The organism is Beggiatoa alba B18LD (assembly GCF_000245015.1).
Taxonomy (GTDB): domain Bacteria; phylum Pseudomonadota; class Gammaproteobacteria; order Beggiatoales; family Beggiatoaceae; genus Beggiatoa; species Beggiatoa alba.
The window spans coordinates 1956634-2014304 of the sequence record NZ_JH600070.1 but is presented as its reverse complement, the minus strand read 5'-3'; the positions used below and the strand labels follow the sequence as shown (position 1 = coordinate 2014304).

Below are 57671 nucleotides of genomic sequence, written 5' to 3'. Positions count from 1 at the left end.
TTCATAACCTAACCGCCCTTCTTGCACATACACGGTTTTCCCTGTGCTATCAACAATAGCCCCCATCATTTGCCCATTATGTACCAATGCTGAAAAATCCAGACGACGAATAACCTTTTGAATAGCGGGTGTATGTTGAGGATACTGCCAAACTAAAATATTAAAAGGGACTAATAAACGAGCAATATCAATGGCTGACCAACCAATTCCACGAGCCAGAGGAACATTATTATAATCAGTCATTTCTAAACTAATTGTATTATAAGATTTATTCGGTAATTGATTATCAAATAATGGCATTCTTGCCAAACTGGTTAATAACAAAGAAACTCGCTGATCAAACGTAAATGGCGAAATAATTTCCAACTGATAAGCACTGATTAACGCCATCAAATAAGAAGCCGTATCCCACATTGTTGTCGCCGTATATTGGTCAACAGAATTCACAAGCCCTGTTTGTGCCTGATAATTTTGCTCAAAATACTGCCATGCAATTTGTGCTTGTTTCAGTTGCTCCGTGTTTAATGGCGTGATGGGGCGAAGTGGATAATCTATTGTCGTTTTAGGAATTTTGGTGGAGCTATGAAGCGTTTGATCTAACATGTTTAATTGCTCAACGATAATAAAAGCCACTATTAATGCCAAGATAAACATAATATGGCTACGCGCTCGAGTTAATCCATCTTTAAAAGTCATATATCAGTTACCTAACGGAAAGTATTTGTTTATATAGAAATATATTAGAATAGACAGATACCTATCTATTCAACTGGTCAAAAGAGGATTCTTTTTTAGAATAACCTCATCATGATAATTACGATTATGATATGTTAATATCTTGATAATAATCTTAAAAAACGATAAAAATATAAAATAGATTTATTAGAATCAGAATTTAAATAGATAATATTTTTTAAGTATTTTTTATAATCGTCAATGTATGAATTAATTTATCGTTTAAAAATTCTACTTAATTTTTATTAAGTTAAATAAAATTAATATTTTTAATATAACTTATAAACTAGATTGGTTATCACAAAAATGTATTGTTTATCTTTAAACACTCCATATAAATAATGCAGTTATGCGTTAAAATTAGATGACGCATATAAAAATTACATCTTTTATATAAATATCAATTTTATTCTGTTTAAGCATATATGTAACCGCGACGATCTACCCTCGACCTATTTTGACGAATAAATTCGCACCGACAGGTATAACTCTCTATAATCGCCCGTTGCTTTTTCCAAATCTCGACTATTTCACCACTATCCACCCATGCGCTTAAGTAAAATCAAACTAGCAGGCTTTAAATCTTTTGTTGATTCAACCACTATTCCTTTTCCCAGTAATCGCGTTTGTGTTGTAGGCCCTAATGGCTGTGGCAAATCGAATGTTATCGACGCGGTACGTTGGGTCATGGGTGAAAGCTCTGCAAAAAATCTGCGTGGCGGTGCAATGACCGATGTTATTTTTAACGGCTCTGGCGGACGAAAACCCGTTGACCAAGCCAGCGTTGAGCTTTGGTTTGAAGCCGTTACTATTCCGCCCTATCATGAAACGGGCGAATTAGCGATTAAACGACTCTTAACCCGTGATGGCGACTCGCAATATTTCATTAACGGCGAACGTTGTCGGCGCAAAGACATTACCGATTTATTTCTGGGTACAGGGCTAGGCCCTCGTAGCTATGCCATTGTCGAACAAGGGATGATTTCCCGCTTTATTGAAGCAAAACCCGATGAATTACGGGTATTCTTAGAAGAAGCGGCGGGCATTTCTAAGTACAAAGAACGACGCAAAGAAACGGAACAACGCATGGCACAAACCCGTGATAATTTAGACCGCTTAAACGATTTGCGTGAAGAATTATCCAAACAATTAGAAAAACTCAAACGCCAAGCCCGTGAAGCAGAACGCTTTCAAGAACTCAAACACTCAGAAACCTTATTAAAAGCCCAACTTGATGCCATTCGCTGGCACGAACTCAATTTAGCCGTGCAGGACATGCAACAGCAAATTGATGAAAAAGCCATTGTTTTGCAAGAGGACTTACTCACATTACAATCCTTGCAAGAAACACATCAAAGCCAACGCGCCGCCCGCACGGATGCACAAACTCATTTAGAAACCGTACAAACACAGTTTTATACAGTTGATAGCGAAATTAAACGCTTAGAACAAACCATTGAGCACGGCAAAGAACGCTTCGAGCAACTACAGTGGGATTTAGAACAACTTGAAGACTCTATCCAAGAAACGCAAAGCCAATGGCAAACTGATAAAGAACAAGCTGAAACCCTGAATGCTGATATTGCAGAAACGGAAAACTATTTAGCCGAACTACAAGAAGCTGAACAACAGGCAGAAATCACCCTACAAGAGGCAGAAGCCGACGCGCATACATGGCAAATGACGTGGGAAGAATTCACCCAACGCGCCAATGAACCCACGCAACGCGCTCAAATTGAACGCACGCGCTTACATAGCCTAGAACAACGGGTTGAACAAAATCGCCAACGCCTACAACGCTTTGAAAATGAACAACAGCATATCGATGTCCATTCTTTAGAAACCGCCTTACAAGCCTTAGAAAGCGAAATGGCAGATGTACAAGCCGATTGGCAAGAAGCGGAGGCGTTGCTATCTGCGCATCAAGAAACCGTGTTACAACTGCGCGATGAAACCCAACAATTGTCTGCCGAATTACACGAAAAAAGTGCACAAGTTCACCAACTCAGCGGACGATTAGCCTCTTTAGAAGCCTTGCAAGAAGCGGCATTAGGTAAAAATAATGCAGATTTAGAGGCATGGCTACACGTGCAAGGACTTGATAACGCCACACATCTGGCGCAAAAACTCACTGTTGCGACAGGTTGGGAACAAGCCGTCGAAATGGTTTTAGATAACTATCTCAATGCATTATGTGTAAACGAACTCAGCGATTATGCCAACGCCTTACAAAAGCCCCCACAAGGGCAATTTATGCTAGTGAGTGCCAATAACCACGCATCAACCGCATCCGCTACCACGATACACCCGACATGGATTCGCTTACGTGACAAAGTCACCACAGATTTACCCATAGAGAGCTTTCTACATTCAATTTGGGTCGCTGACGATTTAAACACGGCGTTATCCATGCGTACCCAACTCACCGCCACAGAATCTATCATTACCCCGCAAGGTATTTGGCTGGGCGCGAACTGGCTACATTGTCGTCAAGGTAAAGATGAAAAAACGGGCATGATTGGGCGCGAACAAGAAATTAATCGTATCGCCAAACAGTTAGAAACTTTAGACCAAGCCGTTTTACACCTGAACCAAACCGTTGAACAAAAACGTATCCAGTTAAGAGAAATAGAAGGACAGCGCGACCAAGTGCAACAGCGTGTAAATCAAGTCCGCCAACATTTCTCAGCGTTACAATCGCAACAAGGGGGTAAACAAGCCCGTGTAGAAGCCGTTCGTGCACAATTAAATCGCATTCAATCTGAAAAAGCTGAACTTATCCAACAAATTAACCAAGATGAAAGCGACATCGTCGAAACGCGCACCAGTTTACATGCAGCCCTTGCAGAAATGGAGCAATTAGCCGATGAGCGTGAGGATTTAAACGCTAAAAAGAGTCGGGCGCAGGAAATCACCTTGCAATCTCGTCAAGCATGGCAAACAGCCCGCGAGGCACGTCATCAAGTAGAAATGACATTAGGCACACATCGCACTAATTTTTCTCGGCTACAACAAGCCATTGAACGTTTAGAAGACCGCTTAAGCCAGCTTCACGAGCAACGCAACGATTTACAAAAAAACCTAGAAAAACAAGTCGACCCAACAGAAACTTTGCATCAAGACTTATCTGTCTATCAAGAAAAACGTAGCGAAATAGAAGAAACATTGCGCCAAGCTAAACAAACCGTTGAACATTTAGAACAAGCGATGACGCACTATGAAGAGCAACGGCGTATTTTAGAAAATCGTAGCGGTGAATTACGTGCGGTCTTAGAACAACTACGCATAGATAGCCAAGCGAAAGCTGTCCGTAAACAAACCTTAGATGAACGCTTTGCACAAAGTGAATTTAGTCCCATTGCCTTAGTGGGTGAACTACCTGAATACGCTGATGAAGCCAGTTGGGTTGCACAAATTGATGCAGTAGAACGCAAACTAGAACGGATTGGCGCGGTGAATATGGCTGCTCTTGCAGAATATGAGCAAGAATCCCAACGCAAGCAATATATGGATGAACAATGGACAGACTTAACTGATGCGTTAGAACAACTTGAAAATGCCATTCGTACCATAGACCGCGAAACCCGTTCACGGTTTAAACAAACCGTTGACAGCGTTAATGCGACTTTACAAGTTACCTTTCCTAAACTCTTTGGCGGTGGCGAGGCTCGCTTAGAACTGACGAGCGATGATTTACTCAAAGCAGGCGTTGCCATCATGGCACGTCCACCAGGTAAACGTAATAGCACCATTCATTTACTCTCAGGTGGTGAAAAAGCCCTGACAGCACTTTCAATGGTATTTGCTATTTTTGAATTAAATCCTGCTCCTTTCTGCATGTTAGACGAAGTCGACGCGCCATTAGATGATACAAACGTTGGTCGTTATTCCGAATTAATTAAAGCCATGTCGGAACGTGTCCAAATTATTTTTATTTCTCACAATAAAATTGCAATGGAAGTGGCGAATCAGTTGATGGGAGTGACAATGCAAGAAGCAGGGGTATCGCGTTTGGTCTCTGTTGATATTAATGAGGCGGTCGGTATGGTTGCGTAATAAATCCAAGCTCGGCGAGTTTTATAAAATAAAACAGAGACCTGCTAGGTTTTGAAAACCTAGCAGGTCTTTTTTTGTCTGAATCAGAATTCACAGAATTTTCAGAATTAACAGAATTTAAAACCCTTAAACCAAAAAGTTAAGGTAAATCATGATTTTTATAGTAAACGTATCATAAAGTGATTTAAATTTAGGACTGCCAGTCCTTCGCATCGTTTTATAGTGCGTTTACTATAATTCTGAAAATTCTGTGAATTCTGATTCAGACAAGCTCTTGTCTTTTTAAAAGAATCTCGCCAAATTCAGGTTATTTATAAGCTACGCCTAAATTTTTATAAAAAATCTGTATCTCCTGCCATTAACCACCAATGATTTTCAATCGTTTCTGGTGCAAGTCCCTGACACCAAGTGCTATGTGGGATTTGAATATCTAAGACTTTTTGTTGTGCATCTATCAGCGGAAACATTGTGGCAAAATTTTCTGTAATCCACGTATTGACCTGCGTTAATCCGCGTCGTCCTGCAACACGGCGCACTTGTAGGATGGTTGCGTGTAACTGTTGCAGTGAGCCGATAAAATCCATCAAGCGACAAATGCCGTTTTCAATAAAAATCACGGCTAATCCTAATGGTTTGCCCGTTAGCCGATGTGTGACTAACAATAATTCATAAGTATTATGTGGATGTTGCAAATAACGGTAGTGTAAATATTGCCAATCACGCACGCCTAACAAAGCTGTTTGTAAACTATTTGCCATGTTTTGCCACAATTGATTAACAATCGGTTCTGCTGTTTCTGGGTTTACATGTTGAACACGGCTTAATAAACGGGGGCGCGTTTGCAGGCTTTGCCATGATAATTCCACCATACGCCCAACGGCTGCATATAAATTTAAATGTTGTGCTAACCGTAGATGTCGTTCACTGGGGAAACCATAGCCTAATAAAGCGGTCGCACCATACCCGACAAAATATTCAGGAAAACTGGCAGCAGTTAGATAAAACGCGCCTTTTTTCGTCAATACGCCGCGTTCTGTAGATAACACCATCACATCAGAAATTTGTACCGCAGTTTTTATCGTGCCGAAATAGAGAATACGGCGCAAAATACCGCCATAATGAGCCACCATTTCATCCCCAGCCCATGCCCCTGTTCCAATACCGCGCCCCTCACCATATTTCCACTGCCATAACGCTTCGCTCATCACTTTGGGTTTAAACACTTGTGCAAATAAATGACAAATATCTTTATGGTCTTGTGCAGTCACAAGGCGTGTTAGCCAACGGGGGCGTGTCGTTTTTTGAAAATGTAGCGTGATGACGGTGTAGTGTGCGGGGTTGTAAATATTGGGTAATTTATCTGCATAGGACTCATCTTGTGCCTGTAATTTAAAGCCACAGCGTTGAATTTGTCCGATTAAATAGGGCAAGGTGGGCAGGCTTTCGCGTTGTTCAGTTGCTTGGCGTTGTGTGCAAACAATGCCTTTGAGATAAACATCGGCGTGTTCCGTTAAGGCAGGATATAGTTGATTAAACGTGTTTAAAGGGTCAGATAATAAGGCAAGGTCTATACAATAAACTCGACTAATACGTTCTGTCAGTGGACTAAAATCTTGTTGTTGTAAACAGCAATAGCCGTCGGTAGTCAGTTTAGCAAGGCTGTCTGCATCCAGAGAACCAATTATCAATAAAGTGCTGGGGGCAGGCGGTAACGTATTAACAATGAACGTATGCAGTGACATAAATTTTTCTTTTTATCATCCAATCGCGGTATCAATAAGTAGCAACCGATTGAGAGACAGCAATAAAACAAAAAATAAAAGGTCTGAACTCTTTAAATAATTTTTCATAGAATTCAGACCAATATACAAGTTATTAACTCAGCAACTGATTAAGTTTTCATTGCTTTTTAAAGTTCTTAATTTTTACCTTGTCGTTGACAAAAACAACATTAATTTTAATGCCTTCTACTTCCCATTCAGCCTCTGTTCCAGATAAACCAAAACCACCAACATTAATGCCACTGCTATCTTTACGGGTTGGTTCTCCTAAAATTTTAACAACTTCACTATAGGGCATGTCATCAGCAATTTTGTCATAGTTAGCTTGGTTAATCGGAGACCCCCCACAAGCGGTTAAACCGAACATAAATACCAGTGTAAGAAAGAAATGACGTATCATGTTAAAATCCTTCAAAGTCAGTTATCTAGTTAAAAAGTGATATTATTGTAGATGATTTGCGCGGTTTAAAGCAAAAACAGGCTGGCAAGCCCTAGAAAAATAAAAAATCCCATACTATCTGTTAATGCAGTAAGAATAACACTACTGCCCATCACGGGGTCACGTCCTAACTTGCTAAGACCTAAGGGAATAAAAACCCCTGCAAGTGCCGCGATGAGTAGATTTAATACCATTGCCGCCATCATCACCATTGCTAGTTTTATCTCTTGATAGAGTAAAAAGGCAAATAATCCGACAACACTACCCCACAATAATCCATTCATTAAGCTGATAGTAATTTCTTTGAAAAACAGGTGTAGGAAATTACTGGCATTAACCTTTTTCAGCGCAAGCCCACGGATAACCAACGCAACCGTTTGATTACCTGTATTACCGCCAATACTCGCTACAATGGGCATTAATGTCGCTAATGCAACTAATTGTTGAATTGTATCTTCAAATAAGCCAATGATGCGTGAAGCAATAAATGCGGTCATTAAATTCAGGGCTAACCACGCCCAACGGTTGCGCCCACTTTTCCAAATTGGCGCGAATAAGTCTTCTTCTTCTTCTAAACCTGCTTGATTTAGCCGTTCTCGTTGTAATGTTTCATCAATAAAATCAACCACAACATCAACGCCTAAACAGCCAACAAGTTGATGATGTGAATTCATAACAGGTGCGGAGATTAAATCATAACGTTCAAACGCTTGTGCAATTTCATGCGCAGAATCATCGGTGTAGAACGCTGTAAAATTTTCGCGCATCACATGACTGACTAATGCTTCAGGTGGATGAATAAGCAATTCTGTGAGCGGTAATACGCCTTTAATTGTGCTATTTCTATCAACGACAAAGAGTTGATCTGTCTGGTGTGGAATTTTGCCTAAGCGTCGTAAATAGCGTAATACTGTATCAAGGCTGACATCTTCCCGCACGGTAATCATGTCAAAATCCATTAATGCCCCTGCAGTCCCTTCGGGGAATTGCATTACTGATTGCACTTGGGCGCGGTTTTGACTGTCTAATTGTGTGAGAATTTCAAAAACGGTATCTTTAGGCAATGCAGGCATTAAATCGGCGATTTCATCAGAATCTAAATGCTCAGTGACATGGATAATTTGGTGACGTTCCATACTAGCGATAAGACTATCGCGCACAACTTCTGAAACTTCTAACAAAATCGCGCCATATTTTTCTAATGGAATTAATTCCCAGACTTTTATACGGTCATCTAAGGGCAAACTTTCTAAGATGAAAGCAAGGTCAGCAGGGTGTAATTGAGCGAGTTTATGCTTTAGCTCAACAAGATGTTGTTTTGCAACTAAAGATTGCACTAATTCATGACGTGGCGTGTCTTGTTTACGAACTAACTCATTGACTAACTTCTGTTTTTCCAGTAAATGGTAGATATGTTGCAAAGTTTCTTGCAAGTTGCGCTGATGGCGAAGCTCGTTATTCTGAGTAGGCATAAACAATAAATCCTAATAAATTAAGGAAATGTACGCACCATATGTGCTAGCGAGTAGGATTGTCCGTGAAATAAAATTAAGCTACCATGTTCAAACTAAAAAACTTCATTAAGTCTGTGCCATCTTACTCAATTTTTTCGTGACAGATTTTGTGCCTTTTTAAGAATAATTAAAATGACAGTCTATATCGTGACGGCGTAGAAGTCATAAAAGGCTTAATGATTAATAGATTGAAATAAAAAGTTTTTTAACTCAACCCTGAAGGAGTCCCTATGAAAATTAATCTCATCAGTTGTGCCGTTGTATTGCTTTTCTCTTCTAATGTGATGGCGGCAAAACCCATTACGGAGGAAGAGGTATTGGCTGCACAAGCACAGTGGGCAGAGGCAATTGTCACAATTGGCAAAGCTTATGTTGCAAAAGAGGATTACAAAGCAGTCGCTAAAAACATCGTAGATACTTTATATGGTTATGATCAAGGTGATGTTCTCTTTAAGCCAACAAAAGCGGCTGATCAACAATTTCGTTTAACCAAGGAAGAAGCGTTATCTTATTTTGTGACGGGAAGTATTGCAGAAGACCATGGCTTTGCATTGCAACCATGGACAAAAGTGCGTTTCGATACAAAAAATATTGTGATTGACTCAGATTCAGCATTAGCAATGGGAAATTACTATTTTACCGATGCTAAAACGGGCAATGAAGCGAAGGTCGAATTTACTTTTGGGTATAAGCGTGACGAAAAAGATAATTTAATTATAAATTTACATCATTCTTCCATGCCTTACCATCCCATTTCACACTGAATTACGGCTGACTCTAGGGTGCGTTAGTATCAGAAGTATCAGATAACCTGAGTTCGGCGATTTTTATAAAACAAAATAGAGACCTGCTAGGTTTTAAAAGCCTAGCAGGTCTTTTTTTGTCTGAATCAGAATTCACAGAATTTTCAGAATTAGCAGAATTAAAAAGCGTTATTCACCTTAAATTTTTGGTTTTAGGGTTTTAAATTCTGAAAATTCTGATTCAGACAAGCTGTTGTCTTTTTTTAAAAGAAACTTGCCGAACTCAGGTTATCAGATAACTAACGCACGCTTTCCATCATTTCTATTTTTTTAAAACTTTTTGAATAGATTGTAAAATGCGTTTATGTGTGACAACTTCGTAATAATTTTCTTTAATTAACGGATATTGTTGCGAATTTTCTTGCCATTGTTGTATCCAGCCCTGACGAATAATTAAATCAGCGGCTTGTCCCTTCGCCGTTTTATAGTAGCCTGCATAAAAAGCCGTTTTATAGTTATCGTTTGGTAATTGAATATTAAACTGTTGTAAAGCAATTTCGTTTTGTAACTTCCTAAATGCCCCCTTATCCAGTTCTATCCCATTCAAATTATAACGAAAGGTGGTCATGCCTTTTTCACCTTTGAATTTATCCGTTTCTGCTTGCTTAAACACTAATACGCGGTTTAATAAATCCTGTCCGCGAAAACGTTGGCGCAATTTCCACGAGCAGGAGGAAAGGCGGTCAGCATCGCCAATCGCGGGGGAAATCATAATGCGTTGCTCGCCATCATAGAGAAAATCGGGCGCGTCATCAGTGTAACAAATCCCAATCCCTAATTCTAAAATGGGCAGGTCGTATTGTCGGCAAAATTGGTTTTGTGCCTCAACCACGGTGAGCATACTACGGGCTAATCCACAAGCACGGGCAACAGAAAACCATGTATCAGGACGGTTTTGATAGTCAAATAGGCTAAGAATGACGGCATCCCCTTCAATAAAGACTTTTTCCGCGCCATATTCTGCTAGTAATTCACGGATTGGATTGAAAAAAGTTCGACTAAAATGTGTCGCAGGGTTTAAGCCACGTTTGCGCAATTCGCTGGTAATGGTGGTAGAACCGCGTAAATCGGCTTTTAAAATCACATGTCCTTTAATACGGTCATCTTCTTCGGTCTGCTCTGAGGGTTCAAAAAAGTTATGCAGCATCCCATTGGTTTTAGATAACTGTAAATCATTGGGATTCGTTAATAAATTAATTTGTTCCATCGCTTGATGGAGTAAATAACGGTATTTTAAATCGCGTCTGTATGTGCAGAAATCATTGATAAAGCGATATAGGATTGCAACGGGTGGGCTTTTGCTCTGTTTACGAATATTTTTCTGGGTGTCAACTAATGCATTAATTGTTAAAGGTTTATCGCCCATTCGCCGCAGTGGGCGTACTTTTTCGTTCACTTTGAGCTTGTACCAAATTTCATCTACCAAGGCATCGCCACAAATGGCTTGATAAAGTAAATAAGGTTTAATCAAGTGGGCATAATGTTCGTATAAACGTGGGGTTTCATAAGCGGCTAAAATATGTTGGGTAATATGTTGTTGATTTAGTGTATCTATGAGTAATTGCAACGCTTTTTCTTGTAGCCGTAAACAATGTTTTAAATAGTTTTTTTCGTTGGTTTCTAATTGACTATCGGTTAATTGTTGGCGTGTATGCTCACAATCAAAGAGTAGGCGCATATTGTCGGGCACATCGCGCCATGAAAAATCGAGTTTTAGCTCATTATCTTGATAATTTGGAATTTGTTGTATAACAGTTAAATTTTGTTCTGGAATATCATCTAATTGAAATAGTTTAACGATTCTATCAATTGTATTGTCTAAAATTTCACTCAGGCGATTAAAACCATAGACGCTATCACCGTCCTGAGAGAGTAAAACATAGTAATCCATCAGCATTTCTAAATCATGCACGTCAGGACTTTGCAATAAAGGATTTGTTAATACATCAGGCGAAATAGACCATGTAATGCCTAATAAAGATGTTTTTAATTGTTGACCAACACCTGTATCAGCTCTTTGAATTTGTTCAAAAATTTCAGAAGTTACTTTATGTAATAAACGATTATAATTTTTAGACATCCAAACCGTTCTATCATAAGTATCGGTTGCGTTGGCTTGTCCACTAGTACTGAGCAAGGTATTTTTCATTTCCTGCATGACTTGCTCGGCTTTATCAGCCACTGTTTTTAAAATAAATTTAATCGTGGCAACTTCAAATAGTTGTAATAAATCTAGCTGTTTATCCCGTTTACAACGATGGATAGTGATTTGTAAGATTTCTGCATATGCATCGTGTAACTGTGATAATTGACGGCGGACATTTTCGGAGGGTTTATCGGTAAAGCGGCGTTTTGTGCTGGTACGTTCAAGTAGTAAGCTATAAATGGCGTTTTGACATTGTTGAATAAACTGGGGGCTGAGTTGTACATCAATGTGAACGTTGTCTATACCTTTTTGCAGGCGAGCAAAATTAATGGGCGAAAGACGCAGCGGTTGTAAGCGTAGATGAATCGCTGACGCATTCGACGCAGTGAAGTATTTATTAAAAAAATGCGTGGAATTGAACATCCCTGAGGTGGTGGCAGGCGGTGGTAGATTCGTTCGTCCATTCTATAGCAAATTTAATACCATTTGGTAGGGGTATTTATCAAACAAAAAGTTAGCTTGCATCGCCCTAAGACACTTAATAGATAAGTCACAACAAACTGCTATTGTGCTATTTTTTTGGTAAACATCAAGGGGGAATAAAAATGAATGACTCGGCAACTTTTTTAAATAAATTAACGCAGAAAACCTTAGCGTTAGTCTTGGCAGGGGGACGTGGCTCTCGATTGCATCAGTTGACAGATTGGCGTGCAAAACCCGCCGTGCCCTTTGGGGGAAAATTTAGAATTATTGATTTTCCCTTATCTAATTGCATGAATTCTAAAATTCGTCGTATTGGTGTGATTACACAATATAAATCACATTCATTAATTCGGCATATTCAAAAAGGCTGGGGATTTTTGCGTGGTGAATTTGGCGAATTTGTAGAATTATTACCCGCACAACAGCGTTTACAAGAATCTTGGTATTCTGGCACTGCAAATGCCGTTTATCAAAATTTAGACATTATTCGTAATCATAAACCCGAATATGTCTTAATTTTGGCAGGTGATCATATTTATAAAATGGATTACAGCACGATGTTGGCGGAGCATGTCAAACGTAAGGCAGATTTAACGGTTGCCTGTTTAGAAGTGCCTTTATCTATGGCAAGTAGTTTCGGCATTATGGAAGTGAATAAAAAAGGTAACATCAAAACCTTTACTGAAAAACCTGAAAAGCCGATTGCTTTACCGAATAATCCTGAATGTGCCTTAGCCTCCATGGGGATTTATATTTTTAACACTGATTTTTTATATGACCAATTGGTGATAGATGCAACTTGCGAGCACTCAAGCCATGATTTTGGTAAGGATATCATTCCTAAATTGATTAAACATCATAAAGTAATTGCCTACCCTTTTAGAGATGTGCAAAACACGGGAAAGTCGGGCTATTGGCGAGATGTGGGTACTGTTGATGCTTATTGGGAAGCCAATATGGAGTTAATTGGAGTCACGCCACCGTTAAATCTTTATGACCGTGATTGGTCTATTTGGACTTATCAAGAACAATTGCCCCCTGCTAAGTTTGTCTTTAATGATGATGGTCGACGGGGGATGGCTGTTGATTCAATGGTCTCAGGGGGATGTATTATTTCTGGGGCAATGATTGAGAATTCGCTGTTATTTTCTAATGTGATTGTGAATGATTACTCGACATTAAAAGATTGTGTGATTTTACCTGATGTGCGTATTGGACAGCATTGTCGTTTAAATAAAGTCATCATCGATAAAGGATGTTATATCGAAGCGGGCACGGTCATCGGCGAAGATTTGGCAGAAGATGCAAAGCGTTTTTATGTCAGTGAAAAAGGGGTTGTGCTGGTAACGCCTGAAATGTTGACGCAGTATATTCATGAATCTCCGACAGATTACCCACGTATTCGTACTAAAGACAGCCTCGTCCCTCTTGCAGAGCCCCCCGTATTAACAAATCATCCTAGCCACCACACGGCAAAGAAGGGCAAAAAAAAGTCGCAAAAAAACCCGCAATTACTCTAGTTATCTCGTAAAATAATTTACCTTATGCTGGTTATAAACCATCATTTATTGGTTATATCAAACATAATACTTGCTTGTTTTTGATAATATATAAATTGCTTAACGGAGAAATAATTACTATGACAAACATCGCTACTCTTTTGGGAGCAGAAGCGGAATCATTATTAAACCATCAATGCAAAGGAGTTCCAAAAGAGATGTTGTCTTTACCAGGTCCTGATTTTATGGATCGTGTAATGAGCTTAACAGATAGAAAACCCAATGTTCTGCGCAATTTAGGCGCGATGTTTAATCATGGTCGTTTAGCAGGCTCTGGCTATTTATCCATTCTGCCTGTTGACCAAGGGATTGAACACTCTGGCGGTGCGTCTTTCGCACCCAACCCCATTTATTTTGACCCTGAAAATATCGTCAAATTAGCGATTGAAGGGGAATGTAATGCGGTTGCCTCCACATTAGGGGTATTAAGCTCTATTGCCCGTAAATACGTGCATAAAATCCCCTTTATCGTCAAAATCAACCACAATGAAATTCTGAGCTATCCCAACATTTACGATCAAACCTTGTTTGCTAAAGTCGAACAAGCCTTTGATATGGGCGCAGTTGCCATTGGTGCAACTATTTATTTTGGTTCTCACGAATCCCGCCGTCAAATTGAAGAAATCAGCGAAGCCTTTGCATTAGCGCATGATTTAGGCATGGCAACTGTCTTATGGGCCTATTTACGCAATCCTGCCTTTAAAGTGGGTGATACCGATTATCACACGGCTGCCGATTTAACAGGACAAGCCAACCATATCGCCGCAACCATTAACGCCGATATCGTCAAGCAAAAACAAGCCACTAATAACGGTGGTTATAATGCGATTAAATTCGGTAAAACTCACGCAAAAGTCTATAGCGAATTAACGACTGACCATCCTATCGATTTAACCCGTTACCAAGTAGCAAACTGCTTTATGGGACGTGCAGGATTAATTAATTCTGGCGGTGAAGCAGGTGGCAAAGATGACTTAAAAGACGCAGTACGGACAGCCGTGATTAACAAACGGGCGGGCGGTATGGGCTTAATTTCTGGTCGCAAAGCCTTCCAAAAACCCATGGATGACGGTGTTAAACTCTTACACGCGATTCAAGATGTCTATTTAGCGCGTGATGTCACGATTGCTTAAGTATCAAGGTGATGAGTTAATTTTACTATTAAAAAATTAGCTCGAAAAAAAGAGGGTGTTCAAAAAAATAGAACACCCTTTTTGTTAATCAGAAAAGACATTACTGGTGACACTCATCCAATCAATTTACTTCACTATACAAACGATTCATAAAACGTGAGTAAATTTCTCCCAGCGTTTCTTCATCAAACATTTCATTAAGTGTATGACGTAAAGCGTCTAATTCTCTTTGCTGAGTCGCACACATAGCTTCCAAACGATTTGCTTTATCTACTGCTAATGCTGTTTGTTGGCGCATTGCATTTGCATTGTTCAAAACGCTCGAATTATTGACATCATTTCCTGATTCTACACGACTTCTCACATCTAATGTTGCGTCTATCATGGTCATCACCTCATGTTAAATAATGGTTGAGTACATTAGTTGGTGTTAATAAATGCAAGAGCTATACCATTAAAACCTTGTAAAACATATGCTTTTTTAACGTCGTTTGCGCAGGTTAAAAGGATACTAACACCACACAGTACATTAACGCTTATGAATTAAGTATGGACAGACAAACAAATGATAAAGGGCAATTACCGCAATTAAAGGGCGTATTTTTCAGATAATTGGTAAAAAAACGAGTAACAACTCGTTTAATTTAAGATTTTTATACTAAAAAAACCAATTAATCCTATTAATAGCAAGAATAATGATAAGTCACTAGAAAAAATAGTTTTACGATAAATAGTTATAACAGGCATATTAAACCTATCATAATCTATTCAACTTTTTTTTCAAGTAAAAATAAAAGCAATGGTTGGCTAAAAAAATAAAAATATCACTATTTATTATTGATTAATAACAAATATTTTAAATTAAGGGTTAAGTCTTTATTCTCAACCCTAAAAACAATGTTGTTATTCAACACTGTTTAAATTAATAGTTTTATGAACTGCATCATTATGCAACTTTTTACGCTGGCGCAAGTTCACACAAGAAGCCTCCTCCAGCCCCGCAAGTTCACATTTTCCCATTTGATGCAACATGCCGTACAGCTTCTGCATTTGCTGATCTAAATGATGAATATCATCCAGCATATTATTGATTGCGTACTGCACAGAATCTATTTCTGACATATCCCCATCACAAGGCATTCCATACGCATCAAAAATCTTTTTCTCCATCTCCTGCCGATGGCGTTCTTTCCAATTTAATTCGACATTCACAACCTTAGCGGGAATGCCGATCATTGTCGCCCCTTCGGGTACATCCTTTACGACAACCGCATTAGAACCAATCCGCGCCCCATCAGCAACCGTAATAGGACCTAACACCTTAGCCCCCGCTCCAATTACAACATTATTGCCTAAAGTTGGATGACGTTTGCCTTTTTGCCAAGAAGTTCCGCCTAAAGTAACCCCATGATATAAAGTACAATCATCCCCAATGATTGTCGTTTCACCAATCACAACCCCCATGCCATGATCGATAAAAAAACGCCGTCCAATCACTGCACCGGGATGGATTTCTATCCCTGTTAACCAACGGGCAATTGTCGATAAGGTACGGGCAAGTAGTTTCCAATTGGCTCGCCACAAACGATGACTTAATCGATGCCATAACACGGCATGCAATCCAGGGTAATTGAGAATAACCTCCGCCGTACTACGAGCTGCAGGGTCACGTGCAAAAATGCAAGTAATCGTTTCGCGTAAATCATTTAACATAATATAATTCCCAATTATATTTATTATTTAATACTTTAATGCGCTAATCTTTTTTAATTCATAAAAAATAGGATTGTTTTTTAGCTCAATAATGACTCTTTACAGTGCTTCATTTAAGCATAGGCAGTAATAATAAAATACTTTAGTAAAAAAATAAGGAATTTTTTGAAATAAACAAGCAAGAAAAAATATGATAAATAACAGATAGTACTATCCCCAGTTTTGCGAGATTTATAAAATAAAACAAAGACCTGCTATGTTTTGAAAACTTAGCAGGTCTTTTTTTGTCTGAATCAGAATTCACAAGATTTTCAGAATTAGCAGAATTAAAAAGCGTGATTCGCATTAATTTCTTGATTTAAGGGTTTTAAATTCTGTTAATTCTGAAAGTCCTGATTCAGACAAATGTTTGTCTTTTTAAAAGAATCTCGCCGAATTCAGGTTAGTACTAAACAAGTAGGGTTTTAAATGAGTAACCCCTGTTTCAGACAAAAGAGTTAAGATTAACGAGAAAAACCTGACTTGTTGAGCACTACCAAATATTTATTTATTCCCAAGTAGTTTACCGTATTCACGATGGGCTAATTTATGTTTACCTGCAATTTTACAAAAACTTTCCCCTGGTCTTACTAATTTTTCTAAGCGTCGGGCAAAGATAATACCATCTGTTTGGCTAATCACAGGAATTCTTGCTTGTTCAGGACTGCTTGCAGTGATATTAACCACATCTGCAACCACTTCGCCCGCATGGACATATTCTCCCAGTGTTTTGTGATATGCCAAAACGCCAGCGATTGGGGCTTTTAATACGTCTGTTCCTTCTAACGGAGTTGGTTCACATAATGCGGTTGGCAACGGTTCAATATGCCCCGCAATTAAGCCACAACGTTGTAAATAGCGAAATAAATTTAAAGCATCTGAACGTGCTAAGGTTTCATCAACATCAGCCTGCCCCCGTAACTCTATCGTTGTTGCAAAACAGGCAAGCGGTAGCGGTATTGATGTGGGTAACTGTTCACGTAATTTCCACCAAATACCCGCATTCGCTTCGTCGAAGGGGTCTCCACCCGCATTGTCTTCTAATAAAATGGTTTTCGCGCCAAGTTGTGCACCGAGTTGTACGCCTTGCGCCTCATGATGTTTAGAGACATATAAATGTACGATAGCCTCGCCATCGCAATGTAAATCCAGCACGTAATCCGCGTCGATAGATAAACGTAGCAATGCTCTTTTCAGTCCTTCTGGTTCTGTCTCTAACGTTTTTGTTTGTAATAGCGTTTGTAAGCAGTCGCGTATCAGTTGCACATTTTGTGGGGCGGAATTGGTTAGTTGTGGCGTGATTTTTTCTAAAACCGCTGTGGTTAAATTGGGAAAATCTCGATTAAAGTTTTTACCTGTTTCAAAATCAAATCGTCCGACCAAATGCCCATTTAAATGTTGTCCAAGTCCGATTGGATTCGCAACAGGTACAATGACAATTTCTCCAATAATATCGTTATTTTCTTCTGCTTTATCTAATAAAGTTTGTAAGTGGTGTAAAACTAATAATCCTGGTAATTCGTCTGCGTGTAACCCTGCTTGTAAATAAGCCTTAGGGCGTGCACCGACTGCGCCATAACGATGCACTAATAAACTGCGTTGTGTTAATGGTGAGGGGGAAATTAAAGCAACGGTTGCGGAGGTTTTCATCATTTAAGATTCCTAATTAATAACATACTTAATAATAATCATTGTTTTCTTATATGTTCACAAAAATCCATTGCACTATTGTTTTATGCTAATTACTACCTATTTCTAAATTATCTGTATTTTTTCACTTTAACAATGAGGAGTCATTACAACGTGCATCATCTTAGTTTGCTTCAAGATTTAGCTATCATCATGATTATTGCAGGTCTAGTAACGATTTTATTTCATCGCTTTAAACAACCTGTTGTGTTGGGATATATCGCTGCAGGCTTAATTATTGGTCCTTATACCCCACCATTTATGCTAATTCAGGATGAACATACGATAAAAACCTTGGCGGAATTCGGGGTGATTATGCTGATGTTTAGTATTGGACAGCATTTTCAATTAAGTAAATTATTAAAAGTGGGTCCTACCGCATTTATTGCTGCGAGTTTAGAAATTATTGTGATGGTTTGGGTAGGCTATCAACTGGGGCAATGGTTTGGTTGGGGAACAATGGATAGTCTTTTTTTAGGCGCGATTCTGTCTATTTCTTCGACCACAATTATTATTAAAGCCTTACAAGATTTAAATTTGACTAAAGAACGTTTTGCAACGTTGATTTTTGGCATTTTAATCATTGAAGATATTTTAGCGATTGCCATGCTTGCGTTATTGTCTAGTATTGCGGTCACAGGGTCGTTACAACTTGGCGAATTATTGGGCATGGTCGGACGGCTTGTTGTCTTTCTCGCCCTTGTTATCATTATTGGCTTGCTAATTGTCCCTAAATCATTGCGTTATATTTCTCAATATCGTAACAATGAAATGCTGTTAATTGCTACATTAGGCATTTGTTTTGGCGTGTCTTTGCTCGCAGCATGGTTAGGCTATAGCGTCGCGCTGGGCGCATTTTTAGCGGGTGTTTTAGTCGCAGAAAGCCGTGAAAATGCCAAGATAGGTATTATCATTGAACCTGTCCGCGATATGTTTAGTGCGGTCTTTTTTGTCAGTATTGGGATGTTAATTGACCCTGCATTGCTCGTTAAATATGCCGTGCCGATTTTTATCATCACAATTGCTGTCGTGGTTGGTAAAATTATTACCTGCTCTATTGGGGCATTTCTCGCAGGCAATGATACTCGTACCTCATTACGGATTGGGATGGGTGTATCACAAATCGGGGAATTCTCATTTATTATTGCGCAATTAGGTTTAACACTGTCAGTGACTAGTGACTTTTTATATCCTATCGCGGTGATGGTGTCAGTTATTACGACCTTATTAACCCCTTACTTGATTAAAAACTCGGATGATGTGGTTGTTTTTTTAGAAAAACGGGTGTCCCCTTCTATCCTGTCATTTTTAAACATGTATCACCAATGGGCTAACCATTTATCACCGTCAAAGAATACGGCAGATAAAGCCATTATTCGTGAAGTCTTGTTTAAAATGGCGTTTCCTATCATTCTGAATATTCTAGTTATTGCCTCATTATTTATTGGCGCGAGCACCCTAAATAAATATCGTTGGTTAGTCCTTAGTGACAATGAAATGGTACAAAATACGATTTTATGGGCGATAGTGATGTTCTTAAGTCTGCCAATCGTGCTACATACCATTTTCAAATTTAAAGCCTTAGCAATGGCATTAGCAGAGTTAAGCACAGCACATTTAAATATTCATCAACAACAGCAATCACATATACAAGCCGTGTTTACCACGACGATATTTATCGCGGGGGTTGGTGCGTTAAGTGTATGGATGATTGTGTTGAGTTTAACCATTCTTCCGCCGTGGTGGGCAGTCTTGGTGGTGTTTTTATTATTAGCATGGTGGGTGCATATGATGTGGAAACGCTTTAATACGCTTTATTCACGGTTGCATTTAACCATTCGTGATAATTTAAGCCGTCAAATGAGCGAAGATAAGCAAGAGCCTGTTCCGCCAAAAACATTATTGCAAACAGCACAATTAGCGTGTGTTACCTTGCCTGCAAGCTCACCTGTCGTAAAACGCTTAATCCGTGAGGTTGCCTTACGCAGTAAAACGGGAGCAAGTATTGTCGGGATTGGACGCGGTGAGCAACATTTAATCAATCCTGAACCTGATGAAGAGCTACAAACAGGGGATACGGTGTTATTACTGGGAACAAGTGCACATTTAGAAACAGCACGGCAAATTTTGCTGGGTGAAAAAACCATAGAAATGGGCGCAGAGCTAAAACCTCTCTAACCTGAGCTTTGTGATTTTTGAAAAAAACAGTTGTTTAATGTGTAATTTCAAAACTTAGCAGGTCTTTTTTTGTCTGAATCAGGATTCACAGGATTTTATGAATCCTGATTCAGACAAACTGTTGTCTTTTTTAATAGAAACTCACAAAACTTAGAGTGTCGTTAAACCGCTTTTCCCCAATCTAGTTTTTCTCGTAAAGTTGCATAATGGTCGTGTCCTTGTGGATGAATCAAACGGATGGATTGACGTTTTTCTATCACGATTAAATCACCGGGGATAACTTGTTGACATAACACGCCATCGCAAGAGAGTTGGGCTTGTCCCGTTTGATTTTCTGCAATGGTGATGGCAATGCAACTGTCGCCGTCGATAACTAAAGGGCGATTGCTTAAGGTATGCGGGCAAATTGAGACTAATAACAACGCATTTAAGGATGGATGAACAATGGGCCCTCCGCCTGATAGTGCGTAAGCAGTTGAACCTGTTGGCGTGGAAACGACTAGACCATCAGAGCGTTGCCGACTCATGAAATGTCCATTAATGGTGGTTTCAAAGGTGAGCATGTGGGTCATATTCCAGCGATGAATAACCATATCATTGAGTGCATTAGAGTGTGATAAACATCGCCCTTCTCGATACACTTCAGCATAAATTAAAAAGCGGTCTTCTTCTAAAAATGCACCGCCTAATATCTCATCTAAGTAGTGCTCCATCTGTTCTGGGGATATATCGGTTAAAAACCCTAAACGTCCTAAATTGATGCCTAGAATAGAGACATCATGTTTTGCAAGTAGTCGCGCCGCTTGTAATAACGTGCCATCGCCACCGATAACGATGATTAAATCACAGCGTATGCCTAAGGCTTCTGTATTCGCGGCAACGCTAAAGTTACCACCAGACAATAAGCGTGCACTGGGTGCATCGATAACGACTTCTAACGCACGTGAATTGAGATAACTCACTAATCTTTCTAGTGTATCTTTTACCCGTATATCGCCCCGTTTGGCGATAAGTCCTATACTATTAAACATAAATATCCTGTTGTTCTAATGGCTTTAATTTTTATTAAACCGCTAATTTGATAGTTGTTTACTAACACTGATAGCCATGCAATCAGCATATGGCATTCACCTGACAGTTTTATTAAGTCACTATTATAAAAACAATTTATAACGGTTCTTCGTTCGGTTTTTCTGGGGTTTCTATTGCTTTAGCGTTTATGGGTAATGTTTCTGTTTGCATTTCGAGGGCGGCGGGCGTAAGGGTGATAAATGCTGTATTAAGGGGTGATGCCTGCGTTATGCCGATAGGGATGTCATTCTCATCCATCATCGGCGCAAGTACATTTTCAGGCTCTTCCTCTTCTTCAGCAAATAAGGTTTCGCCAAAGTCTTCCATCGTTTTTAGTTCGGCAAGTGTGGGTAAATCATCCAAACTTTTTAAGCCAAAATAGTCTAAAAATGCTTTTGTTGTGCCATATAATGCGGGTCTGCCTGCGGTATCACGATGCGCTAAAACTCGAATCCATTGATAATCTATTAAAGTGCGCATGATATGTGAGCTAACACTGACCCCGCGAATATTTTCAATTTCAGCGCGGGTAATCGGTTGACGATACGCAATTAAGGCAAGTGTTTCTAATAAAGCACGTGAATAGCGGGGCGGACGTTTTGCCCAGAGTTTTTTAATCCATGGGGTTAAGTTTGTTTTAACTTGAAAACGATAACCGCTAGCAACTTGGACTAATTCGATACCGCGTTGACTGCAATCTTCATGCAATTCAGCTAAAGCATGGCGAATACTTGCCCGCTCTGGTTGGGCTTCTTCAGGAAATAGGGCTAATAAATGGTCTATCGTTAACGATTGGTTTGCAGCCAGTAAAGCCGCTTCTAAAATTTGTTTTAACAGCGCAGTATCATCAGACATAGTGGTTTTATCATCTCTTAACCCATAAAAATTAAGTTACGATTTTACTCAATTTCAAACTAAAGTAGATAAAAACACCCGTCTGAAATGCAATAAGCCATTACATGCTATACTTTCCCCCCTTTCGGTTACTTTTCCCGCCTTATTGATACTATGTCATCAGCCCCTATTTTTTTAAAAAAACATGCCGACCGTCGCCTACGTGCAGGACATTTATGGATTTACAGCAATGAAATTGATACGGTTAAATCTCCGTTAAACAGTTTTACCGCAGGACAAGCAGTGTCTGTGCATACTGCTGATGGTAAAACGATTGGGACGGGTTACATTAATCCGCACTCGTTGATTTGTGTCCGCATTATTAGCCGTGACCCCCAAATTAGCCTGAATCGTTCTTTATTGGTACATCGTTTAAATATCGCTTTATCTTTGCGTGAACGGTTATTTAAAAAACCTTATTACCGCTTAGTTTTTGGTGAAGGGGATTATTTATCAGGCTTGATTGTCGACCGTTTTAATGATGTGCTGGTGGTACAAATCACAACCGCAGGGATGGAACAGGTTAAACAAGAAATTATCGAAGCCTTAGATAAGGTCTTACAACCCCGTGCCATTGTTTTGCGTAATGACACGAACTCCCGCAGTTTGGAAGGCTTAAATAATTATGTCGAGGTTGCGTTAGGCGAATTACCCGAAAAAGTCTTATTAGAAGAAAATGGCGTTAAATTCCATGTGCCTGTTTTAGAGGGGCAAAAAACTGGCTGGTTTTATGACCACCGTCAAAACCGTGCAGAACTAAGCCGTTATGTGCAAGGTTTGCGCGTGTTAGATGTCTTCAGCTATTGCGGCGCGTGGGGAATTCAAGCAGCAGTCGCTGGGGCAAGTGACGTGCTTTGTGTGGACAGTTCAGAAAGAGCTTTACAATGGCTAACGGCAAATGCTGAATTAAATCAGGTTTCTGAGCGAGTAAAAACGGCTCAAGGTGATGCTTTCGAAGTGTTACGCTTTTTACGTCAAAACGAAGAAAAATTCGACGTTATCATTTTAGACCCACCTGCCTTTATCAAACGTCGTAAAGACCAAAAAGCAGGTGAACAGGCTTACCATCGCATTAACCAAATGGCAACCCAATTATTGAGTCGGGAAGGTATTTTAGTATCTGCTTCATGTTCCCTACATCTTGCCCGTGAAACCTTAGTCGAGATTGTTCGTGCCACAGGAAGACATATAGATCGCCACGTGCAAATTTTAGGACAAGGACATCAAGCGGTTGACCATCCTATCCATCCTGCAATTCCTGAAACTGATTATTTAAAAGCTTTATTCTGCCGAATTTTACCCAGTGGCTAGACTTCAAAAGCTGTAAAACTAACTCAAGGGCTGGCAGTTTTTATAAAGACAGCTAGCCCTAAAAACCTTATAAAAATATAAACTTAATCTATCCTTCTGCTTACGCTTCACTTTCACCACGCCAAAACAGCGGGACGTAAACCTGTAAACGTCGCCCCTGCCATGAACGACCTTTTAAATACTGAGCCATTCGATGAGTCGCCACTAAACTTGCATTTTTTAGTTTGACAACCGCCAGTACATTATTCGGATTTCCTTCTCGAAATAAACTCACTTGCACATCAGCACCACGCTGTCTAAAAGCGTGCTCTACTTCGCTTTGCGTAATAGAAGGGGGTAAATTACTAATAATTAGGTTCATTATTGTCTGCATAAAAATTTTGACCTATGTGATTAATCATAGAAGCAATGTATCTCCTCTTCATTAAAATAACGTGATACTGTCACAGTATCTATTTTTATAGTATTGAAAATCTTATTTTTTCCAACGATTAATTGAAAAAAAGGATTTTGTCAGCAATCAGTCAATCTTTATAAAGATTATGCCTCAAAGCATTGGATATCACTTTAATTGGCTTTAAATCTTTTTGTGATGGATAACGCTATTTTTGGTTATAACAACAGCATAAAGATGTTCAATCGCACCTACAATCCCCTTAATTAAAGATACGGCAATGACTGCTATGAAAAATAATTCATTGAAAAAATTGATTATTAGCAGAAAACAGCCAAAATATTATGATACTTTAACATGTACTAACCCTACTCAAATATGACGATTTTTTCATCAAAATTAGGTTAATTATGGACAATACAGCAACAACGAAATCAACAAACTGGTTATTCTGGCTCGGTTTTTTTGTAGTGATTATTGTATTAGCCTTAATAACAACGTTTGCTGCCATACGTGGCGGACAACAACTGGTTAATAAAAATAAGACAGTCATCGCTCAAGAAGATATAACAGATTTACCTGCACCAACGCCTGTGATAGACCTTATTTTAAATGGTCAAACCCATACCGTTGATGAAAAGACGATAGGACACTTGCCGACGTTAACGGAAAAAACCTTAAATGAACAAAAAATTCAGAAAAATAATGAAATAGCGCAGCTCATTCAAACCGAAATCGATGCCGCTTTTGAACCTGCTTTGCAAAATATTCCTGCATTTACTGATTGGTATTACTCATTAACAGGGGAATATTCTCGTTATTTAACCGCAGTTACGGGAGATATGGGCGATTTTCTTGCCGATAAAATGCATGAAACTATCTTTAAATCAGCTAATTTCAGCGAGACCATTAACGCAAAACAGCAGTTATTTGATACACAACTGACACAAGATTTTCAAGAAAGTACCAGCGTTTTAAAACAAACTTTACTCGACTTCCTCACACAAAACGCGCTCCCTGCCGAAACACCTACCGTCCAAGTCACATCGTCTAAAGATGAAACCACAAATTTACTCAGTGTTTTAGATAAACATTTAGCCATTACATCTGCGGATATTGGTAAACAAGTGGTTGCAGGTTTAGCGGGTACAGCAGTCGGCGTGGTTGCTGTGAAAGGTTTAGGCGCGTTAGTTATCAAAAAAACGATTGCCAAAGTTGCAGGGACTAGCCTGTTTAAAACCGCAGGGGCGTTATTAGCCAAACTGGCAGCAAAAGCCGCTGTAAAAGGTGGCGGAGCGGGAGCAGCAACAGTGGGCGGGGCAGCCGTTTGCGCACCGTTAGGACCTGGCGCACTTGCCTGTGGCGCAGTCGCGGGTATTGCAACATGGCTTTTAGTCGATGAGGCGTTTATTAAATTAGATGAAGCAATTAACCGCGAGGCATTTGAGGCAGAAATCCGTCAAGCAATTATTCATCAACGTGATGAGATTAAACGAGATTTGACGACAGTCTATGTGAATGTTTTTAATGAACGTATAAACGCGGTTAGTTTGGATATGTCTAAGCATGTTGAGAATATTCAAAAAACCTTCATACCTGCGGATGCGTTAAGAAAGTAAAGAAGGATAGGATGAGATAAGTGCGTTATAAAAAAAGGGGCTGATGCCCCTTTTTCAATTTATGCGACTTCTAACGCTAAATTTGGCTGTAAGATGGGTAAATCTTTCTTAGAAGGTTGTACATGATAATCTTCAGGTAATTTTTGCAGACATTCTTTTAAAACACAGTGTGCATGTTTGCCACATTGTCCGCATTGCCCCGCAACGCCTAACGTTTGGCGAAGCTGACGCATACTACAAACGCCTTGAGTAGCAACTGCCTCGCGAATGTGTGTATCAGTAACACCATAACATAAACAGACGTACATAGTTAATCACCTACTAATAATAAGTTTAAGATTAATTTAAATATTCTATTTGTCGGCAAGTATAGTTCTAAATGAGAATCATTGTCAACTCTGTTTGTGTTTATGTCGCAAGACTGCTGTTTTTGTGAGAAAGCAAACATTATTTATAGATAAAATTGTTATTTTTAATCGTGCTAATTGCTTAATTAAAAATTACTTTTTGGCACATATGGCGAACAGCAAACAAGATTGCATTTTTATAGTGCAAGTTGCATACCGATTGAGAAAACCCTAAACAACTTTAATCCCTGTAAGAGATATCGCCATACTTTTTAGAGTAAAATAGCCCATTAAATACGCTACTGATTTATTTTTGCGCGGTAAGTCAAGGTATCTCTATGAATTTAAACATTGTATTGGACAATGATGTCATCCTTGCATTACTGTCCCCTAATTCAAATGATATAAAACATTGTTTTAACCGTTTACAAAAAACGGCTTTATCGACTCGTTTTTGGATGCCTTGTTGTTTACTTGCTGTCATTGAACCACAAACGGTGAATTTACAATCGATTCATTCTCTCCTAGAAAATGGCGTACAACTGCTTTCTAGTGTTGCTAGCCATTGGCAAGAAATTCCTGCGACACATCCGCAAAAAATTCAAGCATTAATGAGCCTTGATGCAAGTTTATTAGCAGGAAAAACCGTTATTTGGACAAATCAGGAAGTGTTCTCCACCTTAAATCCAGATATTCAGTGGGGAGACCATGAATTTATTTATGGGGTATTAGCAGAATATGGTTATGAGGAAAATTTACCGTTTAGCGGATTAGTGGAACAACAATTACGTATTCGAGCGCGGTTAGAAAAAAATATTTTTACCGTTTTAAAACACGGGCAATATACCCGTGGTGAGGAAATTTATGTTTTAGAACAACGATTAGCAAATTATGTCGGTAGGAAACATTGCATTACGGTAGCCAGCGGTACAGATGCTTTATTGATTAGCTTATTAGCATTAAATATCAAACCACATGATGAAGTGATTACCAGCGTTTTTGGGTTTATTGCGGCAGCAGAAATGATTAGTTTAATAGGGGCTAAACCGATTTTTGTCGATATTGACCCTGATACTTACACGCTAAATCCTGCCCTGCTTGAGGCAGCTATTACACCCAAAACAAAGGCGATTATTCCACAAAATATTTATGGGCAGTGTGCTGATTTTGATGAAATTAATGCCATTGCTGCACGGTATAAAATGCCTGTGATTGAAGATGCTTTGCAAAGTTTTGGCGCGACTTATCGCGGTAAGCGTTCAGGAAATTTATCCGCCATCGCCTGCACCAGTTTCTTTGTCAATCAATCCTTAAGTGCTTATGGCGATGCAGGGGCTTGTTTTACTAATGACGATGCATTAGCAGAACGGGTGCGCCAACTCAGTCGACATGGGCAAGAAAAACGTTATTATCATTCTCGCGTTGGGATTAATGGGCGAATGGATGTTTTACAAGCCGCTATTTTATTAGCTAAATTAGAAATTTTAACCGATGAAGTACAAGCCCGTTTCCGCATGGGGGCAACGTTTACCGCAGGTTTAAAAGGTTGTGTTAAAACGCCATTTGTACGCCCTCAAAATACCAGCGTCTATAATCCTTATGTGATTCAAACCTTACAGCGTGATGCCTTGCAAAAAGAGTTACAAAAGCAAGGCATTTCAAGCACCGTTCATTATTATCCACCGTTGCATTTACAACCCGTATTTAGTCACTTAGGCGGTACAAAAGGACAATTTCCAATTGCCGAAGCCGTTGCCGATAAAGTCTTAAGTTTGCCCTTACATCCCTATTTAACTGAAGAAGCACAAGACCGCATTATCGACGAAGTGAAACAAGCGACTAAAAAACGCACTGGATAAGCATCAATGCAAATTATTCCTGTTATCGATTTACTCAATGGCATTGTTGTACACGCCCGTGCAGGCGAACGGGCGCAATATCGTGCGTTACAATCACCGTTAGCCGACAGTGCTGATCCTGTCGCCGTTGTCCATGGTTTACTGCATTATTATCCCTTTACGCATTTATACATTGCGGATTTAAATGCGATTCAAGGCACGGGTGACAATCTCGCCAGTTTGCGTGATTTACAACAACATTTCCCCCAACTTCATTATTGGGTTGACAGTGGCATACAAAGGTTCACCGATTATCAAACATGGCAAACCCACGCTTTAGGGACGGCGGTTGTGGGCAGTGAAACTCAACTGGATTTAAAACAATATCAAACTTTGTTGAACAGCGCAGGCGCAGATAACTTTATCCTTTCCCTTGATTTTCATCATGACCGATTTTTAGGACATCCCAAATTATGGACACAGCCAACTTTATGGGTAAACCGCTTAATTCTCATGAATTTAAGTAAAGTTGGCGTGTCGCAAGGTGTCGATGAAAGCCGTTTAAGTCATTTACAGCAATCTTGCCCTGCGCAAACACATATTTATGCAGCGGGTGGCGTGCGTCATGCCGAGGATTTAGCCCGTTTACAACAATTACAAGTTGCGGGCGTTTTGATTGCAACCGCGATTCATCAACAAACTTTAAGCCCTGATGATATTGCGCGTTTTAGTGAATGTTGATGCAATAATAATACGAATATTCAAGATTTTATAGCCTCCTGCCTCTCCTAACCTCATAGCCTAAAGATTTAGCGATGGAAGACATTTCCCAAATATTGGACAGCCTTAACCCTATACAACGGGAAGCCGTTGCCGCTCCGACAGGACACTTACTTATCCTCGCAGGGGCAGGTAGTGGAAAAACACGTGTTTTAGTCCATCGTATCGCGTGGATTCTCGCTACTCAACAAGCACAAGCCTATAACATCCTTGCAGTTACGTTTACCAATAAAGCCGCTAGCGAAATGCAAAAACGCATTAATCAGCTTTTAGACGGTATCAGCACAACAGGTTTATGGGTTGGTACATTTCACGGTATTTGTCACCGTTTTTTGCGAATGCATTGGCAAGAAGCAAAATTGCCCAATACTTTCCAAATCTTAGACAGTGACGACCAGCAACGGACTTTAAAGCGGATTCTCATCGCGCAAGGCTTAGACGAAAAAACATGGACACCTAAGCAAGTTCAACATTTTATTAATAACCATAAGGAACAAGGCTTACGCCCACAGCATATTCATGTAGAAGCACATGAAACATGGTTAAAGCGGATGCTCTCGATTTATCAGACTTATGATGAGCATTGTCAACGTAATGGACTGGTTGATTTTGCAGAGTTATTACTGCGGACTTATGAAACCCTGCGCGATAACGATGCGTTAAGAAACACCTATCAAACCCGTTTCCGCCATATCCTTGTCGACGAATTTCAAGATACAAATACGATTCAATATAAACTGATTCAAACGTTAGTGGGTAAGGATAGCCATTTATTCATTGTCGGAGATGATGACCAATCTATTTATAGTTGGCGTGGGGCTAAAATTGAAAATATTCAGCGGATTAATCAAGATTATCCCAATACGCATTTAATCCGTTTAGAACAAAATTATCGTTCAACAGGCACGATTTTAGCCGTTGCGAATCAACTGATTGCGAATAATAAAAAACGCTTAGGTAAAAATTTATGGACAGCAGGTGAAAAGGGCGACCCTGTTTATTTATATACCGCTTACAGTGATTTAGACGAAGCTCGATTTGTCGCCGATAAAATTGCCGAATGGCAGGGAAAGTGGCAAGAAATTGCGGTTTTATATCGTACTTCAGCACAATCACGGGTATTTGAAGAGGCGTTATTACAAAGAAATATTCCATACCGTATTATTGGTGGATTACGTTTCTATGAACGAGCTGAGATTAAAGATGTTTTAGCCTATTTACGCTTATTACATCATCGCCATAACGATACGGCTTTTGAACGGATTATTAATTTACCTAAGCGGGGAATTGGCGATAAAACGCTGGAAAGTCTCCGCGCGACGGCTCGCCAACATCAATGCTCACTTTGGGATGCGATTCAGCACGCTTTAGCCAGCCAACAACTGACCAAACGTGCAGCGACACCGCTATTAAGTTTTTCCACTTTTATTGAAGAATTGAGCCAAAAAATTGCAGGTCAACCGTTACACGAGCAAATTAAACAAATTATTCAACAAGCAGGATTAGTGGCGCATTATCAAAAAGATGACCCCGTCGATGCGACTCGTCGCCAAGAAAACTTGGACGAATTGCAAACAGCAGCAGAACAATTTGAAAAGCTTTACTATAGCGAGCCTGACATTATTAGCGCATTTCTTGCCCAAGCCGCGTTAGAAGCAGGCGAAGGACAAAGCCAAGCTTTTGAGGATTGCGTACAATTGATGACACTGCACGCGGCAAAAGGCTTGGAATTCACCCTTGTTTTTTTAGGTGGTTTAGAAGAGGGTTTATTTCCCCATCAAAACAGTATTGATGAGGGCAATTTAGAAGAGGAACGCCGTTTATGTTATGTCGGCATTACCCGCGCTCGTCAAACGCTTTACCTTTGCCACAGTGAAAATCGCGCCCAATATGGACAACGTAGTAATGCTTATCCTTCCCGTTTTATTGCAGAAATTCCCCGCGAATTAATTCAAGAAGTCCGTTTAAAAACAGCATTTTCAGTAAAAAGTAGCGTGGCTATCGATGCCAGTTTCCAACTAGGCGATAACGTGCGTCATCCCACTTATGGCGATGGTGTTATTATTGAACAGGAAGGACAAGGCGAGTTGATGCGCTTACGGGTTGCTTTTAGCAATGGTACAAGTAAATGGCTGTTATTGGCTTATACGCGCTTGGAGAAAATGGGGTAGGATAAACTTGCGGGCGTGTTGTATTAAACATTCCCGCTAAGTTAGACGTGCTTAAATATTCTCTAACATAAATTGTGCTTGTGGATGTCCTTGTTGTGCAGCCGATTTAAACCATTCTAATGCTTTGTCATGGTCTTGTTTGACACCTTTGCCAATGTAGAATAATTGCCCAATTTGATATTGCGCTTCTACATGTCCTCCTTTCGCTGCTTTTTCTAACCAATTAAAGGCGACTTCTGTTTTTTCTGTCTTCAGATAGCTTGCGCCTAAGTAGAATTGTGCTTGTTTATCCCCCGCATCTGCTTGAGATTGACAAGTATTAATCACGTCTTGAAAACGAGAAGCGTTATATAAGGCTTCGCAGGTTTCTTTGATGACAGGGGGAGAAGCAACTTCATGATTAGGATTAGGTGTTATCGTGTCTTTTTCTGATGTTTCTGAAATGGCTGGAGGATTGGTTATTATCGTGTTGGTATTTGTTTCTGTTTTTGTTGCTAATAATTGTGCTGGGGTTGTTTCAACGGTGCTGCTTTTTTTGTCCACTATTGGTGTAGGTGTTGCTATTGGGGCTGATTCGGTAGCAATAGGCGTTGTAACAGCGGTTGTCGGCGTTGTGGGTGTAATTTGGCTGGCAAACGTCGCAATTAATTGAGGGCAAGAGCGTTGATAACGCGCTGTTAAGGTCTGTAAATTCTCTGCGTTCTTTGCTAAATCAGTCGCTTGCTGTTGAGCCTGTTCACAACGACGTTCTCGTTCTGCTTTTACTTTAATAATAGCTTGTTGATGAACGCTATCCTGTTCGTAACGTTCAATGTATTCAGTAAGCGGGTCGATATGAGTTTGTGTAAAGAGTTGTTGATATTCTGCAAATAATTGCGCTGAATTGTGCGTTGCTACAGGTGCAGGATTGGGCGCAGACTTTTCAAGTTGTATGAGTTGCGGTTGTTGGGGGAGTGATTGGGATTCAAGCACGTTATCACTACAACAAGCATTCAATAAACCAGCAGACAATAAAGCAACGGTATAGCGCATGACCGCATCCTCTCTTTAAGACATGATGGTGTAGGTAGTTAGATAGATAATGCGGTTTCTTAGTTGGCTAAAGCGCGTGCACGATTTCGTGCTTCTTTGGTGCAGTCTAAGTCGTGCAGTCCTTCACAAGCTAAGGCAATAACAACCCAATTGCGTACTCGTAATGCTTTGTTTTCTACTGCTAACGCATTAGATTTGGCGGCAAGACTTGCCGCACGTGACCAATCTTCTTGTTGTAAACGGACTCCTGCTAAGTTGTGCCATAAAATAGGATTGCGTGGGTCTATACGTAAGGCGCGTTCTAATAAGGCGGCGGCTTGTTCACTTTGTCCTTCTTCAAAGGATTTTTTGGCTTCCATGAGTAATTCTGAAACTGCTTTTGTAGGGTCTGCGACAGGCAGTAAATAGCCTGTTTCTGTTGCCATACTTTGCTGTGTGATTAGGCAACAAGTTGTCAACAAGAACGCATAACTATAGCGACGCAGAAAGTCAGTAATATTCATAAACGATAACCCCGATAATTTAATCAGTCTTTTGTTGCCCTTAATTATTGATGAATAATTGAGTCACGGCAATCTTTATGCACGAAATGACGTGATTGTCGTCTGTCAGAAAAGCGATATTTTAATCGACATTAAATCATTCAGTTATATTTCATTATTTTTGGATTTATGCCTACACACATTGATATAGATGAAAGTCAGCGATTAGATTCACAGGCTTTCCACAGTCGCTACCTACTTGTCACGTTTATCTTATTAATAACCGCCGCACCTTTTTTGGAGTGGACAGGGATAGATATCTGGTTACAAGACCAGTTTTATCATGCAGAGCTTGCACGGTGGTTGGTTGATAAAGATGCACCGTTAGCAAAATTCATTTTTTACGATGGAATTAAAAAACTATTTGTTCTTTTTGCAGTTTTTCTATTGATTATATTAATTTTCATCCGAAAACTGCCCCGTCTTTTGCCTTATCGTCGTGGTTTAATAATTGTTTGGTTAGCAATGTTATTTGTTCCTGCGGTAGTCGGGGGATTAAAAGCGGTCACGAATGTTCCCTGCCCAAAAGACTTGAGCCATTATCAAGGGACTTATCCTTATGTCACTATTTTAACGCCTTACCCTGAAAATTTTCAGCAAAAAGAAAGTATTAAATGTTTTCCTGCGGGTCATGCCAGTGGTGGATTTGCGCTGTTAGCTTTGTTTTTTCTGTTTAAAACGCGAAGAAATAAGTGGCTTGCTGTGGCGGGGGCTTTAACAATTGCGTGGAGTATTGGTTTATATAAGATGTTAATTGGAGACCATTTTTTAAGCCATACGGTTACAACAATGTTATTAGCATGGTTGCTGATTCTCATCATTGCACGATTGGTGTATCGAGTAGCGGTAAATCGACAAAAATGACAACACGGTTTTACGACAAAAAAGGGAATAGATTAATGTATGTGGTCACATATAACAGTGCATAACAAGCCATTTTTACGAGTTGATAGCAAGGGAATGGGATTCACTAGATTTTATTAACAAGGCTTTCTATGCTTGCATTATGATGTTGTTGCATGTCTGACAATCATCCAAAGCGATAACAATAATTTTTCACCACCAAATTTAAGATAGTAGAGAATGATGCCAACACAGCATAGAAAACAGGCTTCCACTCCCATTATTCATGTCAAAGCTCCCGCACGCTTACATTTAGGTTTTTTAGATTTAAATGGCGGATTAGGCAGACGTTTTGGCAGTTTGGGGATTACATTAGAAAAGCCTTGTACACAATTGAGTTTAAGCACAGCCACAACATTAAGCGTGAGCGGTCAAAATAATCAACGTGTTGTAAAGTATGCGCAACAATTTTGTACGCAATTAGAATTACCAACAACGTTTAAAATTCATGTTCATCAAAGTATTCCTGAACATATTGGTTTAGGCTCAGGAACACAACTTTCATTAGCAGTAGGTCTTGCGATTGCACGCTATTTTGGTTTATCGCTTAGTATTCGGGAAGTTGCGAGTTTATTAGAACGTGGGGCGCGTTCTGGTATTGGCGTGGCGGCTTTCGAACAAGGGGGATTTATTTTAGATGGCGGACGCGCAGCACAAGATGTGTTACCCCCGCCGTTAATTACACGTATACCTTTTCCTAATCATTGGCGTATTTTATTAATTTTTGATGCACAACGTCAGGGTGTACACGGAGAACAAGAAGTGTCTGCCTTTCGCCAATTGCAGCCCTTTCCTGAAGAATTAGCGAGTCATCTATGTCGCTTAATCTTAATGCAGGCGTTGCCTGCCTTAGCATTAGCAGAACTGAATCGTTTTGGATTAGCCATTGCAGAATTACAGCGCGTTGTCGGTGATCACTTTGCGGATGCACAAGGGGGACGCTTTAGCAGTCCTAGCGTAGCGCGTGTTTTGGCTTATTTAGAACAAAATGGCATTGTTGGTGTTGGACAAAGTTCATGGGGACCGACAGGATTTGCGATTGTAGAAAGTCAAACACAAGCAGAACAATTGTTAAAGCAATTACAAAACCAGTTCACTACGGTCACTACTGGCTTGAACTTTGTGATATGTAAAGGAAAAAATGAAGGTGGTAGTATTCAAGAAGAAGCCAACTTTACATTAAACAGGCAAATCTCTGGAATTCAATAATAATGTCTTAATTATTCAACCCTTTATAACGCCTCTTAACGCTGTGCGACATTTGTCGCACATCCCTACAAGCCCTGCAGACCTGAAAACCCACCCAAAAGCCTATAAAAACCAATAATCCATTGTTATGTTGGCTTTTGTAATCAAACATACAATACATATTTTGCTTTGTAGTACATCCTACCTAGGAAAACAGCAGTCATTCCACATAAAAATAGATATAAAACATGTAGTTAATATTTATTTTTAAATTGGCACACTGATTGCCATATAGAGATTGCGACAATCAAGTCCCTCTCTCATTATTCTTAAGGAGAACTACAAAATGGCGTTACGTCAATGTGCAATTTACGGTAAAGGTGGAATCGGTAAATCCACCACAACCCAAAACTTAGTAGCCGCTCTGGCTGAAGCAGGAAAAAAAGTGTTGATCGTTGGTTGCGATCCTAAAGCCGACTCCACTCGTTTAATTCTGCACTCTAAAGCTCAAACCTCCGTTATGCAATTGGCTGCCGAAGCGGGTACAGTCGAAGATTTAGAATTAGAAGACGTATTATCTGTCGGTTATGCCGGTATCAAATGCGTTGAATCAGGTGGTCCTGAGCCGGGAGTTGGTTGTGCTGGTCGTGGTGTTATCACCGCCATCAACTTCTTAGAAGAAGAAGGCGCGTATGATGAAGAACTCGACTTCGTGTTTTATGACGTATTAGGTGACGTGGTGTGTGGCGGCTTCGCTATGCCCATCCGTGAAAACAAAGCCCAAGAAATTTATGTTGTTTGCTCTGGCGAAATGATGGCGATGTATGCCGCTAACAATATCTGCAAAGGTATCGTTAAATATGCAAACTCTGGTGGCGTACGTTTAGCTGGTTTAATTTGTAACAGCCGTAACACCGACCGTGAAGACGAACTGATTGAAGCCTTAGCTGCTCGTTTAGGCAGCCATATGGTTCACTTCGTTCCTCGTGACAACGTTGTGCAACACGCTGAAATTCGCCGTATGACCGTTATTGAATACGATCCTAAAGCTAAACAAGCTGACGAATATCGTACATTAGCTCAAAAAGTCATCAACAACAAGAAATTAGTCATTCCTACCCCGTTAACCATGGACGAGTTAGAACAACTCCTGATGGACTTCGGTATTATGGAAGTAGAAGACGAAACCATTGTTGGTAAAACCGCTGCTGAATTAGCTGCTGAAGCTGCCGCTGCTGGTTAATATTTGAGTCTGTTTTGTAGGGTGGAACTCTTCCTAGTCTTGGGAAGAGTCGTATAACACCCTACAACCCTTCATAAAATTAAGTATCGAATTCCATTCACTCCCGCGGTGCTACAGATTGGTGGTGGCGGGAATCAGGAGAAAGTCATGACAGTAATGACACGCGAAGAAACCGAAGCCCTCATCAAAGAGGTGTTGGAAGTTTATCCCGAAGACGCTAAGAAAGATCGTGCTAAACACTTAGCTGTCAACGACACCTCATTGGAAAAATCCAATAAATGTATCACCTCCAATAAAAAATCTTTACCTGGCGTGATGACCATTCGTGGCTGTGCTTACGCAGGTTCTAAAGGGGTGGTGTGGGGTCCGATTAAGGACATGATTCATATTTCTCACGGTCCTGTTGGCTGTGGTCAATATTCTCGTGCAGGTCGTCGTAACTACTACATCGGTACAACAGGTGTTAATACCTTCGTAACCATGAACTTTACTTCTGACTTCCAAGAGAAAGATGTCGTTTTCGGCGGTGACAAAAAGTTAGACAAGTTAATCGATGAAATCGAAACCTTATTCCCTTTAAACAAAGGGATTAGCGTTCAATCCGAATGCCCTATCGGGTTAATCGGTGACGATATCGAAGCCGTTTCTAAGAAAAAAGGCAAGCAATACAATAAACCCGTTGTACCTGTCCGTTGCGAAGGTTTCCGTGGCGTTTCCCAATCTTTAGGACACCACATTGCAAACGACGCAGTCCGTGACTGGGTATTACCTCGCCGTGATGAAGATACCTCTTTCCAAGGTACACCCTATGATGTCGCCGTGATTGGTGACTATAACATCGGTGGTGACGCTTGGGCTTCTCGTACCCTGTTAGAAGAAATGGGCTTACGTGTTGTTGCTCAATGGTCTGGTGACGGTTCTTTATCAGAAATGGAATTAACCCCCAAGGTTAAACTCAATCTGTTACATTGCTACCGCTCCATGAACTACATCTCCCGTCATATGGAAGAGAAGTATGGGATTCCATGGGTTGAGTATAACTTCTTCGGTCCTACCAAAATTGCTGAATCCTTACGCAAAATTGCTTCCTTCTTTGATGACAAGATTAAACAAGGTGCAGAGCGTGTTATTGCCCGCTATCAAGGCATGATGGACGAAGTGATTGCAAAATACCGTCCTCGTTTAGAAGGCAAACGAGTGATGTTATACGTCGGTGGTTTACGTCCTCGTCACACCATCGGTGCTTATGAAGATTTAGGCATGGAAGTTGTCGGTGCTGGTTATGAATTCGCACACAATGACGACTATGACCGTACCATCAAAGAGATGGGCGACGCAACGCTGTTATATGATGACGTAACAGGCTTTGAGTTTGAAGAGTTCGTCAAGAAAATCAAACCTGATTTAATTGGTTCTGGGATTAAAGAAAAATTCATTTTCCAAAAAATGGGTATTCCTTTCCGCCAAATGCACTCATGGGATTACTCTGGTCCTTACCACGGTTATGACGGTTTTGCCATTTTCGCACGCGATATGGACATGACCCTGAATAACCCTTGCTGGAACAAGTTACACGCTCCTTGGGCGAATACTGTTGAAGCCGAGCAAAAAGTGGCTGTAAACGGTTAATTTGGAAACTTGGGAGGCAGTTTTAACTGTCTCCCACCTTATAAAGAAGTAAAGGGTAAAGCCCATTACGCTAGTCGGTTTACCCACCTGTTATCTTTCAAGACCGTATCTACAGATTGGTAGTGCGGTGGAGCTTTAATCATGCAGAACGTTGAAAAAATCCAACCCAGCTATCCTTTGTTCCGCGACGACGAGTATAAAGATAACCTCGCTCGTAAGAAGACCTACGAAGAAGTTTACTCCCCCGAAAAAATCAGAGAAGTCTTTGATTGGACAACGTCTGAAGAGTACAAAGAACTTAACTTCAAACGTGAAGCGTTGACTGTCAACCCTGCCAAAGCCTGCCAACCTTTAGGGGCGGTATTATGCGCATTAGGTTTTGAAAAAACATTACCTTATGTTCATGGTTCTCAAGGGTGTGTTGCTTACTTCCGTACTTACTTCAATCGTCATTTCAGAGAGCCTATTGCATGTGTTTCTGACTCCATGACGGAAGACGCAGCCGTATTCGGTGGTCAAAAGAACATGTTTGCGGGTTTGGAAAACGCGAAAGCACTGTACAAACCAGATATGATTGCAGTGTCCACAACCTGTATGGCTGAAGTCATTGGTGACGACCTTAACGCATTCATCAATAACGCGAAAAAAGATGGTCGTGTTCCTCAAGAATACCCCACCCCATTCGCTCATACCCCTAGCTTTGTCGGTAGCCATTTGACAGGTTGGGATAACATGTTTGAAGGGATTGCGCGTTACTTCACTTTAAACTACATGGAAGGCAAACAAGTCGGTAGCAATGGCAAATTAAACATTGTTCCCGGTTTTGAAACCTACTTAGGTAACTATCGCGTCATTCACCGTATGCTGGACGAAATGGGTGTTCAACACACCATGTTATGCGATCCAACCGAAGTGTTAGATACCCCTGCTGATGGTCAATTCCGCATGTATGCTGGCGGCACCACCCAAGCAGAAATTAAAGACGCGCCTAATGCTATCAATACCATTCTGTTACAACCTTGGCACTTAGAAAAAACCAAGAAATACGTCGAAAACACATGGCAACATGACATTCCTAAACTCAACATTCCTATGGGTTTAGAGTGGACCGACGAATTCTTAATGAAAATCTCCGAAGTCACTGGCAAGCCAATTCCTGCCTCTTTAACCAAAGAGCGTGGTCGCTTGGTTGACATGATGATGGACTCTCATACTTGGTTACATGGCAAAAAATTCGCCATTTGGGGTGATCCAGACTTCACCTTAGGTTTAACCAAATTCCTCTTAGAAATTGGTTCTGAGCCTATTCACATTCTGTGCAACAACGCCAACAAACGTTGGGCAAAAGCAGTACAAAAAATTCTTGATGAATCTCCTTATGGCAAAGATTGTGAAGTCCATATCAGCAAAGACTTATGGCACATGCGTTCTTTAGTCTTCACCAAGAAACCTGATTTCATGATCGGTAACTCTTACGGTAAATTCATCCAACGCGATACCCTCTTCAAAGGCAAAGAGTTTGAAGTTCCTCTCATTCGCATTGGCTTCCCCATTTTCGACCGTCATCACTTACACCGTATGACAACCATGGGGTACGAAGGGGCTATGTACATGTTGACTACTATCGTCAATGAAGTCATGGTACGCCTCGATGAAGAAACCCGTGGTATGGGTACAACAGACTACAACTATGACTTAGTCCGCTAATGTTGTAATCTGCTAAGGTGTGTTGATAACCCTGTCAACACACCTTAATTTGTTTAGACCTGTCACGATAGACAAATATATATAACAATAATATCCCTACCTGACTAAGATCATTAAGGAAAGTTCAATGCCCAGTGTAATGCTTAGAAGAAACGCCGAAGGCAATATCAGTTTTTACGTCGCTAAAAAAGATTTAGAAGAAACTATCGTAGAAATGGAATTTAATGGTCCTGAACAATGGGGCGGTGAAGTGAGCCTGAGTGATGGTTCTCGTTACCACATTCCGCCAATGTCTGAGTTAAAGCTTCCCATCACAGTAAGAGCTAAACGTGTTGATGGCGCAGATGACTAAACAATAGTTTATCGACTGCTTTAGCAACAGATAGGGATAGATAGTAGTCTTCTTTACTGCTCCTGATGCTTGCATTATCTTGATTACCTACCTGTCTGTCCTGTCAACGCAATAGATTAAGAGTCGTTAGACATTAATAATCCGTGTTATGTTTATGTGCGGATAAAGATGAACCTAATGATTTGCGTGTCTGTCCCATAGAAAACTGTATTTGTCCAGTGGTGACTATCATGACTCAAACTGATAACTCCTCCCCGATTACTCGTGAAATTGCCTTGCGGATTGGTTTAGCCGCTCGTGCGTTACCCGATACAGACCCTCGTCGTTTAATGACGGTTTTAATCTCCTGTATTGGACTACCTATCACAGAAGAAAAATTAGCGGGGATTAAAGTCAAGGACTTAAAAACAGCTGCGGATGGCGAATTGAACGAAGTAAGCCAAGACGCGCTTAAAAATGCAGTTCACATCTTAAAAGGCGAAGCAGATAGCGAGCCTAAAAGCGATTTACCGACCGTACAAGCTTATCAAGAAGGCGATATGCCTAACTCCATTCGCGTCGCCTGTGCTTCCAACACCACGACACAACTAGATGGACATTTCGGTTCTTGCAATCGCTTCCTCATTTATCAAGTTTCTAAAGATGAAATACGCTTAGTTGACATTCGCTCAACAACGCCGACCGAAGAAGTTGAAGATAAAAACGCATTTCGTGCAGAGTTAATTAGCGACTGCCATGTGATGTATGTTGCCTCTATTGGCGGACCTGCAGCCGCTAAAGTCGTAAAAGCAGGCATACACCCCATCAAAATGCCCGACGGCGGAGAAGCCTTGCCTGCTTTAGAAGATTTAAAAGCCATCCTTGCAAGTGCCCCTCCCCCATGGTTAGCCAAAGTAATGGGGGTATCACCTGAAGATCGGAAACGCTTCATGCTAGAGCTAGAGGAAGAATAATCTATGCTCACTCCCGATATTGCAGAACAAATTGCCCTCCAAGTAGAATTACAAGGGCTTGATGATGCAGTCTTGACTACTTTACGGCAAGCCTACCCGCATCTGCATTTTACCTATTGTATGGATGATGACATTACAACCCCTGCTCCAGTGATGGAGCGTAAGGGGTTTAATGTTTATTTAGTTGATGGTCGCGAACATTGCTTAAAATTAACACGTGATTTTGAATCTGCGACAGGTATCGTATTAGCCGAAGTCATCGCTGATGACTAACGGGCTGTTGATACAAAACTAACTGTAGAAGCCTCATAAAGATTTATAGAAAGGCAAAATCAGAGATTTGCATCCGTTAAGAAAACTGACCGCAATATTTATATTGATAATGGAGAAAAACACATGGGAACAATTGGTCTCTTTTATGGTACTGACACAGGCAACACCCGCAAAGTTGCTAAAACCATTGCCAAAAAATTCGGTGAAGGTGTTGTCGATATTCACAACGTCGCCAAAGCCACTGCTGAAGACCTCGCAAAATATAATTCTCTGATTTTAGGGACACCAACCTTAGGAGATGGCGAATTAGAGCCAACTTGGGAAGAATTTTTACCCAAATTAGATGAAGTTGACCTTACTGGCAAAGTGGTTGCTGTTTACGGTTTAGGCGACCAAGATGGCTATGGTCATGAATTCGTTGATGCCATGATTATCCTCTACAAAAAAGCTAAAGAACGCGGTGCAAAATTAGTCGGTAGCTGGCCTACTGATGGCTATGACTTCACCAAATCTAAATCCGTTGTCAATGATGAGTTTGTCGGTTTAGCCTTAGACCAAGACAACCAAGCGGATATGACTGACGAGCGCGTTAGCGAATGGATTGAAAAAATCCGCGCTGATTTAGGTGCTTAATTAAATGAGTAAAGGTGCATAAACAGTTAGTTTATGCACTTTTGTGCCGAATCATGATGACTTTACCAACAAGCGCAGTAGAACAAGACAAAACCCCCCGTGCTGATTGCAGCTTATGCCACCATCAAGCGCGTTTAGCAACAGAGAAATGCAAGCCGGGAGATGCTTGTGTTAACGTCAAAAGCGGACGACAAATCGACCGTTTTTTCCGTTTTAATCCTGATTTAGCTGTTGATTACATGCAAGACCCATTTTGGGAAACCCGCGCAATTATTGTGCGTTATATTCCCCAAGCACGGATAAAAGAACTCATCAATGACGAAGATGAGACCGTGCGCCGCGCTGTCGCTGCCCGCATTCCGTTCGAAGATGGCTTAGAACAACTCATACATGACCCTGATCGAGAAGTACGAATTACCGTTGCTGACCGCTTGCCCGCTGATAGATTAGAAGCTCTTGCGACTGATCCTGATTATATGGTGCGTGTTTATGTCGCACGCCGCTTGCCCGTTGGTCGTCTGTTTCGCATGATGTACGATAAAGACCGTTTAGTGCGTCAAGCAGTCGCTGAACGCTTGCCAACAGTGACTTTAGAACTCATGGTTGATGATCCAGAAGTCGAAGTCCGTCGTATTGTTGCTGAACGCATAGACCCCGAATCTGCGGAACTCTTATTTAAAGATACTGACTGGACAGTGCGCTATTTAGCAGCACAACGTGCGCCTTTATCGGTTGTACACAAACTACTTAATGATGTTGAACCCGATGTTGTTGAAGCCGCAAAAGCCCGTTTAGAAACAGCCAATACGGCTAACCATCCAAAAGCCTAATTATTTCTCTGTTAGACGCGGATAAAATATAGTGCATCATCACTAACAACCGTTTTTCTCGCGTACTTGTCATTAGTTTGTCATTATTTTCCTAAGATACTCCTGCCCTGTCCGTTTATAATGATAAGTGTATAGCCAGCTTTAGGCTGGCTTTTGTTCATTACTTCCTATAAAAACAGGACATTTGGTTAAATGGCAGATACTTTTCCTTCTGATTCCGTTGGGTTAGTAACGCCGCAAACGCTCCATTTTGACGCGCCTTTAACGTTAGATTGTGGGCGTACCTTGCCGCGCTACGATATTGTGTATGAAACTTACGGGCAATTAAATGCGAACCGTTCTAATGCAGTGTTGATTTGCCACGCATTGAGCGGTGACCATCACGCCGCAGGCTACCACAGCGAACAGGATAAAAAACCAGGTTGGTGGGATAACGCGATTGGCATTGGCAAACCAATAGACACCTCTCGCTTTTTCGTCGTTTGTCTCAATAATTTAGGTGGTTGCAAAGGTTCAACAGGGCCTGTGAGTCTTAACCCTGATACAGGTAAACCCTATGGTCCTGACTTTCCAATTATCACCGTTCGTGATTGGGTGAATTCACAAGCGCGTTTAAGCGATGCTTTAGGCATTCAACAATGGGCGGCGGTCATTGGAGGAAGTTTAGGCGGAATGCAGGCTTTACAATGGGCAATAGACTATCCTGAACGCTTACGCCACTGTATCGCCATTGCCGCCGCGCCTAAATTATCCGCGCAAAATATCGCCTTTAACGAAGTTGCCCGCCAAGCCATTATGACCGACCCTGATTTTCACGCGGGACATTATTACGAACACCATGTCATTCCCCGTCAGGGCTTAATGTTAGCGCGGATGCTTGGACATATTACCTATTTATCTGATGATTCCATGCGGGCTAAATTTGGGCGTGAATTACGCGAGGGAAAAATCAATTTTAGTTTTGATGTCGAGTTTCAAATAGAAAGCTATCTCCGCTACCAAGGACGTTCTTTTGTTGACCGTTTTGATGCCAATACCTATCTATTGATGACCAAAGCCCTTGATTACTTTGACCCCGCTAGTGAATACAATCACGATTTAGCCCAAGCCTTTGCAAAAGTAAAAGCGCACTTTCTCATTGCGTCTTTCACTAGCGACTGGCGATTTTCGTCCGCCCGTTCCCGCGAGATAGTTAAAGCCTTATTAGACAATAAAAAACAAGTGAGTTATGCCGAATTTAAGGCAGACGATGGACACGATGCGTTTTTAATGCCTGTCCCCCATTATCAACAGATTTTCCGTGCTTATATGCAAGGTATTGCACTCTAAAGGGGGAAACATTCATGGAGCTACGCACAGATTTAGCCTTAATTAGCCAATGGATTCGCCCTAATACGCATGTATTAGATTTAGGATGTGGTGATGGCACATTATTGGCGCGATTACGCGATGAGCGTCAAGTAACGGGATACGGTTTAGAAATTGATGACGATAAAATTGTCCACTGTATCGAAAAAGGCGTGAATGTCATTCACACCGATTTAAATCAAGGGTTATCAGATTTTGCGGATAACAGTTTTGACTACGTAATTATGTCGGAGACTTTGCAAGCCATTCATCGCCCTGATTTATTATTGCAAGAAATGTCACGAGTTGGACAAGAAGGCATTATTGCCTTTCCCAATTTTGGGCATTGGGAATGTCGATTATCTTTATTTTTTGGGGGACGAATGCCTGTTTCAGAAGCGTTACCAAATCCATGGTATAACACGGAAAATATTCATTTATGTACCTTGTATGACTTCGAAAAATTATGCGATGAATTGGGGTTAAGTATTTTACAACGAGCTGCCGTTGACCGTTATCACCGCCCACGCACAGGGATGCGTCTCTTTCCGAATTTATTTGCAGAAATTGCGCTGTATCGGTTTTGTAAAAAACAAGCGCATTAATCCTTTATCTTAGGGCTGGCAATCCTTTATGACTGCCAACCCTTTTCTTTTACTGTGTTATAGCGTAAAACGCATTCCTTCCACTAATGCCCCTGCTAAGTGCATACTGTTGTTAGAACGTTTGTCATAAGTATCTGCATCCAGAATAAAATCACGTTCAATTGTCAGGGCTATCAATTGTTGACCTAACAGATTGTAAATTGTTTCATCAAAGCGCATCACGTTGAGCGGGGCGACAATTTCGCCTTTTTCTACCCAGAAAGTTGCAAAACGGGTCATGCCTGTCATGCGTCCTGCGGGACGGTCTGAATAGTTTAAATACCAGAGATTATTGATATAAATCCCTGTCTCTAATGCGTCGAGTATATAGGCTTGTGGGAAGTTGCCCGCTTGCATTTCCAAAGCGTTGGGCATTTCCTCTTCATTTGCGCCATTAGCAGGGAGGTGATATTGCTTGGCGGAGCGAGGCGATACAAGGCTATTAGCAAATTTACCCGCTTTAATCAAAGGAACATTGGCAGGTTTAATGAATCCCGCATCTTGAAAATCGGAGGCTATACCTTCCGCTGTATTTTCAGATAGATGTATGCTGGGGTGTAAGCGGTATTCTGTTGGGTTGTCGATAAGACGTTGTAGCGGGCTGTGCTTGGTTTTTTGTGATTTTGCCCCGAATCCTCCCCAATAAAGCACTTCCATGATACTGGCCAGTGCAGTAGGGGAGAGGTAAACGCGATATTCATCAGGCACGATGGTGCGGGCAGGGTAGCTTAAACGATTAAGCTGCTGTTTTACTGATTCAATTTTTTTGGCAAAACTGGCATTGTCCCAGTTAAACCCTGCATAAGCGGATTTTACGGCTTTATCTTGGGCGTGGTAACAACTCCAGTCTAAGTTAAAACTATAGCTACTGTGCCAATTACGTTGCCCTAAGCTGTTAGCAAATCCGCGAAAAATTCCTCCTGTTGCATAGATACCGACAAAATCTAAGCCTTGCGTTGTGCTTAAAATGGTATCGATTGCGTCATTAGTACGCGGTAAAGCATTGTTAGCAATCCGTTCACTGTTTTGAACCGTCGTCGAGTAGAGTAAATAAGGGTCGTCGGGCGTGTAGGGGAGTTGTTCCCGTAACTGTTGCAAGGTGCTTTTTAAACGCACACTATCGCTTGCAAAGTCATTGCTTAAGGTCAGGTTAATTTGACTACTGCGTTGTCCGCGAATTAAAGAGAGGGTGAGATGCGCTTGTTTGACATTGCCCGCTTGGCGGATTTTGCCTTGATTGAAACGGATAAAATCGGAATCTTCACCTTCATAACTGCATAAATAGAATTCGTCAGCGTGGCATTGACTGGTTAAGTAATCCGCTAAAGCATAAAAATAAGTTTGCATTATTCGCCCCCAAAAATGGCTATATCGCTGAATAAACAAGCAGGTGTTGCATGTCCAACTCGAATCAATTGATTCGGCTCGCCTTTTCCGCAGTAGGGAACGCCGAGCACTTGGAAAGTATCGGCATTGCCAACGGCTTTGAGGTTGCGCCAGAAAGTGGCAGAAATACCGCGATAATTGGGGTTTTTAACAATGTGGGTCAATTTACCATTATCGATGAGTTGTCCCCATTCACAGCCAAATTGGAATTTATTGCGGGAGTCATCTATTGACCATGAAACATTGCTTTGCATGAGAATACCGCGTTCTGTATTGGCTATCATATCGGCAAGACTGCTGTCGCCTGCTTCTAAATTAATATTTGCCATACGGTCTATAGGCGGACGATTCCAACTGCTAGCGCGTGCATTGGCAACGCCTGCGTGATTAGCGCGGATTTGTGAGCTGATACCGCCTAAAGGATTGAGGAGTAGCCCCTCACGGATGAGGTAAGTTTTTTCGGCATGGAGTCCTTCATCATCGTAGTGATAACTGGCAAATTCGCCCGCAACACTGGGGTTATAAGTGACATTTAAGAGTGGCGAACCGTATTGATATGTGCCAAACATGTCGAGCGTCACAAAACTAGTGCCTGCATAGTTGCGCTCATCGCCGAGAATTCTATCTAGTTCTAATGGATGTCCTATCGATTCATGAATTTGTAGCACCATTTGGTCGGGCATGAGCAGGACATCGCGGGTCTCTGTGGGGCAATTAGGCGCGTTTAAGAGTTGCAAGGCTTCTTCAGCCAGTCGTTTTCCGCTTTGATAGAAACCAATATCGTTTAGGATTTCTAATCCACCTTGTCGCGCAAAGACTTGTCCGCCAAAACTGCGTCGTTGGGTTTCTATCCCCTCATGGGCAGTGACTGCAATATTGGGAATCAGGAGTTGTGAAGTTTGGTAAATATGACCGCCGTGATTGGTTAAATACAGTTGTTCGGTATGTATCGACCATAATTCAGCCTCCCAGTCGACGATACGCTCATCAATTTTGCAATATTCCGATTCTTGCTGTAATAAATCATATTTTTCTTTTAAATTCAAACTATCCCATACTTGCTGTACGGTGGCATGATATTCACCTTGTTGATGCGGTAGTTGCAAAGTATCTAGTTTTGTCACTAAACGCCCGCGTGTGCGTTCTGCCCAGTCGCAGGCTTGTTGCAAGGCTTGTTGCAATCCTGCTTCGCTTAAATCGCTGGTTGCTGCATAGCCTAAGCCGCCGTTGTGCATCACGGTGAACATAACGCCTGTATCTATCCAACGCTTAGGGGGAGAAGCGACATTTTGTCGCACGTTTAATTTTTCACTGTGTTCCGCAACGTAGCGTAATGCACAAAAATCGACATTCGGCGCAAGTTGTTTGAACCGTTGTTGTAAAAGTTCCCGCATAGGACTGCCTTTTTAAAAGTTAAATTGTATAAAAATACTGAGTAATTTTTTAAACCGCTTATCAAACTAATTCAAGTAATTAAATAAGGATTTCTCTGTATAACTTGTCATTATCTTTAAGATTCCATATAGTTAATTTAATCGTGTTATTTCTATTTTTAGGATTCTTATTATGTTATCCAGACCCTTATTAAAAATGTGTCTGACCACTTTGCTTTGTTTATGTAGTGGGCTTTTCACCGTTGTTTATGCGGACACCAAGATTAGTTTTCAGGATGTGCAAGGTGTCGGTACAAGCGATAATACGCTCCAAATCAAAAATATGCGGGTCGATTTTACGATTGATGACCCTGTGATTTCTGGTGTACGGCAGACAGTCAGTGCTTATTATAATATTACCTTTCGTTTTGACCCTGTGACTTTGCAATTAGTGCCGCTGATGGAAACAATGAGCGCGAATTGTGTCACTGTTCCAATACGTGTTATGAATAGTCAGACAAATACCCCATTGATTGGTGCACGTGTTGTAATTAATGAAATGGAAAAACTCACCGATGTTAATGGCTTTGTACTGTTTGAAGGCGTAACTTCAGGGCAACAAGTCATTTCAATCACGGCAAATGATTTTGAAACCAGCTATCAAGAAATCAATACACAATGTGGTGCAAGTCCACAATTGGATATTTATTTACGCCCTGTTGCGATAACCAATCCTGATGATGGTGTCGATAATGGCGCAGGGGGGGAAGATGTTGATACGCCTACAGAACCAGAGCCTGATCCTGATACAAATACTGGCGGAGAAGTCGAAACACCAAAGCCTGATGATACACCCATTGTGTCTGAAAACGTGCCGACTTTAATTCGTATCCAATTGAATTGGGGGGATTCTCCACGTGATTTAGACGCACATTTAACAGGACCTGAACTCGGATTAGCCGCATCATACAGTAATGATCAAGACCGTTTTCATGTCTATTTTGGCAATAAAACAACCAGCGTTGCACAACTAGATACGGGAGAATTTAGTAATACGAAGCCTGAAGTTGTGACGATTTTCCCGCCAGTTGGTGAAAAACAATTGCGAGCAGGAACGTATCGCTTTATGGTTCAACATTTTGCAGGGAGTGGCAGTATTATTACGGCAAACGCGGAGGTTCGCTTGCAAATTGGTGATGGGGGCGAGCAGATTTTTACCCCAACCTTAGAAGGGGCTAATGCCTTAAGTAGTGCAAGCACAGATGTTTGGACGGTGTTTGAATTGCGTGTGAATACATCGGGTCATGTGGAAGTTATCCCTTTACAACAGTATGAAACAGGTGTTAATCCCAGTTCGGTGAGAAGTGGTAATAATTAAGCTGAACATAATCTAACCTGAGTTCGGCGAGTTTTTTAAAATAAAACAGAGACCTGCTAGGTTTTGAAAACCTAGCAGGTCTGTCAGAATACGCGAAAAGGTTTGAAGGACTGGCAGAGGTTACTCTCCTGTTTTTCATCGGGATTCACCAGACAAGATTAAAACATTGTCTGAATCAGGATTTTCAGGATTAACAGGATTTAAACCCTTTAAACCAAGAAATTAATGCGAATCACGCTTTTTAATTCTGAAAATTCTGTGAATTCTGATTCAGACAAGCTGTTGTTTCTTTAGCAGAAACTTGTCGAGCTCAGGTTAATTATCAATGTAGATACGTTTAAGCATATGATTGCTCTGAGTATAAAGGTTTATAGCGGATAACACCGCTTGAAGCAGTGGTATCCGTTTTTATTTAAATCAGGATTAGCAGGCTTGAAAACTTAACAAGATGAGTAAATCAGCTCAAATTCTATTACGCTTATCCCGTTCAATCAGCGCATAAGCGGAATGATTATGAATCGATTCAAAATTTTCTGATTCTACGGTATAAGCAAGAATACGCGGTTCTGCATTTAAACGGGCGGCAACATCGCGTACAACATCCTCAACAAATTTAGGATTTTCATAAGCGCGTTCTGTCACGGCTTTTTCATCAGGACGTTTAAGCAAGCCGAACAGTTCAGAAGAGGCTTCAGCTTCTACGATATCGATAATTTCTTCTATCCATAGGGTTTCTTGCGTTTTAACCGCAACAGTAATATGGGCACGTTGGTTGTGTGCGCCGTATTCTGAAATTTCTTTAGAACAAGGGCATAAACTGGTAACAGGGACAAGCACTTGTGTTGTTTGCGTGCTCATACCGTTTTTATATTCCCCTGTTAATGTCACGGTGTAGTCTAATAGACTTTTTACCCCTGTAATCGGGGCTGATTTGTTGACAAAATAAGGGAATTGCGCCTCGATAAATCCTTGTTCAGCCTCTAGTAACGTCGTCATTTCTGCGAGTAAATGCGGAAAGTTGTCGACACTTAATGGAGTTTGTAATTCATTGAGTAACTTCACAAAGCGCGACATATGCGTGCCTTTATTATCTGCGGCAAGCATGACGTACATGTTAAAGGTGGCAATGGTTGGTTGCGCTTGTTGGGCACGGTCGCTGATAAGTATGGGGTGGCGAATAGATTTGATGCCGACTTTATTAATAACCAGTTGGCGCGTGTCTTTGTAGCGTTGGGTGTCAGGTATCAACATCTCAGGCGTTAGAGTAAGCGGTTTATTCATGCAAATTCATTAATTAATGGGGGAAAAAACGGGTGTTGCTAGCGTCATCGTGCGATGAATGTCGCATCGAGACCGTTAATTTTTACCGACAACGCTCACATTGGTTAAGTAGTTTGCAGGTTGTATCAAACTGAAACGACGGGTGACAGAGCGCACAATACCCGCCACATCTAGCCCACAATCAGCCAGCATTTGTGATTGTATGCCGTGTTCTAAAAATTCATCAGGTAAGCCAAGTTGTAACACGGGCACGACTTGCGCTTGTGTGTGTAAGTATTCGCTAACGGCACTGCCCGCCCCGCCCATGATACAGCTATCTTCTATCGTCACGATTAAATCGTGTTGTTGTGCCATGTTTAGTACCATTTCGTTGTCTAATGGCTTGACAAAGCGCATGTTAATTACGGTTGCATCTAGTTGTTCGGCTGCTTCTAATGCGGTTTGTAAGAGTGTTCCAAAGACTAAAAGTGCGACTCGATGACCTTGACGACGGAGTTCGGCTTTACCTATTGGTAAGGTGGTTAAGGCTTGGTCAACACGGATGCCGATGCCATTGCCGCGAGGATAGCGCACTGCACAAGGGGCTGCACGGTGTAAGAAGCCTGTGGTGAGCATTTGCCGACATTCATTTTCATCAGCTGGGGTCATTATCACCATGTTGGGGATACAGCGCATAAAGGCAATATCGAATGTGCCTGCGTGGGTTGCGCCATCTGCACCGACTAAGCCTGCGCGGTCAATGGCAAAAAGGACGGGTAAGTTTTGTAAGGCGACATCGTGTAGCAGTTGGTCGTAGGCGCGTTGTAAAAAGGTGGAGTAAATCGCAACGACGGGTTTATAACCTTCGCAGGCAAGCCCTGCAGCAAGGGTGACGCTGTGTTGTTCAGCAATGCTGACATCAAAATAACGCTCGGGAAATTTTTCGGAAAACTCGACCAGTCCAGAACCTTCGCGCATAGCAGGGGTAATGCCGATGAGTTTGTCATCTTGGGCTGCCATATCGCACAGCCATTGCCCAAAAATTTGCGTATAAGTGGGTGCACTGGCAGATTTTTTCGCCATTTTACCTGTTTTAGGGTCAAAGGCGGTGACACCGTGATAGGTGCAAGGGTTATCTTCGGCAATGGGATAGCCTTTGCCTTTTTGGGTGATGACATGTAGAAATTGAGGGCCTTTGAGGGCTTTCATATTGCGCAGCGTTGGAATAAGCGCGGATAAGTCGTGACCATCAACAGGGCCAATATAGTTAAAGCCTAATTCTTCAAATAAAGTCCCTGGAATAACCATGCCTTTGACATGTTCCTCAGCACGGCGAGCCAGTTCACGCATGGTGGGAATTCGATGCAAGAGTTGCTTGCTACCTTGACGGACGGAGGCATAAAAACGGCTGGATAAAATTTTAGCCAAGTAATTAGATAATCCACCAACATTGGGGGAAATCGACATGTCATTATCGTTAAGAATAACGAGCAAGTCTGCGTCAACATCGCCAGCATGTTCTAAAGCCTCAAATGCCATGCCTGCGGTAAGCGCGCCGTCGCCTATCACTGCCATGACTTTACGATTAATGCCCGCTAATTTGGAAGCGATTGCCATTCCTAATGCGGCACTGATGGAGGTGCTGGAGTGACCCACGCCAAACGTGTCGTATTCGCTTTCTGTGCGTTTTGGAAAACCTGATAATCCATGTGGTTGGCGAATCGTGTGCATTTTATCCCGTCGCCCCGTTAAGATTTTGTGGGGATAACTTTGATGTCCCACATCCCAAACTAAACGGTCATCAGGGGTATTAAAAACATAATGCAATGCAATAGTTAGTTCTACCGTGCCGAGATTAGAGGAAAAATGCCCGCCAATACGACTCACGGTATTGATTAAAAATTCGCGTAATTCGCTCGCCAGTTGAGGCAATTGCTCTTCTGATAAATCGCGTAATTGCGCGGGGCTGTCGATTTGTTCTAATAAAGGAAGTGTGTTTTTCATAATCATCATGCAGTCGTCAATCAGGCGATGGGCTGTTAATTTCAGGGCAATACGCAAACGCTTGCGCAAGATACCCACGCTAAAATTATTACAGGTTTGTTACGCAAAGTGATGGAATTTGGATTGTATAATATTTTTACCTTGCTTTATGCATTAATGTCTTAAGTGTATTAAGACAAAAGATGTTACCTCTCCCTGAGATAACATCTTTATCAATTGCTTTAGTGCTGATTTAACGTACTGCAATTTTAAGGGTTTTTATTGCTCAGTCATGGGATAACCGCACTCAGGGCATTCGATATCTTCCCCTGCTTCAGCTTCTAAGCGAAAACCGCATTCATCACAGACGTATAAACCCGACCCGTAATCGTCAGAATCGTAGCCATCATCATCATAACCTTCATAATCGTCATCATAACGACCCATAACTGTTGCCTCTCTCTGCTTTTCTAAAAATGTTGTAATAACCCAATATTCAGATGGTTTATGCAAAAAGTACGACTTAAAAATTAAGGAGAATAAATACCTAAGTTTTAAAATAAATGATGATATCTCAGTAAATGCATACTGATTCTCGAATAAGATAGCGTATGAAATTCGCAAAGACAAAGGACAAGCTCAGGAAAATTTTTTCCTAACCTACCTATAAATGAGCAGATTCTCACTATCATTTTCTTCACAATAAGATTTCTTTGCAAACCTGTATAGATGTGCAATTTACTATTTTATTCAGGTAGAATAGGGCTAGATTAGCCAATAATCTGCGTTATCAAAACACCCTATAATGAGTATCGAAAGTCGTGTATTCAACATGACTACTTAACTATTCAAGCTTACCTGACTCGTTTTTTAAACGACATATCGCGGGATACCATGATTCTTGACAAGATTATCAAACCCAAATGGCAGCATCGTAACCCCGAGGTTCGAAAACAAGCTGTTGAAGACCTAACTGATTTAACACTGATTAGCGATATTGCACGGAAAGATGAATCGCCCCTAGTACGTTTAACAGCTGTTCGTAAACTCAAAGACTTAACGCTTCTTGATAGTATTGCGCAAACAGAGACTGATAAAGAAGTTAAAGAGCTTGCCAGTCAACGCTTCAAAGATTTTTTAAGTGGTCGTAAAGACGGAATCGAGCTTACCGTCCGTTTACAATGGTTAAATCAACTGACTGACAGTAATTTACTAGAACAGCTTGCGCGTAGTGCAAAAGAAGCAGAAATGCGTTTAATCGCACTGAGCAAAGTGACTCGCGAAAGCCTGTGTGGCGACTTAGCCATTGAAGACCCTGACAATCAAGTCAGACTTGCTGCAGCAGAAAAAATTACGCAAAAATCGACCCTAGAGCGTGTTTTTAAAGCACTACGGAATAAAGATAAAAAAATCAGCCAACTCATGCGTGGGCGTTTAGATGCCCTCATTGAAGCCAGTGAACGCCCCGCCAAAATTAAAGCCGAAGCCGAACGGATTTGCAGTCGCCTAGAACTTCTCCTCAAAGCCAAAGCGTGGGAACAAAATAACGACACTGAGTTTAAACGTTTACAAGGTGATTGGTCAGCCATTCAGGCAGAAACCGATAGCGTGTATAACGAACGCTATCAACAAGCAGAACAACGTTTTCTGCAAAACTCTCAAGAATACCAACAAACTCAAACAGAATTACGTGAGCGTGAAGCCGCCTATTTACCGCTACGTGACGTTAAACAAACCTTATACAATCAACTGATAGACCTGATTAACTGTTTAGAAACTGAACCAACTCGCGCCGACACAATTGGGCAAACGTTGGATGGTTTAATCCTACAATGGGATGCCATTACCAGCCTTCCCGCTGATGAAGAAGAACAATGGCAAAACCGTTTTAAACAAGCCTTGACAACCGCCCAAAAACATCAGCAAACTGCACAAGCCCTCATAGGAACAGTACAAGCCCTTGAAGCGACGTTACATCAAGCACAAGCCCTGTTAAACCAACTGGGTACGTTTAAACTGCAACAGATAAAAGAATTAGAAACAGCATGGAATGCTGTCAGCCAACCCGCCAACAAGCCTGAGCTGTTGAAAACCCTTAACACCCGTTTTAATGACACTGTCAAAGCGTTGAAAACCTCTATGGAAGAACAAAACGAACATCGTGAGCAAGCCGTAAAAACGCTGAAACAAATCCTCAAGGATATTGAAACCGCTTTGGAAACAGGTGAATTACACAAAGCGATGCCCTTAGAGCAACAAGCGAAAGACCTTGCCCAACAAAATCCTGGATTGCTCAATCGCAACAAAAATTTAGAAACACGGCTGCATGGCATTTCTGCAAAAATCCGTGAATTACACAGTTGGGAACGTTGGGGCGACAACGTGGAGCGGGAGCAACTATGCGCAGAAATGGAAGAATTAGCCACTAACCCCGATGATGATCCCGAAGTCACTGCCCGCTTAATCCGCGAAGCCCAAGCAAAGTGGAAAAGTCTTGGAACACATGGCTATCCTCAATCGCTGTGGGAACGGTTTAATAAAGCCTGCAATACCGCCTACAAACCTTGCCAAGAACATTTTGAACAGCAAGCCCGTGAGCGTGAAAAGAATTACCAAGAAAAGCAAACACTTTGCGACCAGTTAGAAACATTCGCCGCGCAAATTGATTGGCGTAACCCAAACTGGAAAGAAATTTACAACACCATTCGTGATATCGATAAAGCATGGCGACAGCTAGGTCCAACGAATCGTAAAGCCCGTAAAGTCATTTCCACCCGTTATGAAAAAACCATGGGCAACATCGAGAAATATCTTGATGAGGAGCGCAAGGACAATCAACGCCGTCGTGAGCATTTGATTGAAAAAGTCAAAGCCACACAAACCTATGATGATGTAGAAAAAGCCATAGACGAAGTAAAACGTTTACAAGCTGAATGGCATGTTAGCGTACCGGGTTCACGCGGGCGCGAACGGCAATTATGGAAAGCCTTTCGTAGTGCTTGCGATGTGGTTTTTGAACGTCGGAAAGAAAAGCAAGAAGCCTTCAAGAAAGAGTTACAAACTCATTTTGATGCAAAATTAGCCGTTTGCGAGAAAATCGAAACCTTAGCTCAAGCAGAAGGTGACGACATCAAAGATGCAATGTCACAACTGAGAAAATTGCAAAAAGAGTGGCATGATGCGGGTGAAGTGCCCAAGAAACAGAAAGACCATTTAGATGACCGTTATAAAAAGGCATGTAAACAGGTCGAACAGAAATACCAAGCGCACTTATTGTCTGAAAAACGTGCGCAATTGCAACTACTTCGTGACAAAGCAGTTTTATGCATACAGCTAGAACGTGCAGAAATTATTGATGCAGACAGTCAAATTGCCGAGGCTCAAGCACAATGGCAAGCACTAGCGACTTTAGAAAATATGCAATTAGAGCAAGCTATTACAGTGCGTTTTGCTAATGCTAATGATATGGTGAAAACGGGTAAACAGGTTTATGACCCTGCGGTATTACAAGCACAAGCCGTTTTATGTTTACGCTTAGAAATTTTAGCAGGTATTCCCTCCCCCCCAGAAGCAGCAGAAGCACGGATGGCATATCAAGTTGCTCGTTTGTCTCAAGTGATGAGTGGCGAAGCACAAGCACAAACTGATAAATTTGCAGAAGTGCAAGAAATTGAACGTGCATGGCATTTAAGCGGCGCAACAGCAGGCGATGCGGCTTTAAAACTAGAACAACGCTTTTATCATGCTTTAGAAGCGTTCTATGCTAATCAACGTTAAAATCAATGGATTGCTAGTTGATTAGGTTCATTATATAAGTTATTTAAAACCATCTGTCACATGCGATACTTCATTAAGTGGTCACGCATTAAGGCAGATGGTTTTTTTAATTCTGCTTACATAAATTATAAATAGTTGGGGTAGGATTTATGGCAGTCATGCTTCCTGACTTTAATAAAAATCGATTTAGAAAAATATTTCTAACGCTATTTTCCTCTTGACCTTAATTACAGAAGGAACCCTTGCATGAAAAATAATCAGTTTCTTTTTTTTATCATGTTACTTGTCCCTTTATGCAGTATTTCACCTCAAATCCAAGCGAAATACGCAGAGGCGTTTCCTTGTGAAGGACGTGCCACTTATTCTTTAAGTGAACAAGCCTTGATTTTACCGTTTGTGGATAAAACCCGTGATGAAGTTATGCAAATGCGGCTACAGTTGACCAAAGCAGACCCATTTGTTTTTACGGTTGATAACAGTGCGACAACCGTCGCTACCCCTAACCCATGGCCAGATATAGAATCTTGCCACGCTAAAGTGGTTTATGACATTACAGGACAGGTGCAATTATTAGTGCCTTTTGTCGATATTCCTGAAGCGAATGTGATTTATCAAGCATTATTAACACAAAGTAGCGATGACACATTTACCTTAGTACACCTGAAAGAAGTTCGTTTAAATCGTTTAGAGCCTTTAACAGGCGCATATTTTGGCGCAAATATTGACTGGACAAATGCAAGCGTACAAGGCACGAATGACAGTTTCGGCTTAAACCTCAATGCGTTTGTTCGTTTTGAAACCTTTCCCATTTCTGATGAAGATGGTCAATGGTTAGACCAAAGTATTGAACAAATTAAAAATACGGGTACAGGCGCAATGATGATTCTGACGTTAGAACCTCATGCAGGCTTATCCGTTGTTACGGCAGAGGAAGCAGAAAAACTCGCGCAACGGCTTAAAGGCTATAACGATATGGGTGTGCCTGTCTTAGTGCGGTTTGCACATGAAATGAATGGTTCTTGGTATTCATGGTCGCAACAACCTCTTGAATATATTCGTGCTTTCCGTGCTATCGCGGAAGCAATACATCGTGTGACGACAAACTCAGCTATGCTGTGGGCCCCAAATAACGGTGGTGGTTATCCATTTACAGGGGGCGTTTATGAAGCAAAACCAACTGCAAGCGATTTTCATCTATTAGATACCAATGGTAATGGTGTATTAGATAAAGCCGATGATTCTTACGCACCTTATTATCCAGGGGATGACGCGGTAGATTGGGTGGGCATGAGTTTATACCACTGGGGAAGTGCTTATCCATGGGGTGAAAATGAAATTCCTGAGCATGGCAAATTTATCGCTCAATTAACAGGAAGATATGTAGGCTACTCAGGTGATGAGAGTATTGTTCCTGATTTTTATGGTATTTATGCTGAAGGAAAGAATAAACCGTTAGCAATTCCTGAAACAGCCGCGTTATTTGTGCCTGATGGGCAAGGCGCAGACGAAGAGCAATTGATTAAACAACTATGGTGGCGACAAGTCTTTGACCCAACTTATCGAGAACTGTATCCCAAAATTAAGCTGATTAGTTGGTTTGATTGGAGTAAAACAGAAAGTGAAATCGGTAATCGTCTGGTGAATTGGCGGATTGGTCATGATGGTTACTTAACTTATATGTTTACAGAAGATTTATTCCGCTCAGGTGTTGGGATTTTTATCCGTAAATAACACAATTGTGTACCTTACTGATGTTTAACGCATTAGTATGAGTCAAAGGATACTATTGATATTGATAGTATCCTTTTTTTATGAGCTGTGTTTATCGTTTGTGAATTGGGAGTAAGCATTCATGACATTTTCTTTATGGCATATTGCCGAGTCAGATAAAGTCGCACGTCCTGTGGGAGAAATAGGAAATAAACAAGTTGTTTTTGACAGTCTGGCATTGGCTCAGGATTTTATTCAATTATTACCTGAGGCAACAATGAAGGGCGTGATTGTTATTATTGATGATGATAAAGAAGAAATCGTCCATGCTGAGGATTGGCAAACGTTGTGCGCATGGATGAAATCGGAGGGTAATAAATAACCTAAGTTCTGCGAGATTCTTTTAAAAAGACAACAGTTTGTCTGAATCAGAATTTTCAGGATTAAAAGATTGTCTGAATCAGAATTTTCAGAATTAAAAAGACAAGAAAATTAAAAGAACCTAAGTTCGGCGAGTTTTATAAAATAAAACAGAGACCTGCTAGGTTTTCAAAACCTAGCAGGTCTGTTGGAACACGCGAAAAGGGTTGACGGACTGGCAGAGATTATTCTCTTTTTTTTCATCAAGATTCACCAGAAAAGATTACAACATTGTCTGAATCAGGATTTTCAGAATTAACAGAATTAGCAGAATTTAAAACCCTTAAACCAAAAAGTAAGATGAATCATGCTTTTTAATTCTGCTAATTCTGAAAATTTTGTGAATTCTGATTCAGACAAATCGTTGTTTTTTTAACAGAAACTCGCTGAACTCAGGTTAAAAGAATAAAAAATT

General features: G+C 41.0%; 45 protein-coding genes (1 of these 45 running past the window's edge). 26 read left to right on the top strand and 19 right to left on the bottom strand.

The window, feature by feature from the left end; all coding sequences use genetic code 11:
- Positions 1-696 carry the 5' portion of a DUF3131 domain-containing protein gene (locus tag BEGALDRAFT_RS08170; RefSeq protein ID WP_002685570.1) on the bottom strand. It extends 615 nt beyond the left edge of the window, so only the first 696 of its 1311 coding nucleotides appear in the window; the start codon lies at positions 694-696; its stop codon lies off the left edge, out of view.
- 585 nt (positions 697-1281) lie between these two features.
- On the opposite strand from BEGALDRAFT_RS08170, the gene smc reads away from it, so the two are divergent.
- On the top strand, positions 1282-4791 hold the full coding sequence (gene smc, locus BEGALDRAFT_RS08165) for a chromosome segregation protein SMC (RefSeq protein WP_002685569.1): 3510 nt from the start codon (positions 1282-1284) through the stop codon (positions 4789-4791).
- Positions 4792-5123: 332 nt separating this feature from the next.
- On the opposite strand, the gene BEGALDRAFT_RS18155 is transcribed toward smc, so the two are convergent.
- The 3 genes from BEGALDRAFT_RS18155 to mgtE form a co-directional block, all read right to left on the bottom strand.
- Positions 5124-6533: a GNAT family protein gene (locus tag BEGALDRAFT_RS18155; protein ID WP_002685567.1), complete on the bottom strand. Its 1410-nt coding sequence runs from the start codon at positions 6531-6533 to the stop codon at positions 5124-5126.
- Between the two features lie 157 nt (positions 6534-6690).
- Positions 6691-6972: a hypothetical protein gene (locus BEGALDRAFT_RS08155; protein ID WP_002685564.1), complete on the bottom strand. Its 282-nt coding sequence runs from the start codon at positions 6970-6972 to the stop codon at positions 6691-6693.
- 65 nt (positions 6973-7037) lie between these two features.
- A complete protein-coding gene (gene mgtE / locus BEGALDRAFT_RS08150; protein WP_002685562.1) occupies positions 7038-8483 on the bottom strand; it encodes a magnesium transporter in 1446 nt (481 codons plus the stop codon).
- Between the two features lie 272 nt (positions 8484-8755).
- On the opposite strand from mgtE, the gene BEGALDRAFT_RS08145 reads away from it, so the two are divergent.
- Positions 8756-9289 (top strand): hypothetical protein, encoded by a 534-nt coding sequence (locus tag BEGALDRAFT_RS08145; protein ID WP_002685560.1) that lies wholly within the window; start codon positions 8756-8758, stop codon positions 9287-9289.
- Positions 9290-9590: 301 nt separating this feature from the next.
- Here BEGALDRAFT_RS08145 and BEGALDRAFT_RS08140 read toward each other — a convergent pair whose 3' ends face one another.
- The gene (locus BEGALDRAFT_RS08140; RefSeq protein WP_002685557.1) at positions 9591-11897 is read right to left on the bottom strand and encodes a hypothetical protein; all 2307 of its coding nucleotides are present in this window, start codon (positions 11895-11897) and stop codon (positions 9591-9593) included.
- A gap of 182 nt (positions 11898-12079) precedes the next feature.
- On the opposite strand from BEGALDRAFT_RS08140, the gene glgC reads away from it, so the two are divergent.
- The gene (glgC, locus tag BEGALDRAFT_RS08135; RefSeq protein ID WP_002685556.1) at positions 12080-13477 is read left to right on the top strand and encodes a glucose-1-phosphate adenylyltransferase; all 1398 of its coding nucleotides are present in this window, start codon (positions 12080-12082) and stop codon (positions 13475-13477) included.
- Positions 13478-13596: 119 nt separating this feature from the next.
- A complete protein-coding gene (locus BEGALDRAFT_RS08130) occupies positions 13597-14649 on the top strand; it encodes a class I fructose-bisphosphate aldolase (protein WP_002685555.1) in 1053 nt (350 codons plus the stop codon).
- A gap of 121 nt (positions 14650-14770) precedes the next feature.
- Here the strand turns inward: BEGALDRAFT_RS08130 and BEGALDRAFT_RS08125 are convergent, their stop codons facing one another.
- The 3 genes from BEGALDRAFT_RS08125 to BEGALDRAFT_RS08115 all read right to left on the bottom strand — a co-directional run bounded on the left by BEGALDRAFT_RS08125 (position 14771) and on the right by BEGALDRAFT_RS08115 (position 18054).
- Positions 14771-15034 (bottom strand): hypothetical protein, encoded by a 264-nt coding sequence (locus tag BEGALDRAFT_RS08125; RefSeq protein ID WP_002685553.1) that lies wholly within the window; start codon positions 15032-15034, stop codon positions 14771-14773.
- Positions 15035-15552: 518 nt separating this feature from the next.
- The gene (gene cysE, locus BEGALDRAFT_RS08120) at positions 15553-16362 is read right to left on the bottom strand and encodes a serine O-acetyltransferase (protein WP_002685552.1); all 810 of its coding nucleotides are present in this window, start codon (positions 16360-16362) and stop codon (positions 15553-15555) included.
- Between the two features lie 543 nt (positions 16363-16905).
- Positions 16906-18054 (bottom strand): succinylglutamate desuccinylase/aspartoacylase family protein, encoded by a 1149-nt coding sequence (locus BEGALDRAFT_RS08115; RefSeq protein ID WP_002685550.1) that lies wholly within the window; start codon positions 18052-18054, stop codon positions 16906-16908.
- A gap of 150 nt (positions 18055-18204) precedes the next feature.
- Here BEGALDRAFT_RS08115 and BEGALDRAFT_RS08110 point away from each other — a divergent pair, with 150 nt between their 5' ends.
- Positions 18205-20268 carry a cation:proton antiporter gene (locus BEGALDRAFT_RS08110; protein WP_002685548.1) on the top strand — a complete coding sequence of 688 codons (2064 nt, stop codon included), beginning with the start codon at positions 18205-18207 and terminating at the stop codon, positions 20266-20268.
- A 161-nt stretch (positions 20269-20429) separates the two neighbouring features.
- Here the strand turns inward: BEGALDRAFT_RS08110 and BEGALDRAFT_RS08105 are convergent, their stop codons facing one another.
- Complete coding sequence (locus BEGALDRAFT_RS08105) at positions 20430-21299, bottom strand: NAD(+) kinase (protein ID WP_002685545.1); 870 nt, start codon at positions 21297-21299, stop codon at positions 20430-20432.
- Between the two features lie 136 nt (positions 21300-21435).
- Positions 21436-22194 (bottom strand): SMC-Scp complex subunit ScpB, encoded by a 759-nt coding sequence (gene scpB / locus BEGALDRAFT_RS08100; protein WP_002685543.1) that lies wholly within the window; start codon positions 22192-22194, stop codon positions 21436-21438.
- A 153-nt stretch (positions 22195-22347) separates the two neighbouring features.
- On the opposite strand from scpB, the gene BEGALDRAFT_RS08095 reads away from it, so the two are divergent.
- Positions 22348-23544 (top strand): class I SAM-dependent rRNA methyltransferase, encoded by a 1197-nt coding sequence (locus tag BEGALDRAFT_RS08095; RefSeq protein ID WP_002685539.1) that lies wholly within the window; start codon positions 22348-22350, stop codon positions 23542-23544.
- A 100-nt stretch (positions 23545-23644) separates the two neighbouring features.
- Here the strand turns inward: BEGALDRAFT_RS08095 and BEGALDRAFT_RS08090 are convergent, their stop codons facing one another.
- Entirely contained in the window at positions 23645-23905 is a 261-nt protein-coding gene (locus BEGALDRAFT_RS08090) for an RNA recognition motif domain-containing protein (RefSeq protein ID WP_040294917.1), read from the bottom strand.
- 443 nt (positions 23906-24348) lie between these two features.
- Between BEGALDRAFT_RS08090 and BEGALDRAFT_RS08085 the strand changes: the two genes are divergently transcribed.
- Positions 24349-25557, top strand: a complete 1209-nt coding sequence (locus tag BEGALDRAFT_RS08085; RefSeq protein ID WP_002685535.1) for a hypothetical protein — start codon at positions 24349-24351, stop codon at positions 25555-25557.
- A 59-nt stretch (positions 25558-25616) separates the two neighbouring features.
- On the opposite strand, the gene BEGALDRAFT_RS08080 is transcribed toward BEGALDRAFT_RS08085, so the two are convergent.
- The gene (locus BEGALDRAFT_RS08080; protein ID WP_002685533.1) at positions 25617-25865 is read right to left on the bottom strand and encodes a bacterioferritin-associated ferredoxin; all 249 of its coding nucleotides are present in this window, start codon (positions 25863-25865) and stop codon (positions 25617-25619) included.
- A gap of 377 nt (positions 25866-26242) precedes the next feature.
- Here BEGALDRAFT_RS08080 and BEGALDRAFT_RS08075 point away from each other — a divergent pair, with 377 nt between their 5' ends.
- The 3 genes from BEGALDRAFT_RS08075 (at position 26243) to uvrD (ending at position 30693) form a co-directional block, all read left to right on the top strand.
- Complete coding sequence (locus tag BEGALDRAFT_RS08075) at positions 26243-27763, top strand: DegT/DnrJ/EryC1/StrS family aminotransferase (RefSeq protein ID WP_002685531.1); 1521 nt, start codon at positions 26243-26245, stop codon at positions 27761-27763.
- Positions 27764-27769: 6 nt separating this feature from the next.
- Positions 27770-28483 (top strand): HisA/HisF-related TIM barrel protein, encoded by a 714-nt coding sequence (locus BEGALDRAFT_RS08070; RefSeq protein WP_002685529.1) that lies wholly within the window; start codon positions 27770-27772, stop codon positions 28481-28483.
- Between the two features lie 74 nt (positions 28484-28557).
- Positions 28558-30693 (top strand): DNA helicase II, encoded by a 2136-nt coding sequence (gene uvrD, locus BEGALDRAFT_RS08065; RefSeq protein ID WP_002685528.1) that lies wholly within the window; start codon positions 28558-28560, stop codon positions 30691-30693.
- A 51-nt stretch (positions 30694-30744) separates the two neighbouring features.
- On the opposite strand, the gene BEGALDRAFT_RS18150 is transcribed toward uvrD, so the two are convergent.
- Both BEGALDRAFT_RS18150 and BEGALDRAFT_RS08055 read right to left on the bottom strand, forming a co-directional pair.
- On the bottom strand, positions 30745-31725 hold the full coding sequence (locus tag BEGALDRAFT_RS18150; RefSeq protein ID WP_002685525.1) for a tetratricopeptide repeat protein: 981 nt from the start codon (positions 31723-31725) through the stop codon (positions 30745-30747).
- A gap of 59 nt (positions 31726-31784) precedes the next feature.
- Positions 31785-32228: a tetratricopeptide repeat protein gene (locus tag BEGALDRAFT_RS08055; RefSeq protein WP_002685523.1), complete on the bottom strand. Its 444-nt coding sequence runs from the start codon at positions 32226-32228 to the stop codon at positions 31785-31787.
- 168 nt (positions 32229-32396) lie between these two features.
- Here BEGALDRAFT_RS08055 and BEGALDRAFT_RS08050 point away from each other — a divergent pair, with 168 nt between their 5' ends.
- From BEGALDRAFT_RS08050 to metW, 12 genes are all read left to right on the top strand, one after another.
- Positions 32397-33131 carry a phosphatase PAP2 family protein gene (locus tag BEGALDRAFT_RS08050; protein WP_002685521.1) on the top strand — a complete coding sequence of 245 codons (735 nt, stop codon included), beginning with the start codon at positions 32397-32399 and terminating at the stop codon, positions 33129-33131.
- 219 nt (positions 33132-33350) lie between these two features.
- Entirely contained in the window at positions 33351-34379 is a 1029-nt protein-coding gene (locus tag BEGALDRAFT_RS08045; protein WP_157237565.1) for a beta-ribofuranosylaminobenzene 5'-phosphate synthase family protein, read from the top strand.
- Positions 34380-34704: 325 nt separating this feature from the next.
- Positions 34705-35601: a nitrogenase iron protein gene (nifH, locus tag BEGALDRAFT_RS08040; RefSeq protein ID WP_002685515.1), complete on the top strand. Its 897-nt coding sequence runs from the start codon at positions 34705-34707 to the stop codon at positions 35599-35601.
- 147 nt (positions 35602-35748) lie between these two features.
- Positions 35749-37230, top strand: coding sequence for a nitrogenase molybdenum-iron protein alpha chain (nifD, locus tag BEGALDRAFT_RS08035; protein WP_002685514.1), 1482 nt, complete (start codon positions 35749-35751; stop codon positions 37228-37230).
- 141 nt (positions 37231-37371) lie between these two features.
- Positions 37372-38937, top strand: coding sequence for a nitrogenase molybdenum-iron protein subunit beta (gene nifK / locus BEGALDRAFT_RS08030; RefSeq protein WP_002685512.1), 1566 nt, complete (start codon positions 37372-37374; stop codon positions 38935-38937).
- Between the two features lie 127 nt (positions 38938-39064).
- On the top strand, positions 39065-39289 hold the full coding sequence (gene nifT, locus BEGALDRAFT_RS08025) for a putative nitrogen fixation protein NifT (protein WP_002685511.1): 225 nt from the start codon (positions 39065-39067) through the stop codon (positions 39287-39289).
- 230 nt (positions 39290-39519) lie between these two features.
- Positions 39520-40242, top strand: coding sequence for a dinitrogenase iron-molybdenum cofactor biosynthesis protein (locus tag BEGALDRAFT_RS08020; protein WP_040294915.1), 723 nt, complete (start codon positions 39520-39522; stop codon positions 40240-40242).
- Positions 40243-40245: 3 nt separating this feature from the next.
- Positions 40246-40515: a DUF6129 family protein gene (locus BEGALDRAFT_RS08015; protein WP_002685507.1), complete on the top strand. Its 270-nt coding sequence runs from the start codon at positions 40246-40248 to the stop codon at positions 40513-40515.
- A gap of 123 nt (positions 40516-40638) precedes the next feature.
- Positions 40639-41148 (top strand): flavodoxin, encoded by a 510-nt coding sequence (locus BEGALDRAFT_RS08010; protein ID WP_002685506.1) that lies wholly within the window; start codon positions 40639-40641, stop codon positions 41146-41148.
- A gap of 53 nt (positions 41149-41201) precedes the next feature.
- Positions 41202-41978, top strand: a complete 777-nt coding sequence (locus tag BEGALDRAFT_RS08005) for a 4Fe4S-binding leucine-rich repeat protein (protein WP_002685505.1) — start codon at positions 41202-41204, stop codon at positions 41976-41978.
- A gap of 192 nt (positions 41979-42170) precedes the next feature.
- Complete coding sequence (gene metX / locus BEGALDRAFT_RS08000; protein WP_002685504.1) at positions 42171-43307, top strand: homoserine O-succinyltransferase MetX; 1137 nt, start codon at positions 42171-42173, stop codon at positions 43305-43307.
- 14 nt (positions 43308-43321) lie between these two features.
- Positions 43322-43930, top strand: coding sequence for a methionine biosynthesis protein MetW (metW, locus tag BEGALDRAFT_RS07995; RefSeq protein WP_002685503.1), 609 nt, complete (start codon positions 43322-43324; stop codon positions 43928-43930).
- A gap of 57 nt (positions 43931-43987) precedes the next feature.
- Here the strand turns inward: metW and BEGALDRAFT_RS07990 are convergent, their stop codons facing one another.
- Positions 43988-45316, bottom strand: a complete 1329-nt coding sequence (locus BEGALDRAFT_RS07990; protein WP_002685501.1) for a TldD/PmbA family protein — start codon at positions 45314-45316, stop codon at positions 43988-43990.
- Complete coding sequence (locus tag BEGALDRAFT_RS07985) at positions 45316-46749, bottom strand: TldD/PmbA family protein (RefSeq protein ID WP_002685500.1); 1434 nt, start codon at positions 46747-46749, stop codon at positions 45316-45318. The genes BEGALDRAFT_RS07990 and BEGALDRAFT_RS07985 overlap by 1 nt, the downstream gene beginning before the upstream one ends.
- A gap of 172 nt (positions 46750-46921) precedes the next feature.
- Here BEGALDRAFT_RS07985 and BEGALDRAFT_RS07980 point away from each other — a divergent pair, with 172 nt between their 5' ends.
- Entirely contained in the window at positions 46922-48106 is a 1185-nt protein-coding gene (locus BEGALDRAFT_RS07980) for a hypothetical protein (protein WP_002685499.1), read from the top strand.
- Between the two features lie 462 nt (positions 48107-48568).
- On the opposite strand, the gene folE2 is transcribed toward BEGALDRAFT_RS07980, so the two are convergent.
- The 3 genes from folE2 to BEGALDRAFT_RS19170 all read right to left on the bottom strand — a co-directional run bounded on the left by folE2 (position 48569) and on the right by BEGALDRAFT_RS19170 (position 51796).
- Entirely contained in the window at positions 48569-49387 is an 819-nt protein-coding gene (folE2, locus tag BEGALDRAFT_RS07975) for a GTP cyclohydrolase FolE2 (RefSeq protein ID WP_002685498.1), read from the bottom strand.
- A gap of 75 nt (positions 49388-49462) precedes the next feature.
- Positions 49463-51379 (bottom strand): 1-deoxy-D-xylulose-5-phosphate synthase, encoded by a 1917-nt coding sequence (gene dxs, locus BEGALDRAFT_RS07970; protein ID WP_002685497.1) that lies wholly within the window; start codon positions 51377-51379, stop codon positions 49463-49465.
- 249 nt (positions 51380-51628) lie between these two features.
- Positions 51629-51796, bottom strand: coding sequence for an Rpo12/RPC10 RNA polymerase subunit family protein (locus BEGALDRAFT_RS19170; RefSeq protein WP_002685496.1), 168 nt, complete (start codon positions 51794-51796; stop codon positions 51629-51631).
- 447 nt (positions 51797-52243) lie between these two features.
- On the opposite strand from BEGALDRAFT_RS19170, the gene BEGALDRAFT_RS07965 reads away from it, so the two are divergent.
- From BEGALDRAFT_RS07965 to BEGALDRAFT_RS07955, 3 genes are all read left to right on the top strand, one after another.
- A complete protein-coding gene (locus BEGALDRAFT_RS07965) occupies positions 52244-55126 on the top strand; it encodes a DUF349 domain-containing protein (protein ID WP_002685495.1) in 2883 nt (960 codons plus the stop codon).
- A gap of 246 nt (positions 55127-55372) precedes the next feature.
- A complete protein-coding gene (locus BEGALDRAFT_RS18145) occupies positions 55373-56857 on the top strand; it encodes a glycoside hydrolase family 26 protein (protein ID WP_002685494.1) in 1485 nt (494 codons plus the stop codon).
- 121 nt (positions 56858-56978) lie between these two features.
- Positions 56979-57218, top strand: coding sequence for a hypothetical protein (locus tag BEGALDRAFT_RS07955; RefSeq protein ID WP_002685492.1), 240 nt, complete (start codon positions 56979-56981; stop codon positions 57216-57218).
- The last annotated feature ends 453 nt before the right edge of the window (positions 57219-57671 follow it).

Coding starts and splice junctions, on each gene's coding strand:
- BEGALDRAFT_RS18150 (WP_002685525.1), bottom strand. CDS start 31,725: ATGCGCTATACCGTTGCTTTATTGTCTGCTGGTTTATTGAATGCTTGT.
- BEGALDRAFT_RS08015 (WP_002685507.1), top strand. CDS start 40,246: ATGCTCACTCCCGATATTGCAGAACAAATTGCCCTCCAAGTAGAATTA.
- BEGALDRAFT_RS08045 (WP_157237565.1), top strand. CDS start 33,351: ATGATGCCAACACAGCATAGAAAACAGGCTTCCACTCCCATTATTCAT.
- BEGALDRAFT_RS08115 (WP_002685550.1), bottom strand. CDS start 18,054: ATGATGAAAACCTCCGCAACCGTTGCTTTAATTTCCCCCTCACCATTA.
- BEGALDRAFT_RS08020 (WP_040294915.1), top strand. CDS start 39,520: ATGACTCAAACTGATAACTCCTCCCCGATTACTCGTGAAATTGCCTTG.
- BEGALDRAFT_RS08075 (WP_002685531.1), top strand. CDS start 26,243: ATGAATTTAAACATTGTATTGGACAATGATGTCATCCTTGCATTACTG.
- BEGALDRAFT_RS08145 (WP_002685560.1), top strand. CDS start 8,756: ATGAAAATTAATCTCATCAGTTGTGCCGTTGTATTGCTTTTCTCTTCT.
- BEGALDRAFT_RS07965 (WP_002685495.1), top strand. CDS start 52,244: ATGATTCTTGACAAGATTATCAAACCCAAATGGCAGCATCGTAACCCC.
- BEGALDRAFT_RS08125 (WP_002685553.1), bottom strand. CDS start 15,034: ATGATAGACGCAACATTAGATGTGAGAAGTCGTGTAGAATCAGGAAAT.
- BEGALDRAFT_RS07980 (WP_002685499.1), top strand. CDS start 46,922: ATGTTATCCAGACCCTTATTAAAAATGTGTCTGACCACTTTGCTTTGT.
- nifD (WP_002685514.1), top strand. CDS start 35,749: ATGACAGTAATGACACGCGAAGAAACCGAAGCCCTCATCAAAGAGGTG.
- BEGALDRAFT_RS08090 (WP_040294917.1), bottom strand. CDS start 23,905: ATGAACCTAATTATTAGTAATTTACCCCCTTCTATTACGCAAAGCGAA.
- mgtE (WP_002685562.1), bottom strand. CDS start 8,483: ATGCCTACTCAGAATAACGAGCTTCGCCATCAGCGCAACTTGCAAGAA.
- glgC (WP_002685556.1), top strand. CDS start 12,080: ATGAATGACTCGGCAACTTTTTTAAATAAATTAACGCAGAAAACCTTA.
- nifK (WP_002685512.1), top strand. CDS start 37,372: ATGCAGAACGTTGAAAAAATCCAACCCAGCTATCCTTTGTTCCGCGAC.
- BEGALDRAFT_RS08140 (WP_002685557.1), bottom strand. CDS start 11,897: ATGTTCAATTCCACGCATTTTTTTAATAAATACTTCACTGCGTCGAAT.
- BEGALDRAFT_RS07990 (WP_002685501.1), bottom strand. CDS start 45,316: ATGCAAACTTATTTTTATGCTTTAGCGGATTACTTAACCAGTCAATGC.
- cysE (WP_002685552.1), bottom strand. CDS start 16,362: ATGTTAAATGATTTACGCGAAACGATTACTTGCATTTTTGCACGTGAC.
- BEGALDRAFT_RS08055 (WP_002685523.1), bottom strand. CDS start 32,228: ATGAATATTACTGACTTTCTGCGTCGCTATAGTTATGCGTTCTTGTTG.
- BEGALDRAFT_RS08050 (WP_002685521.1), top strand. CDS start 32,397: ATGCCTACACACATTGATATAGATGAAAGTCAGCGATTAGATTCACAG.
- BEGALDRAFT_RS08130 (WP_002685555.1), top strand. CDS start 13,597: ATGACAAACATCGCTACTCTTTTGGGAGCAGAAGCGGAATCATTATTA.
- BEGALDRAFT_RS08095 (WP_002685539.1), top strand. CDS start 22,348: ATGTCATCAGCCCCTATTTTTTTAAAAAAACATGCCGACCGTCGCCTA.
- dxs (WP_002685497.1), bottom strand. CDS start 51,379: ATGATGATTATGAAAAACACACTTCCTTTATTAGAACAAATCGACAGC.
- BEGALDRAFT_RS08010 (WP_002685506.1), top strand. CDS start 40,639: ATGGGAACAATTGGTCTCTTTTATGGTACTGACACAGGCAACACCCGC.
- BEGALDRAFT_RS07985 (WP_002685500.1), bottom strand. CDS start 46,749: ATGCGGGAACTTTTACAACAACGGTTCAAACAACTTGCGCCGAATGTC.
- BEGALDRAFT_RS08080 (WP_002685533.1), bottom strand. CDS start 25,865: ATGTACGTCTGTTTATGTTATGGTGTTACTGATACACACATTCGCGAG.
- scpB (WP_002685543.1), bottom strand. CDS start 22,194: ATGTCTGATGATACTGCGCTGTTAAAACAAATTTTAGAAGCGGCTTTA.
- BEGALDRAFT_RS08105 (WP_002685545.1), bottom strand. CDS start 21,299: ATGTTTAATAGTATAGGACTTATCGCCAAACGGGGCGATATACGGGTA.
- BEGALDRAFT_RS18145 (WP_002685494.1), top strand. CDS start 55,373: ATGAAAAATAATCAGTTTCTTTTTTTTATCATGTTACTTGTCCCTTTA.
- BEGALDRAFT_RS08155 (WP_002685564.1), bottom strand. CDS start 6,972: ATGATACGTCATTTCTTTCTTACACTGGTATTTATGTTCGGTTTAACC.
- nifH (WP_002685515.1), top strand. CDS start 34,705: ATGGCGTTACGTCAATGTGCAATTTACGGTAAAGGTGGAATCGGTAAA.
- folE2 (WP_002685498.1), bottom strand. CDS start 49,387: ATGAATAAACCGCTTACTCTAACGCCTGAGATGTTGATACCTGACACC.
- BEGALDRAFT_RS08085 (WP_002685535.1), top strand. CDS start 24,349: ATGGACAATACAGCAACAACGAAATCAACAAACTGGTTATTCTGGCTC.
- metX (WP_002685504.1), top strand. CDS start 42,171: ATGGCAGATACTTTTCCTTCTGATTCCGTTGGGTTAGTAACGCCGCAA.
- BEGALDRAFT_RS18155 (WP_002685567.1), bottom strand. CDS start 6,533: ATGTCACTGCATACGTTCATTGTTAATACGTTACCGCCTGCCCCCAGC.
- uvrD (WP_002685528.1), top strand. CDS start 28,558: ATGGAAGACATTTCCCAAATATTGGACAGCCTTAACCCTATACAACGG.
- metW (WP_002685503.1), top strand. CDS start 43,322: ATGGAGCTACGCACAGATTTAGCCTTAATTAGCCAATGGATTCGCCCT.
- BEGALDRAFT_RS07955 (WP_002685492.1), top strand. CDS start 56,979: ATGACATTTTCTTTATGGCATATTGCCGAGTCAGATAAAGTCGCACGT.
- BEGALDRAFT_RS08005 (WP_002685505.1), top strand. CDS start 41,202: ATGATGACTTTACCAACAAGCGCAGTAGAACAAGACAAAACCCCCCGT.
- smc (WP_002685569.1), top strand. CDS start 1,282: ATGCGCTTAAGTAAAATCAAACTAGCAGGCTTTAAATCTTTTGTTGAT.
- nifT (WP_002685511.1), top strand. CDS start 39,065: ATGCCCAGTGTAATGCTTAGAAGAAACGCCGAAGGCAATATCAGTTTT.
- BEGALDRAFT_RS08070 (WP_002685529.1), top strand. CDS start 27,770: ATGCAAATTATTCCTGTTATCGATTTACTCAATGGCATTGTTGTACAC.
- BEGALDRAFT_RS19170 (WP_002685496.1), bottom strand. CDS start 51,796: ATGGGTCGTTATGATGACGATTATGAAGGTTATGATGATGATGGCTAC.